This is a genomic window from Paenibacillus sp. YIM B09110 (assembly GCF_037167145.1).
GTDB lineage: Bacteria > Bacillota > Bacilli > Paenibacillales > Paenibacillaceae > Pristimantibacillus.
This window is the reverse complement of the sequence record NZ_JBANSP010000001.1, coordinates 115,343-171,656: the sequence shown is the minus strand read 5'-3', so window position 1 is coordinate 171,656 and position 56,314 is coordinate 115,343. Positions and strand designations below refer to the sequence as shown.

The following is a 56,314-nucleotide window of genomic DNA, read 5'->3' as shown; positions in this document are numbered from 1 at the left end:
GGATTAATTCATAATGTATCTATGCTCATGCTGCCTACGTTGTTCATTGGACTAACGATTCTTGCCTCCATGACGGCTGGCATTGATCACCAGATGAATGCATGGAAGCAGACAATGGCGCTTCCAGTAGGCAAAGCGAGGATTTTCTTCGGTAAATTCGCGGTAACGGCAATATTGCTGTTGTGCTCTAGCACACTAATTGTTCCGTTCACCTTTGCGCTGGGCATCTTGCTCGGTTTTGGCGCAGAGGGAATGCCGATTGTCGATCTGATGACGACCGTATATTACCCGTACCTTGCGATCATGCCTTTCGTTGCTCTCCAAGTAGGGTTATCGGTCATTATACATAACCAGGCATTGCCGTTAACCATCGGAATAATCGGTATGATTGCGGGTATGTTCGCTTCCCAGTTTCCCGACTGGATGCCATGGAAATGGCCGTATCTTATTAATGTTTGGGATGTGCCGCTGTATTCGGTAGGAGCGGGCTTGACGCTAGGGCTCATCGTCTTGCTCCTCGGAATGTATCAGTTCGTTAGAAAGGATGTGAAGTGATGATTGGCATGATTCGGTCGGAATGGATGAAGCTTAGACGATCGGTTGTATGGCTGCTTGCAGCTGTCAGTCCGCTGTTCGTGGCAGTCATCGGTATTGCGGAATTGGAGAAGGGAGTACAATTTCCATGGGTAGAGGTGTTGTCGATAGCTTCAGCGCTGCATGCCATGCTGTTCCTGCCGCTGCTCGTAGGTATATTCGCCGCACTCGTGTGCAGGTATGAGCATGTCGGCGGTGGATGGAAGCAGATGCTGTCGCTCCCGGTATCGAGAACGGGGGTGTACGCCGTCAAGCTGGGAATGGTCATGCTGCTTGTTGGCGTAACACAGCTTCTGTTGCTCTTATTCATCCTGCTGCTCGGCTTCATGAAGGGGTTCAGCGGCGACATTCCATGGTCTATTCTACTCGGATCGATACTTGGCGGCTGGATCGCATGCCTGCCGCTCGCGGCGCTGCAGCTATTCGTATCGATAGCGTTCCAGAGCTTTGCTGCACCGCTAGCGGTTAATGTCGTATTGACGCTGCCGAACATTCTCATCGTCAATTCATCGCAATACGGACCTTATTATCCGTGGGCGCAGCCGATGCTGGCCATGCTGCCGCGCGACGATTACGGGTTCGGCGCCTTTAACATGTCGATGGAGACGTTGTTTATCGTAATATTAGGCGGTTTCTGCGTATTCGGCCTGGCAGGCTGGACCTATTTCCAGCGAAAAGCCGTCTAGTAAGCAAACTCCAGATCCGGATAGACATATGGAGTTGCCGGCGCTTCGATTCGCTCGATCTTCGTAGCTTCAAGCGTAATGATCTCATTGTCCATGTAGCTGGTCGTCTTAAGCGTTCCTTTGACGGATACCCATTCGTCTGCGGCATATTCGTTCCCTTTGGGCCATTCGATCATAAGCCCGTAAGGCAAGGCGTCGGCCGAGCAGCAATTCATGGCGAAGCGGCTGACCGCGAATCGATCCTTGCCCATTTCATCTTCTCGGTAAACGAAGCCCGAAAGGACGACTTCCTTGCCTAAGAAGGCTTCCCGGTACAAATCAAGCGTCGTCAGCGTCTCGATAAACTGCTTCTCGGGCACTTCTATCGCAGGCTGGGAATAGAGGATCTTCCCATAATTCGCATGGTCGATCGTATATTCGTCGTAAGGGAAAAGCGCATCGAGCTTTTTTTCTTCCGATACTGGTGCAAGGTCAACCTCAGGTACAGGCGCAGTTATCAGGTCACTCCGTTCAAACGAAGGGCTTCCCGATAAGCTGACGCCTTTCTTAGCTGCAAGGGCGCTGCCAAGCGTTCCGGTCGGTGCAAGAAAACCGAGCGCGAGCGGCAGGAGAAATAAGCCGTAAATGAGCGTATTCTTGGCAATGGAAGGCGAAGGCTCGTGGTCATGCTCGCAGTCGCAGTCGGCTTCCTGCTTGCCCATGCGCTTCTGAAGGGCAGCATATATTTGATAGATGGCTGCGGCATATAAGCCGATGGCCGACAGCTTCACGTACAGCTCCATGCGGGGGGCGATATATAGCGTCATCTCATCCGTCTGGAACAAATAGACGATAAAAAAGGCAAAGCCGGTCAGTATAGTTGCGCGCAGTAAATGGTGGATCATATGAATACCTCCGTTAACCATGCTCCGATGAAAGTAAGCGAGGCTGTTAATGCGATAAGAGCGAGTACGATTCTGATACGGAACGTCGACAGCAGCATAAGCGTATTTTTCAAATCGATCATTGGACCGAATACGAGAAAGGCAAGCAGCGGACCAAAATCAAAAATGCCGCTGAAGGAAGAAGCGATGAAAGCGTCGGATGTGGAGCATATCGATAAGATGAAAGCGAACCCCATCATGAATACGTATGAAAATACAGGCTGCTCCGCGAATACGGCAAGCGTACTGCGATCGACAGCCGTTTGAATGATTCCGGTAAGGAGCGCGCCGAATATTAAATATTTGCCCATCTCAAAAAACTCGTCTGACGCGTGAGCCATCGTGGATGAAATCCTGGAGCGGAAGCCTTTGCCGCTAACTCCATGCTCGTGGCTTCGGTGGTGGCGGTGATCATGTCCGTGTTGATGTTCATGGTCATCGGTGTTCGAATGCTCATGTTGCTGTCTGGTCATTGCCTTTAGGGGACTTCTCTTCATGAACTTGTAGAGCAGCAACCCGATGATGAAAGATACCGCGAAAGCTAGTCCCATCCGGGCGAAAGCCATCTCCGGCGTCGTACGGAACGCGGTGTATGTAGATGTGTATACGATAGGGTTCACAATAGGTCCGGCGAGCAAGTATACGATACCGATATACGCGGGCATCCCTTTGCGTATTAGGCGCCTGACGACGGGAATCATACCGCATTCGCATAATGGGAACAGAAGGCCGAGCAATGCGCCGAACAGCACGCCTGCAACCGGATTTTTTGGCGTCCATTTCTGAATGAGCTCGTCCGTTACGAATACTTGCAGCAGCGCCGAGAAGAGTACGCCGAGCAGGATGAACGGAAAAGCTTCCAATATGATGCTAATGAACAATATTTTGAACGACTGGAAGTTAGCTTCAGTGAAGATGGCCGTCGGCAGCTCGCGATTCGTGACGATCAGGGTTAGCATAATCAGGCTGCCAACACCGAGAAGCGGCGTTCCGAAACGGAATATCCATTTAAGCATGCGGTGCGTCTCTCTCCTTTTAATAGTAATGATTACGATTATACGACCTAATATAGCATATGCTCCCAATTTTGGCTATAGGACAACTTTATTTAGTGCAGGCGTCTTGCCGCAGCTTCAAACGCTTGCGTATGAGCGCGTGGCTTCTTGACATTCATGTCAGCGCGAGTATAATCAGTTTAAATGCGATGATGGGAACAAGTAAGCTTGAGGCGAATTGCGTGCAGAGAGCCGGTGGTAGCTGTGAACCGGTGCAAACCTCGAAGCTGAATGGAACCCGGAGCCGATGTGCGGAACCGGTAGCTGCAGCTCTGCCGAAAATGTTCATCCGGATGCTCACCGTTACTGAGCGTTAAGGTTTGTGCGGCATTCGCCCCTTCATTAGGGTAACGGGCGGCGCAGACGAATTAGGGTGGCACCACGATCTCTCGTCCCTTGCGGCGAGGGTTTTTTTGCGTTCTTTCGAACCCTTATATCGATAAAGTTGATGGCCATAGAAAGGTGGAGTTGAATTTGAAAAAAGTACTATCCGGCATTCAGCCAAGCGGACAGCTTACACTCGGAAACTATATCGGAGCGTTGCAAAACTTCGTGAAGCTCCAGCATTCCGAGGAATGTTTCTTTATGATCGTGGATTTACATGCGATCAGCGTGCCGCAGGATCCCGCTAATCTTAGAGAGCAGACCGAAGCGGTAGCGGCGCTCTTCATTGCTGCGGGTATCGACCCGTCGAAGGCAACGGTCTTCGTTCAATCTCATGTGCGCGAGCATGCTGAGCTCGGATGGTTGTTCACGACGCTTGCCAATATGGGCGAGCTGGAGCGTATGACGCAATTCAAGGATAAGTCGTCAGGAAAAGAATCTGTCGGAGCGGGCTTGTTCGTGTATCCGACGCTAATGGCGGCTGATATATTGCTGTATAACGCGGATCTTGTGCCGGTTGGCGACGATCAGAAGCAGCATCTCGAATTGACGAGAGATCTGGCGCATCGCTTCAACACGCGTTTCGGTTCGTACTTTACGATTCCGGAGCCTTATATTCCGAAGGTAGGCGCGCGCATCATGTCGCTTGACGATGCAAGCAAGAAGATGAGCAAGAGCAATCCGAATCCGGCGAGCTTCATAGCGTTGCTCGATCCTCCGGATGTCATCCGCAAAAAAATTAGCCGAGCAACAACCGATTCCGGCCGCGAAGTGAAATATGACCCGGCGAATAAGCCAGAGATCAGCAATCTGATTGGGATCTATTCACACTGCGCGAACATGAGCATTGCAGAGATCGAGGCGCGTTACGAGGGACAAGGCTACGGACCGTTCAAGAAGGATTTGGCGGAGCATGTTGTGTCCGTGCTCGAGCCATTGCAGAACAAGTATCACGATATTCGCAATTCAGGCGAGATTCATACTATCTTGAAGCAAGGCGCTGAGCGTGCTTCCGAAGTAGCGTCCCGCACGCTAGCAGATGCGAAGGATTTGATGGGCTTCCTTCGCCCGCGCGGCTAGCGGATAACGATAGTAAGAAACAACAAGGCTGACACCGGGAGGTGTTCAGCCTTGTTGTTTCTTACGGCGCAAACGCGCTTTAACGATAAAACCGGCACCGGTCGTGAACAGCCATAGCAGACCGAACAATAGTACTAGCCAGCCGCTATGACTGATGGATATAGCCATTGCGCTCATCCATATGACGGATACGACGGCGAAAAATAAGGATAGTTGCTTAGACATGACGTTATTCTCTCCTTCACAAACTTTGATCATATTTTTTTGGGGGATAGAGCATAGTTTCTCTTCTTGTGCACATAATAAGTTTGCACCACACAATCAAGCGCAGGAGACGAAAGGAGAAATACCTCATGGCAGGAAGCAGAAGCAATACACTGATCGTTCCACAAGCAAGTCAAGCTCTTAATCAACTGAAGTTGGAAGCGGCACAAGAACTCGGTGTACAAATCCCGGCAGATGGCTATTACGGTAACATTTCAACTCGTGAAGCGGGCTCCCTTGGTGGCTACATCACGAAAAAGCTAGTCCAAATTGCTGAACAACAGCTTTCTGGCGGCTACCGTTAAGCGCTTTTAATACACAAAGAACAAATGGAGTTCAAGGGAAACCTTGAGCTCCTTTTTAATTATCGCAAAAAGCCAAAAACAAAAGCCCCTTCTATTATGCAGCAAGGGGCAGGCTACAATCAATATTAATACGTATCCATACGAAGCCGCTTCATAAGCCGTTCGTCGCTAAGCCAGCCGACATAGGAGCCAATCGTCTCGTACTTCTGATTCATGAGCAGGACGCCAACAAAGGGATACTGCTTGCGATGCCGGTAGCGAACATCCGACCATCTTACCTCATAGCCCCAGCTATGCTCGCGAACATCCGCACACGCGAAGCTTGTGAAGTAGAGGAAGGAGCGGATAGCTGGTTCGTTCTTGGACAAGGCTACAGCCGGGTGATCTGAGCATCTGACGCGGTCGAGCCATCTTAGCTTGCCGCTGTGCAGCGTACCAATAACAAAGCTGCCATCATGAGCCTCCTTGACTACGTTCCATATCGATAACGATATGGTCGGAATTGCAATGTAGGAGTCGCCTTTCTTATGCTCCTTGTCCAGTTTGGGAAGTACCGCGATCTTGCTGCGCTGAACGAATGTGCGCCATACAAAGTAGACAGCGGTGAACAAATACAGCAATGGGAACAGCAGCGCGGGGTTTACGAGTTCCGCAGCCCAAAGTAAAATGGCAATGATATGGGTCGTGAAGACGACCGGGTCAAAGATGTGTATAATGTTCCATGAAATCCACTTATCGGTAAAGGGCCGCATCGCTTGGGTACCATAAGTGTTGAACAAATCGGTGAAGACGTGGACGCAAACGGCTAACAGCACCCAGCCGCCGATATGCAGCCAAGGCAGCGAGCCTCTGTACAGCAACTGAAGGACGGCCGTTATAAGAATCGTCCAAATGGCGATGGCTGGCAAGGAATGAGATACGCCGCGGTGGTTCTTAATATAGACGGCGTTGCCTTTAAATCGCAGCAGACCGTCAAGATCAGGTGCCTGAGAGCCGGCAATCGTACCAAGCAGAACGGCAGTCTGAATGGATGGATTAGCTGCAACGACGGGATCGACGGCGGCTAGTCCTGCCAGTCCGATCCCCATAACGAGATGTGTACCTGTATCCATTGGAAGCCCCCTGATGTGTAGTGCAAAGCCATGTGGTTCATTCGTTATTATGATCTAATCAACAAAGGAGTATGATGCATTATGTACATCTGTTTCGCTGAATATCGCATTAATCCCGAGCACCGGGAATCCTATTTGAGTTACACACAAGCTTTACTTAAGGACAATGATCGCGTCCATATATATGAAGGAACAGATCAGCAACATTTATTCGTCGAGCTATGGTCAGCGGATACTGCCGAACAAGCCGAGCAAATTAAAGAAGAACGCTGCAGCGAGCGTTCTTCTTGGTTCCAAATCGCAGATTGGATCGAGGGCGGCGCCGGCAAGCTCCATATATGGACGTTCAAGCCGGCTTTCTCCTCTGTACCGTCTTAGCGTCCGAGCGGAGTCGCCGAGCTGACCACGCCACCTTGGAACGGATATTCGTAATTTATCGGCTCGTCGAATGTCACATAGTCCAGGTTAAGCGTCAGCAGCAAGTAGCGCATACCCGTCGTTGGATCGCTAATAATAATATGATCGCGTCCGGCTGCTTCAATGACGCCTTTGAAAATCTTCGCATTCCACTGGCTATTGTTCTCATAGGTCATGTAGAAAGTAGCCATTTTGCCGCGGTTTAGGCGAAGTATGTTCTCCACATACGACTCTTCAACGAATGGTGATACGATATTACCGCCAGATGGTGTTACGATTGCGCCGTTAGGCACGCCTACTGGCGGCATCGTCGACTGGGCCTTCATCGTTTGAAGAGGCATCGCTTGATTGCCCATTGCCTGCATAGGCATCGCTTGATTAGCCATCGCTTGAAGAGGGAAAGCTTGATTACCTTGCTGAGCCGGAAGCGTCGTTGGCATTTGCATGCCGTAGCCGCCATAGCCGTACCCGTAAGCACCAGTATTCGCCGGACTTACTGCTGTTTTGTACCCATAACCGTTGGACATTCGAGATTTCCTCACTTTCGTGTGCTTATTACTATTTTTGAAAATAGGTTTGATAAACATTAATAAACGGCTGGACAATCGCCACGCGTCGGAACAAATAAGCAATGCGCTTTGTAACGGCTGCTGTTGCCTTGGTCATACCACGTATCCGGGCAATCGCCCGCAGGACGGAAGAACCAAAGCGCGTTCGACGCCGGGTGCTGTCTTTCCCCGTTGATCATCCGCTTGGCTAACCGAATATCTTTGTCTCGTGCTGATACGCTTAGGTAGTGCACTTCCCTTCGCATACTGTCTACTGTCACAAACGGTTTGATGCGCGCTGGGCCCGAATAGGCATCAAACTACATACCCATTGTATTGAGCTCTGGGCGAATTGGTTACAAAAGATTTGTCACAATTTGAGTGGCGAATTCATGAACAAAACCGTCGAACATTGTCATTGAGAGTGTTTTTCGGTATGATTAAGAACGATTCATCAATGAATGATAGGCGCTAGTTGCGTCTTGTCGCATACTCGGGAGGCTTTGCTTTGTGCTGAAGGACTTGATTGCTTTAACCAAACCGCGGCTGCTTCGGCTTAATATTTTTGCTGCACTAGGCGGATTTATCGTAGCTTCCAAATGGGACTTCGATATGGAGATGTTCCTGCTGCTTATTTATATGTTGGTCGGATCTACGCTGACGATAGCTTCAGCAACCGTCATTAACAACTATTGGGATCGTGAGCTTGATCTGAAGATGGAACGAACGAAGGACCGGGCGCTGCCGACTGGCAGAATGAAGCCGGGAACCGTGCTCGCATACGGAATTATTTTAGGCGTAGTTGGACTAGCTGTACTGTTCGTGCTCGTTAGTCCGCTTACAGGCTGGCTCGGATTGCTGGGCTGGTTCGTATATATTGTCATCTATACGATGTGGCTTAAGAGGAGCTCGACATGGAGTACGTCGATTGGCGGCATATCAGGCGCTATGCCTCCGGTTATCGGTTATTGCGCGGTAACGGGCGAGGTGGATGCAGGAGCTTGGATCTTGTTCGCGTTCTTATTCTTATGGCAGCCGGCTCACTTCTGGTCGCTTGCGATTAGAAGGGTAGAAGAATATCGCGAGGCGGGATTCCCGTTGCTTCCGGTTGTAAAAGGGATTAAGCGGACGAAGCTTCAAATGATTCCTTATGTGCTGCTCCTTCTTCCAACTTGCGTGCTGCTCTATACTTACGGTTATGCAGGCATTTATTTCTTGATTATTTCCATTCTTTGCGGCGTTGTGTGGCTCGTGCATACGCTTCGTGGCACGGCAGCGCAAGATACAGAGAAGTGGGCGAAGACGAATTTCCTTATTTCGGTTAATTATTTGATGGTTGTGTTCATCGCGATGATCGCGAATACGACATTGACCTAATAGAAGATAGAAGACGAAGGTGATGTGAAGATGGTTTTTTTGAAAAAGCACAGCTTTAAACTTGCAGTACTCGCGTTATGCGCGGCAATGGGCATTTATTTATTGTTTACGTATGTGATTAAGCCGGAAGCGCCGCTGCCGATTGAGATGGCAGCACCTGCGTTCGAATTGACCGATGTGGACAGCGGCGACAAAGTATCGCTTGAATCGACGAACGGCAAAGCGAGAATCGTTTACTTCTACTTCGCGAATTGTCCGGACGTATGTCCGCCGACGACCTTCCTGTTGTCGGAGGTTCAAGAAAAGCTGGAAAAAGCGGGTACGCTCGGAACGAAGGCAGAACTGATATCGATCACGTTCGACCCGGTGAGGGATACGCCCGAAGTCATCAAAGCGTTCGCAGAGAGAAACTTCGCCCAGCCGAACGGTTGGAAGTTCCTGCGGGGCGATGACGAGGAGCAGACGATCAAGCTCGCAAGAGACTTCGGTGTGAGCGTAGCCAAGGTGGAAGACGGCTCGTTCGCCCACATGAACGTCATTACGATTGTCGATCAAGACGGCCAAATCCGCAAATGGATTAACGGCAGCGATGAGAATGTTACATCAGATACCATATTAGGCGAGCTGAACAAGCTGCTGTAGAAGATACAGCAGCGCAATTAGAACTCGTCCTTATTCCACTGTAAAGCGGGACCCGGCGCAGGATATACAATATGCGCATCGAGGCCCGCTTTTTCTAACTGCTCGATCAAATAATCCTCGGGTGTATGCTCGACGCCGGGATAGCCCTTGCGCGTATAAATATGCTCTGCATCCGGGAACAGATCGCGCAGCAAGCCGCGAATGCGCTTGCCCGAAGCATCGTTATCGGTAAATATGTATACTTGCTTGTCGCCTGCTTGCTTACGCAGCTTCTCAAGCTGCTCCGATCCTGGCGTCCCATACGTGCAGTAAATGGGAACGTCCTCGGACAGCACCCGTTTCAGACGGCTTTTGTCGTTTTTTCCTTCTACAATAATGGCAACATCCATCATGATCACCTCTGTCTTAGCTTGTCCACCCTATATTAAGTTACTTTCATGCGAAAATAAAGGCGGCCTGCTTATCGCACGGCCGCCTCTTCGCTTGCTGCTAATGGATCATTACCACATGCAAGCACACGCTATAATTACGAGCAAGATAAACAAGACCAAAATAGTTGCAATGTTGTTGTGGCCGTGATGCCCATTGCCTCGGCTAGTTGATTCAACATGTCCAGACATCTTATTATTCACCCCTCTTTCATAGGTAGAGGTCAATGATGCTCTCAGCCCTCATGATAGCCCTGCTTATCGGCTTCTGTCATGCCGGCATAGTCATTTGACATAATGTATCCTATGTGCGGAGGGAACAAATGCCGTGTGCGAATACCCAGTTTTATGAAAAATAGGTGCGAGAAGCCAATATTCTCGAATTGTAGAACGGTAATACAGCTACGGCGAGCATGAGAGCGACGAAAGCGATGAAGTAAGGCGAGAGCTGGTCGCGCAGCTGGCCAGCAGCCATCGGGCCGATGAAAGCGCCGACGGAGAAGGCAATTGACAGTATGGAGAACGTGCGGCCGTATCTGGTACCGCCGCTTAACTCGATTAACATCGTTGACAACGCCGGCAGAATAATGCCTTTAGCCATACCTATCAGCAGCAGCATGATAGTGAACGGAGCAGGGACACCCGCTGCCAGGCAGAAGTAAATGACGGCCAACATGAATGCCCCCCATAAAGTTCGTTGGAAAGCTGAGATTCGGTTCAAGAACAGCATGCTAAGTGTAATAAGTGCGCCGATACTGACGACGGAAAACAGCAGTCCAGTCGTCATTATGGATGCCTGCGATTTCGCCATGAGCGGAAGCTCGAACGACAATATTCCTTGCGAGCAGCTGGTCGCAATCGGCAGCAGGAAGACGAGCCAAGGGATTGGCGTACTATCGCCAAGGGGCTGCTGCGCAGTCTTCGGTTTCTTGCTGCCGCTCTCGGGGCTTGCTTTGACAGGCAGAGGCGCGACATTCATACGCTTGTCACTGATGAAGAAGACGGCGCATACAGCTGTCGCGACCAGCAACCAGCCAAGCACCGTGAAAGCGGTCGTGAAGCCAATCTTCGCGACAAGATACGCCCCCGCTGCCGGCGAGACGACCGATGCGAGCGTATGGACGAGTCCGTTGCCGGCCATTAGCTTGCCTTGCTCGGTAATATTGTTCGACAGGCGCGCTAGCAGCGCCAGGCAGGCAGGCGACAGGAAAGCGAGCACGAACCCGCTAATGGAGCGAAGCACGAGCAGCTGCCAAGGATTAGTTACATGCGACTGAAAGAGGAGTATAATGCCTGCCGCTAGGAGGCTGAAAACAATAAATAAGCGGCTACCGAATCGATCGACACCATAGCCGGCTATGAGATTGCCGGGCAGGTGAGTGATTGAATACATACCCATCATAAGCCCGATGAAGGAGGGCGCTGCGCCAAGCGAGATGGCGAACGGCGTCAATATCGGGTATTGCGCATGCAAATCAAAGAACGCGACAAACAAAAATAAATAGAGCCAGATGGCTGTTTTCACTCCGTTATCCTCCTTGCTTAATCTCTTTACTAACTACTTGTACGTCATTAATGGACAGGATATGTCTGGCTAAAGTGGAAGGAAGCGTTTACGGTATATGGGACGTAGGGTATAATGTTTTGTAATAGCTTTTTGTACGAGGTATAATGGAGGGGATCGAATGGATTTTTTAGATTTTTCAGCGTATGACGTAGACACATGGACATCTTTTTTCAAAGACAACTGGTTCGTGCTCGTTATCGCCATTGTCGTGCTGCTTCTAATCGTTCGAATTGTGCAGACGGTCGTGAAATGGGCGATTGTCGCGGTTATCGTCATCGGCGTCGTTCTTTATAGCGGCTATACGATGGACGATCTGAAAGTGATCAGCACGAAGGTCGTTGACAGCGCGAAGCAAGAAATGATGACTGCGATGGCGGGCGATGCGAAGGATGCTGAATTCATTAGCAACGCGGACGGCTCGTATACAATCAAGACTAAGAACCTAGAGCTTAACGGCAAACCTGGCGACAATGAAGTGACAGTATCCTTCCGCGGCGCCCCGAAGATAACGATCGAGGTAGATAGCGCGATACAAGCCTTTATCGATCAAGCGAAGAACAACGGCTAATTCATTCTCCGTTAATATTGGGGATGTATATTAGCCTAATACCGGTAAGGCTTTATGAAAGGAGAGATTATGTTCGATTGGATGTTGCGGTTCGATGAGCTGGAGCCCGTAGCGATCATTGCTCTCCTTCTATTGCTTGTTTCATTATTGCAAGGGATAAAGAGGGGCGCGTCGGGATCAGCGAAGCGTCTTTTCTTTTTTGTATGGGAGGGCGTTGTGGCGATAGCGGGACTTGTCATCGCCGGACAGCTTGCAGGCTGGGCTTCTCCTCAAGTTGCGAAGTGGCTCGCCCGGATCGTTGTAGTGCCGGCACATGAACTCGGAAGCGCGCAGCAAGCGTGGTTTACGCTGCTTACAGGCCTGAGAGATTTTGCACTGTTAAGGTACGGGATGCTCTTCCTGATTATCTACTTGATGTTTAGAGTGATTGCCAGCTTCGCGGAGCCGCTGTTCAGTTATGCATGGAGCAGCTTCATACGGGAGAGGAATAGCAGCGGCGTAATGGAAGAGCTTCCTGGACGCCGTTATGCCAGCAAGGCTACAGGCGCAATTATTGGTGCCGTTCATGGTGCCGGAAGATCTTTTCTTTTCATTGCAACTTTATTCGTCTATGTTTCGTTAATGCCTAATGGCTGGTACGCAGACAAGATTGCCGAATCACCGTTGTATCGAGAGGCTGCGGCGATGCTTGCTCCGGTTGCAGGCGATATGCTAGAGGGCCAAGGCCCAGTGCTTGCTGAGGCGGTGGAGGCGGAGTTCCGCCAGATCCTGCAGCGCAAATACGAGATTATCGACTATGCCGTACCGGATGATATCGCTGAGGCCGCTCTATTCGTAACGAAGGACGGGGACAACAACGAGGCGAAGGCACGTCTTCTATATGACTGGCTTGGTTCACGCATTGAGTATGATTGGGACAAAGCTAACAATTACGTCGAGCGAGGCATATGGAAAGAACAGACGCCGGCTGACACGTTCGCAACGCGCAAAGGCGTATGTATTGATACAGCAAGGCTGTATGCCGTGATGGCACGTACGGCAGGCCTCGATGTGCGGGTCGTGACGGGGCTTGGGGCCGACGGAAGCGGCGGCTTCGGACCGCATGCTTGGAATGAAGTGAACATAAGCGATGGCGGCGACAACTGGATTCCGCTTGATGCTACGTGGGCCTCTTCCGGTGATTGGTTCAATTCCCCAGGCTTTGAGCAGACGCATATTAGAGAAGCGGCAGCGATATAATGAATGGCATATTTATGATTAAGAGGTGAAAGCATGCAAGACGATCCGCAAAAGCGGGAGATAGTGAACAGACGTAATTTTTCATTCCGGCTTAATATGTTTTTTTTCGTTACATTCGTATTATTCAGCGTCTTAATCGTGAAGCTTGCTATCTTGCAGTTCGTAGAAGGTCCGACGCTTAGCGCAGAAGGAGCCGCGAAAGGAACGCGCAACGTTGCGATGCCGCCCATTCGGGGTAACATATACGACTCTACAGGCTATGCGATCGCTTATTCGACTTCAACGCAATCGTTATATTATAGCGTGCAGCCGGAGCTGAAACAGGCCGATGCGGTTGAGAAGGCGAAGCAGATGGCGGTCGAACTGGACAAAGTATTTACCAAGTACGGCGATCCGGCTTCGGCTATGACGGTTGACGATATTATCCGGCAGATGGATTTGGAGTTTAAACGAAATTTCATATCTACGCCTAGGCGGATCAAGTCCAATCTGACGAATGAGGAAATCGCCTATTTCATGGAGAATAAGAGCGACTTCAAAGGCATCGACATTATGGAGGAAAGTATCCGCAACTACGACAAAAGCTCAATTGCCGTACAATTGGTCGGCTACTTAAAGAAATATAGCGGCGTGCGGCTCGACAGCGAGTTCTATAGCGAGAAGATGAAGATTACCGATGCGACGCTTAAATACTTGGAAGAGGAAGATGTCGGCTTCGGAGGTATCGAGTTGATGTATCAGGACGTTCTGCGCGGAACGAACGGACTGAAGTCGTACCCGGTTAATAACAAAGAGGTTATTATTGGACCGATGGAAATTACGAACCCGCAGAAGGGTTCAGACCTATATCTGACGATCAATAAGAACGTTCAGTTGAAGACGGAGCAAGCCATTACCGATCATATCAAAAAAATATCAGAGTCGACGAACTCCTATGAACGCGCCGAATATGCCAAGACGGGTTATGCGGTAGCGATGGAGGTCGATACAGGCAAGGTTGTCGCCATGGCAAGCATGCCGGACTACGATCCGAACATATGGTCAGGCGGAAGAATCAGCAACGAAGATTATGAGAATATCGAGAACAGGCTGCAGAACGGTACGATCTCGACCGTATACGGCGACTATAAGACGGAGAAGGAGCGCAACTCCCACCCGTCGTCCATCTTGCCGCCTGGTTCAACGATGAAGCCGTTGTCCGTGTTGATCGGACTTAACGAAGGCTTGTTCACCCCTACGACTAGATATACGGATACGGGTGTGTTCTCGTTTGGCCGGAAGGGGTATGAGCGTTTTATCAAAAACTCCTTGAACCACGTATACGGCAGTCTCGACGGTTCTGGCGCCATAGCTAAATCCTCTAACCCATTCATGGCGGCGATGATCGGCAACAAGCTGTATATGCGCGGAGAAGTGAACGGCAAGAGCAGCGTCGAGATCTGGGATGAGTACATGAAGCAATTCGGTCTGGGAGTTCTTACGGGCAGCGGTCTGCCGAATGAATCAAAGGGTATCATCGAGTATTACAAGGAAGCGCAGAGCGGAAGCTCGCAGTCCGCGCTTATATTCGCATCCTTCGGACAACAGGGTCGTTATACGACGCTTCAGCTCGCGCAATATGTGTCGATGCTGGCCAATCGCGGCAAACGGATGAAGCCTCAATTCGTGAATGAAATCAAGGATTCGGACGGCAATGTTATTCAAGGCTTCACGCCGGAGATCTTGAACACGATCGATATTCCTGAGCAATATTGGAAAGAGATTGAAGCAGGCATGTCCGAGGTTAAGTCGGAAGGCTTCGAGGGCGTCGATTACACGTATAGACGGAAGACGGGTACATCCGAGCAGGACGTAGCCGGCCGCCGCGCGGAGAACGCGGTGTTCATCGCTTATGCGCCTGCTGACAAGCCGAAGCTTGCGGTTGCGGTTATTGTGCCTGACGGCGGCTTCGGCGGCTACGGCGCATCGCCGATCGCGCGTCAAATCTTCGACGCGTACGATGAAGAGGTTGGGTTGTACGGCGTGCCTAAGAAGAAGACTGCCGCCAACACGGGCGGGACTCCGGTAGAAGGTGCCGATGCTGGCAATGCTGCTGGCGGTACAACTGGTAATACGGAATAACTAATTGCGAATAGGCTGGCTCTTCAAACTGTTCCTTTCCATCCATTGAATTGGATGTGAAAGGGGCAGTTTTTTTCGTTTTTGTTTTTGAATGGATTTCATACAATCAAAAGGCTAGGAACGAGAAGATATCAGAGTTTGGTTGGATTCTATGCTGCCATATGGACGGAAAAAGGTTGCTGAAGGCTAAAATACTTGAATTGGCTGTATAATTTCCACTCAAAAGTGACTTCACAGGTGATTTGGACCGATTAGATTGTATGAAATACAGGCAAACGCAACCTTAGGAAGCGAGGACTGTATTCGTAAGGCAGGACGACACATAAAAATAAATGTTGCACTAGAGAAACATTTTTGTGTATTATAAACAAAGAGGCACTAAGCTAAATAATATTCTCTAGGTCAAATAATGTTCGCAAGGGAAACTTGTCCGTTGACGATAAGGTGAAGACGCAACAATCTAAATTAAAAAATCACAAAAATCAAAATTCAATTCGATTTTCCAAACACGAAAGGGAGGGAACATCATGCGTAAGCATACCAAATCCAATTCAGCAATTAGAAGGTTCATTATGACGATAATATTTCTGTCCATAACGGCACTTGCCGTATCGGCATGCGGGGGGGCTTCAACCAATCAAGGCGGGGAGGGCGCCGGCAAGCTGAAGGTGACGGCCACGATTGGAATGATTACGGATGTCGTCAAGCAGATCGGAGGCGACCATGTCGATGCTATCGGCTTAATGGGCTCGGGTATCGATCCCCATCTATACAAAGCGTCACAAGGCGATGTGAAAAAGCTTGATGATGCGGATATCATTTTCTACAACGGCCTGCATCTCGAAGGCAAGATGGCGGAGATGTTCGAACAGCTCGAGAAGCGCAAGCCGACTGTTGCCGTATCCTCTTACTTGAAAGAGGAGCAGCTGCACGCGAATCCGGCGCAGGGCAGCGGTTCGCATGATCCGCATATTTGGTTCAATGTGAAGCTGTGGATGTCTGCCGCTGAGGTCATTCGCGATACGCTGGTCGAGAAAGATCCCGCCAATGCAGATGATTACAAGCAACGCGCTGCCGATTATTTGAAGGAGCTGGAGAAGCTTGATGCGTATGCGAAGGAACAGATTGCACTCATACCGGAGGACAAACGAATTCTGGTGACGGCGCATGACGCTTTTGGCTACTTTGGCGAAGCATACGGGTTAACTGTCACGGGTTTGCAAGGCATGAATACGATGTCTGAATACGGCTCCAAGGATGTCAGCAAACTTCGGGATTACTTGGTGGAGAACAAGATTAAAGCCGTGTTCATCGAATCGAGCGTGCCGAAGAAGTCGATTGAGTCGGTCATTGAAGGCGCTCGCCAGCTCGGTCATGAAGTGAAGATCGGGGGCGAATTGTTCTCCGACGCGATGGGCGATGAAGGAACAGAGGAAGGCACTTATATCGGCATGGTGAAGCATAACGTGGATACGATTGTAAGTGCATTGAAATAAGAGACCAATGTAACGAAAGCGAGTGATAAAATATGAGCCTTACGAAAGCTATGACTAAGCAAGCCGCGCTTTCACCGTTGTCCGTTAATGGACTGACGGTTGCTTACCAGAAGAAACCAGTATTGCGGAACGTAACCTTCGAGATTAACGAGGGCGAGCTGATTGGCGTAATCGGACCGAACGGCGCCGGCAAGTCGACGCTTATGAAAGCTGCGCTAGGGCTCATACCGAGCATTGGCGGCGAGGTGCTCGTATACGGCAAGCCGTATAAGGAGCAGCGCAAGCTCATCGGTTACGTGCCGCAGAGGGAGTCTGTCGACTGGGATTTTCCTACGAATGCGCTTGATGTCGTTATGATGGGGCGATACGGTCATCTCGGGTGGTTCCGCAGGCCGAGCGCGAAGGAGAAAGCAATCGCGCTTGAATGTCTGAGCAAGGTCGGCATGGCCGACTTCGCGGATCGTCAGATCAGTCAGCTGTCCGGCGGCCAGCAGCAGCGGGTCTTCCTCGCAAGAGCGCTGGCGCAGGACGCGAAGCTGTATTTCATGGATGAACCGTTCGCAGGTGTCGATGCCGCAACGGAGAAAGCGATCATTACGCTGCTTCAAGAGCTGAAGCGCCAAGGCAAGACCGTTGTCGTCGTCCATCACGATCTTGCAACCGTTCAAGATTATTTCGATTCGGTGCTGCTGCTTAATGTGGAGCTGCAAGCTTTCGGAGCTACCGATCAGGTGTTCACGCAGGATCAACTGCAGCGGACCTACGGTGGCAGACTGGCCTTTCTTGACCGCAGCTTTTCATTGCCGACTGCACGCAGCGGAAAGGGCGTGTAGCAGATGGCTAACATTTGGTCGATGATTACAGATCCGAACATGCAATGGATCTTTCTCGGCTGTACGCTTCTTGGTCTAAGCAGCGGTGTTATCGGCAGCTTCTCCTATTTGCGGAAGCAGAGCCTAATGGGCGATACGCTTGCGCATGCGGCATTGCCCGGCATTTGCATCGCGTTCATGCTGACGGGTATTAAGTCGATTGGTTTATTTCTCATTGGGGCAGGTCTAGCAGGCGTAGTCGCCACATTCGGTATCGGCTATATTACGCGTCATACGAAGCTGAAGCAGGACGCTGCAATGGGCATTGTTTTGTCCTCATTCTTCGGCCTTGGCATCGTGCTTCTAACTGTCATTCAGCATGGCAATTACGGCAACCAAGCCGGCCTTGATAAGTTTCTGTTCGGCCAGGCGGCTTCGATGATCGGCTCGGATGTCATTACGATGTCGATTGTCTGCGTCGTACTGCTGTCTGTCTGCGCATTGCTGTTCAAGCAATTTAAGCTTATTTCATTCGATCCGGGCTTTGCTCGAGGTCTCGGTTATCCGGTAGCCGCGCTGGAGCAGCTTCTGATGCTGCTTATGGTTGTTGCCGTTGTTGCGGGCATTCAAGCGGTCGGAGTTGTGCTCGTAGCGGCTTTGCTCATAACGCCGGCCGTTTCGGCCAGATATTGGACGAATAAGCTTAGCTTAATGGTCATCCTATCCGGTATATTCGGCGCGGCAAGCGGAGCGATCGGCACGCTCTTCAGCGCATCGGTATCGAACTTGCCGACCGGACCGGTGACGGTACTCGCGGCTACGGTCGTATTCGTGCTATCGATCCTGTTCGGACCTCAGCGGGGCCTTGTGGCGAAGCGGTTGATGCGTCAAAGGGCGAAAGAGCGGTTCGTGCAGGAACGCGAGATTACGATTCATGACAACGCGAAGAAGGAGGCAGCTGTATGAGCGACTTTTGGATACTATTGACGGGTTCGCTCGTCGCAAGCTGCTGCGCGATATTAGGCGTCTTCCTAGTTCTTCGTAAAATGGCCATGATCGGAGACGCAATAAGCCACTCCGTTATGCCGGGTATCGTTATTGCCTTCCTGCTGAGCGGCTCGAGGGATTCGCTGCTCATGATGTTCGCGGCGCTCGTATTTGGTCTGTTAACGACCTTCCTCATCCAGATGTTCCAGCAAAGCGGCATCCAGTCGGATGCTTCGATCGGAGTTGTGTTCACCGCTTTGTTCGCAGTAGGGGTTGTGCTCGTCAGCTTGTTCGCGCGCCAAGTGCATTTGGATCAGGATGCAATCTTGTACGGGGAGATCGCTTACGTGCACTGGAACATCTGGGAGCTTGGCGGTGTCAATATGGGACCGCGGGCGGTCTGGCTGCTAGGCTTCACATTGATCGTAATCGTGACTGTTATCAGTCTGTTCTATAAGCAGTTCAAGCTATGCGCGTTCGATCCGGCGCTTGCTGCCGCTATCGGCATACCGGTCGCAATGTTCCATTACTTGCTCATGGGCCTCGTGTCGATGGCAACGGTAAGCTCGTTCGAGAGCGTCGGCGCGATTCTCGTCGTCGGCCTGCTCATCATCCCGGCTTCAACGGCATACTTGCTAACGGAGCGTCTAGGCATGATGATCGGTTTAAGCATCGGCGCAGGCATCGCAAGTACAGTAATTGGTTACTTCGCGGCCAAAATGATGGATGCATCGATCGCCGGCTGCATCGTATGCGCGGCTGGCGTATTGTTCGGGATAGCGTTGCTGTTCTCCCCTTCGCAGGGCATCGTCGCCAAGAAGCTGAGACTGCGTAAGCTGGCGGCCTAAACGGAGATAACCGTTTCTAATTAGAATTAGAGCACCTGGAACATCGGCAATGCCGAGGTCCAGGTGTTTTTTTTTACAAATTTCGAGCAAATATGAAACCTTCTCCCATCTATTAACGTTTAGTATATTTGGAATATATTTCATGTTAAAAGATGGGGGCTAGAGGGATTATGGTGAAAAAGATGTGGAAGTATACGGCAACTTCGGGGTTGATCGTTGCGATGCTGACAGGGGCAGGCTGCAGCTTCGGCGCTGGAAATAACGAGTCGGACAAGCCGCAGTCGTTGAAGGTTATGTACTATAACGAACAAGCCTTCTATCAGGATTTCGGAATGCTTTTCGCAGCTTTGTACCCGAATATCGATCTGCAGATCGTATCGACCCAGAATATGAACAATGGCAACGGCGATCCGAACTTTGACTACAATGAGGCTATGCAAAAGTTCATCGACGAAGAAAAGCCGGATGTTGTTTTGGTGCAGGAAGTTCAACTGAAGAAGCTGGTCGAGCAAGGAAAGCTGTACGAGCTGGAAACGGTAATGAAGAAGGAAAAGTACGATACGGAGACGATCATCCCCGGGCTAATCGATTACTTGAAGGAAATGGGCGGAGGCCAGCTGTACGCAATAACTCCTTCGTTCTACAGCCAGGTGCTCTACTATAATAAGGATTTATTCGATAAGTATCAGATAGCTCCGCCAACGGACCAGATGGGATGGGAAGAAGTGCTGCATCTGGCGAAGCAGTTCCCTACTGAGGGAGAGCCGAAGGAGCGCATTTACGGGATGAAAGCGGGCTATTCCGGCACTTTGTTCGAGCTCGGCAATATGATAGGCAATACCGAAGGATTAAGAATCGTGAATGCGTCAAAGCAGCAGATGACGATGGATTCAGAGGGCTGGAAGCAAGCGCTCAGCCTCGCCCAATCCGCTCTCGCATCGAATGCGCTTTATTACGAAAGCATGGAGCAGCAGATGGAGAACGGAACGACGTATGAAGATTATTTGCTGCGGGATCCGTTCATTGCCGGCCGTACTGCGATGATGATCGGTGATGCCTATTATTTGGAGCAGATTAAGCAAGCTAGCGAGTACGAAACGGTCAAGGATAAGGTGGTCCAGAACTGGGATGTAGTGACGACGCCTGTTAGCATTCAAGCCCCGGACCAGAGCAGCAATATGGGAGCATACAATCTGTTCGCGATCATGTCAGAGTCGCCTAACAAGGATGCCGCATGGCAATTTATTGCTTATATAACGAGCGAAGAGTATGCCAGGGTTAAGTCGAAGTCAGGCTATAACAACGGACTGCCGATTCGGTCGACTTACATCAAGGACGAAGCGGGACATAGCCTGGATGCATTCTACAAGCTGAAGCCGGTCAGAAGCAATACAATGTCCGACTACAGCCTGCTGCCAGAGCCGTTCTGGATGCAAATAAACGGCGTCATGGAGCAGCATCTCGGGCAGGTGAAGGACGGAGGCGTGTCGATCGAAGACGCGCTTGCCAAAGTACAGCTTGAGGGGCAGCAGCTGCTTGATCGATTAGTCGAGGAGGAGAAGACCGCTAAGCCTGCTGATTCTGCGGCGGCTGGAGGCGCTGCAGATACGACCGCTGAAGTGGAATCATCGCAGGCGCCGGACGTCAGCGCGGAAGAGTAGCAACTTAAGGAGAGCTTGCGCAAGCCGTGAAGGCAGCTTGTGCAAGCTCTTTCGTATATTAACAACTTTCATTTGGAATATGCGCCAAATGTGCTAAAATAATTGAGTCAACTAGAGTACAAAAATATAGATGCGGTTTTTTCTAGGCTGCCGGGAGGATTTATTGATGTCGAATTACAAATTAGTTGCACTGGATATGGACGGAACGCTGCTGAACGAACAAAGCGAGATTAGCGCGGAGAACGCGGAGTGGATACAGAAAGCGCTTGATGCAGGCGTAATTGTCAGCTTCTCGACAGGACGAGGCTTCCAAAGCGCATTGCCTTATGCGGAGCAACTGGGGCTCGATACACCAATGATTACCGTTAACGGGAGCGAGATTTGGCATAAGCCGCATGTGCTGCACAAGCGTACTCATCTGAGTTCGGTATATGTGAAACGTATGCACGAGCTAGCACTTAAGCATGGCGAGCCGTGGTTCTGGGCTTATACCGCGGACACGGTCTACAACAAGGAAAAGTGGATAGATCCGGCAACCGATTACGATTCCTATCATTGGCTCAAATTCGGTTATTACACGGAGGATGATCAAGCAAGAAATGAAATTTTGGCTGAGGTTCAGAGCTGGGGAGCGCTTGAGATTACGAACTCCTCACCTTGGAATCTAGAGATGAATCCGCAAGGTGTGTCCAAGGCTAGCGCGCTCCGCGAATTATGTGAGCTGCTTGGCATTGATATGTCTTCGGTTGTCGCGGTAGGCGACAGTCTGAACGATATTGCGGCTATCCGCGAAGCGGGATTAGGCGTAGCGATGGGCAATGCCCAGCAAGCGGTCAAGGATGCTGCCGATGCCGTTACGTTTACGAACGATGAGCATGGGGTCGCGGAAGTGATTAGACGTTACGTTCTGAAGGGATGATAGAGTATGGAAATATTAGGTTGGATTCTTGTCGTTTTATTATTCATTATCGGGATGGCAGGAACGGTGTATCCAATCTTGCCGGGCGTGCTCGCGATTTACGCAGCATTTTTTGTATATGGCTTCTTCTTCTCGTTCGGCGACTTTGATGTCTTCTTCTGGATTATTCAAACGATCATATTGGTCGTCCTGTTCATAGCCGATTATGCGGTTAGTGCTTGGGGCGTCAAGCGGTTCGGCGGAAATCGGGCATCGGTTATCGGCAGTACAATCGGTATCATTATCGGACCTTTCGTTATTCCGGCCTTCGGTCTTATTATCGGTCCGTTCGCAGGCGCCGTGATCGGCGAGCTTATTATCGGCACGGAGTTCAAAAAAGCGCTCAAAGCCGGCTGGGGTTCTATGGTCGGATTGTTTACAAGCGTAGTCGTGAAAGTCATTCTTCAAGCGATCATGATCATATTGTTCGTATTGTGGCTCGTCCTTTAATTTTTCATTAGGCAATAAAGCTAACGTGTAAGACAGGAGTGAAAGACATAGCCTCTCAAGTATTGAAAAAAGACTCGTTAATTAAAGGTACGCTCATATTGGCGGCAGCTGCGCTCACAGCCCGGTTTCTCGGGCTGTTTCAACGTGTGCCGCTCGATTACATGCTGGATAAAGACGGGCAATTGGCTTTCGCCGTTGCCAATCAAGTGTATTTGCTGCTGCTAGTTGTCGCAACGGGCGGCATCCCAAGCGCGATAAGCAAGATGGTCTCGCAGCGTTATGCGCTGGGTCGTCCGGAGGAAGCAAGACGAATATATAAGGCTGCTCTTCTGTTCGGGGCGGTGACGGGCTTATTGCTGGCGACGGCGATGTTCATCCTCGCACCGGTGTATACCGACATCGTTAAGAAGCCGATAGCAGACTTGGCAGTAAGAGCGATCGCTCCTGCTTTGCTGCTGTTCCCGATCATCGCGATGATGCGCGGATATTTCCAAGGCAGACAGTTCATGGCCGCAGGCGGCATTTCGCAGATTATTGAACAAATTCTTCGCGTCATAGGCGGGATCGGAATCGCCCTGATCGTCTTAGCTTGGGGCTGGGGCGATGCTTGGGGCGCGGCGGCCGTAACCTTCGGCAGCGTGTTCGGCAGTATCGGCGCATTCGTAGTCATGGTCTATTTTGGCCGGAAGCTAAGACGTCAGGACTTGGCCGAACAAGCTCGGAAGGGCGGCGCGAATCTTCGGTCGCAACACGGAAGCGGATCGGAGCTGCGTTTCCGCTCGATTTATAAGGAAATATTCAGTATGTCTTTACCGGCAGTCGTAACGGCGATGACTGTACAGTTCCTATACACGTTCGATTCCACACTTTTCATCCGTCTGACGGAGAGGTTCTATGATCTGGAGACGGCGACGCATGTATTCGCCGACTATACGATCAAGGCGATGTCGCTTGCCGGCATCCCGCCAATTCTGGCGATTGCGCTTGGAGCATCGATTATTCCGGTTATCTCCTCCGCCTTCTCGGTTGGCAATATGAATGAAGTACAGCGCCAATCTTCGCTAGTCATGCGGATTGTCTGCTTCACTGGCGTTCCGATTGCTATGCTTCTTACGGTGGCGTCATACTCAGTGACGGGATTTCTGTTTCAGAGCCCAAGCGGAAGCGGTACGGTAGCTTTGCTTACCGTAGGTACGATATTCCAAATTACGATGATGACGACAAACTCGATCCTGTACGGACTTGGCAGACCGAAGACACCGATGTATCATACGTTCTTCGGATTGGCGCTTAAAGTGGTGTTCAGCATTGCGCTTGCCCCATTCCTCGGCGTTTACGGACTCATTATCGCTTCTTCAATCTGCTTCATCATCATCACGCTAATGAACGTTCGTACCATTAACCGTATTGTTAAGCTTAACGTGCTCGGACGCCGTTGGGTTAAATACATTATCGCGGTTGCTGTATCTGCGCTTGCTGGATGGGGGGCAGAGAACGGCATCCTCGCTTGGACGGACGGCTGGGCAGACAAGCTAAGCTATATGGTCGCCGGCATCGTGACGGCTGCTGTCGTCGGCGCGCTTTATCTCGTCCTGCTGGCTGCGCTTCGCGTCATTACGCCGGAGGATATAAGGTCCTTCCCTGGACCGCTGCGCAAGCTGCTTACGAAGGTTCTGAAGCCGTTCTATCGCAAAGCGCTATAAAAAATATGATTTCATATGCACACAAAATCCCTCACGGTCCTACTGACTGCGAGGGATTGTTCTATTAGAGAATGTAAGAGTTCTATCTTCCATACATTTACATATAATAGACACTCTAGTATAATGATAAAGTTTAATAGACGAGTGGTGAGGGAGAGAATTAACATTGATTAAGAAATTGGGACGACCGAGCAAGCTGATGCTACTATTGCTCGCGCTTGTATTAGTGTTCGTATCAGGCTGTCAGGCGATTGGCGGCGTCGACCTGAATACGGTATTGAAAAATACGCTTAAAGTAACATCGAGCGAGAGCAAGCAGACGCTAACCTTCAAGATGCAACTTGATGACGAAGCGCTCAATGATTTATTGGACGAAGAGATTGCTATTTATAAACTTTTATCTAAAGTGGAGTTGCAGCTCGATCATGTCAAAATGGAAGATAGCATGTCTGCATCTTTTGACGGGAAGCTAACGCTTGGCGATTCGACTTCGATTGGTTTCGCGATGAAAATGAACGAGTCCAAGGCGATTGTGGAGATTGAAGGCGCCAAGCAGCCATTCGTGCTCGATATGACGGGTGAAAGTCTTGCGGCAGAGTTTGCCGGCGTAGACACTGCAGCGAATGCGAGCGCAGACGGAGATGAATCGTTGGCGGCGCTAGGCCATGCGATTATCGATACGGTTGGGGGATACGCGATCGTCAACCTGCCTAATCCGGAGAAAATTGATGTGAAGCCTGTTACGGAGGCCATTAACGATGAATCCGTCGCACTCATGCAGGTACATGCCGAGATGGACGGCAAAGCCATTTGGGCGTGGGTGAAAAAATATGTAGATGCGCTTGTTGCCGATCAAGCAGGTCTGGAAAAAATGATCAAAGGAATCGTAGAGGTGCTGTCGAGCAATCCGGATGTGTGGGAAACACTAGGCACCGTTAATCCGTTCGAGGAGAGCGGACAGCTTGATGCGCCAACAACGGATGAGCTTATTCAACAAGCTATAGATGAAGCTGTTATAATGTTTAAAGATTTGCAGGATGAATTGAAAGCGATGGAAAATGAAGACCCAGAATTGATCGATACCTTGCTAGGCGATCAATTGAATGTGATAGCCGACATCTATGTGGACAGCAAGCTAGATATTCGCAAACAGGGTTTCGAGCTATCGTACACGCTGCCTGTTGAAGAAGATGAGGAGCTGTCTTTCATTCCGATCAAAGGCTTCACATTAACTTCCGTTAGCGAGCTTTGGAATGTTAATGGCGATGTGTCAGCGGAACCGCCAGTCGTTCCGGCATCGTTTATTGACGAGAATCAGCTGTTGGATTTGAGTGACTATCAACTCTTGAAGTTGTTCAAGGAGGATTCAGCAGTATATGATATACTGAGAAACAAATTGCACTTAAACCGTCAATCCGTAAGCTTCTACGTCGACAGCTATTATAATCCTCCTATCGTCGTAAAAGGCGGAATTACGCTTGTACCGCTGCGTCCTGCAGCAGAAGCATTAGGCAGCGAAATTCAATACGATCCGAAGACAAAAGCGATTACGCTGTACGACGAGGCAACAGAAACGACGATTGAGCTAAAGATCGGAAGCGATAAGGTGCTTGTTAACGGTGTCGGTGCAACTTGGTCATTCCCGGTAACAAGTGTTGGCGGTACAGCCTATGTTCCAGCTAGAAGCTTAAGCAATGCGCTGAATGCGAAGCTTGCGTGGCAAGATTTTTACGGAGAGAAATCGTTGACAATTGCCCGCGAAGTATAACCTGCCGGACAGGGACAAATGTTAATTGGAATTAGGACACAAGAAGCGGAGGTGGCAGTATGGAGAAGTTAACGACGGAAGAGGCGTTTCGCGCCGCCGTAGCGAGCGATGGACTTACGATTGCCGTATTCAAGACGACTTGGTGCGGGGATTGCCATTTTATTAATCCTTTTATGCCTGATGTGGAGAGTAAGTATGAGGGGCAAGTTACGTTCATTGAGCTGGATCGCGACGACTTGCCGGATTTATGCTCCGAGCTTAATATTTTGGGAATCCCGAGCTTCATCGCCTTCAGGCAAGGCCAGGAGCTGGTGCGGTTCGTAAGCAAGCTGCGCAAGACGCGCGAGGAGATCGAGGAGTTCGTCGATCGTGCGATTGCGGTTAGCGGCGCGCTGGAAAGCAAATAATAGAAAGTCCGCGTTAAGGGAGCTGTTCACTCCGCGACGCGGACTTTCCTTTTTTGTAAGGCGTATATGCGTAAGTGTCACATTTTCAACATGGCTTTTGACATTTGTTATCGATATAATTGAAAGGTGATTAATTCCTGAAAAAAGGTGATTTTATTATGGTAACCGGCCGTTTTCGCACATTAGCTATCGCTACGTGCATCGGAATGCTTCTCGTACTGCTCGCCGGCGCGCTCGTCACGAATACAGACTCAGGCCGCGGCTGCGGTGATGACTGGCCATTATGCAATGGCAAATTCGTACCTTCATACACGCTGGAATCATTAATTGAATATTCGCATCGTCTTGTTACAGGCTTCGAAGGCATCTTGGTACTTGCAACGTATGTGGCAGTACGGCGCATGCATCGCAGGGACAAGCAAAGCGGGGCTTACAAAGAGCCGCTTCTCTATGCAGGCGGGGCGCTTCTCTTCACGATCGTTCAAGCGTTAATGGGGGCGGCAGCCGTGAAGTGGCCGCAGTCGCCGCCGGTCATGGCGATTCACTTCGGCATATCGCTCATCGCATTCGCTGCAACGCTGCTGCTCGTCGTATGGACGTATCGGGCGAAGCGGGGGCAGACTGGCATTGTGAAAGTACCGGCATCCATCTTTCCCATCGCGCTTGCTACGGCGGTATACTGCTATGTTGTCGTCTATCTAGGCGCATTCATCCGTCATACCGAAGCGGCAGGCGGCTGTCTAGGTTGGCCGTTGTGCAACGGCGAGATTGTACCGGAGATCGAAGGCGCCACAGGCGCCGTATTCATCCACCGGGTTGCAGCGCTTGTCCTCGGAATTGTGATTGCAGGATTGTATGTATTCATCCGTAAAGTAAGCAAGCCGGAAGCAGGTCTTACGAAGGCTGCCGGTTGGTCGCTCATTCTTGTCATTACGCAAATATTCAGCGGAGCGCTCCTTACGGCTACGGTGAGCAATGAGGATTGGTTTATTTTCACAAGCTTATTGCATAACTTGATTATTACCGGCTTGTTCGGGCTTCTGCTCGATCTCGTCATTAGGTCATGGCGATTCAGGGACGAGCGACCGAGCTAATTATTACAAATGCGAATAAGGAGGCTGCCGATATGCTTCGATTTCTGTTTGACGAGCCTCCAAGGGAAGCGACGGGCTGCCTGGAGGAAACGCTTCGGCTCATGGAGGAATTCGGTTCACTTGTGTCGAAACGTATTGCTGCCGGCCAAGATGCCGACCATAGGCTGCGCAAATATGAGATATGGACGCTTGGTCTTCGTTCCGCGCTCGACGAGCTGGAGCAGAGTTCTTATGCAGCGAGCCATTATAAGCAAAAAATTCGTTTAGTTTCTGTACAGCAGATGTCGCCCGAGGAACGCTTGAACTATTCCAGGTATGTCTATTATGACAAAAACGGGTTCATCCGGGTGTTCTCCTTGTTGGATAAGCTGGGTACTTTGTTGAATGAATTGCTCGATATGCGTACGGAGAAAGTGAAGGCTCATTTCTCGTATTTCACAGTGCTTCGCAACATGCGCGAGCGCAAAGCCCATCCTGAACTGACGTGGAAGCTTAACGACGTGAAGGAGAAATACAAGGAAGCGACGAATCGGCTGCGCAAGCGCAGAAATACGGAGATTCATTACATGAATTCGGAGATGCACGACGATTTGATCCAAAGCCATCGGATGTACGGGGAAGAAGCGAAGCTGGAGAACATCGAGCAGCAAGCGATCGACTTGTCCGACGGCGTTACGCTGGCCATGGAATCGATGCGTCTGTCATTCCAATATGGCTGTAAGCTGATGAGAAATTAGCAAGCATAAGCGGGAGAGGGGATTACTCGTGGAGCTGAAGGGCAGAACAGCATTAGTGACGGGCAGCGCAAAGGGCTTAGGCAAAAGAACGGCGATCCAGCTTGCCGAGCAGGGCTGCAATGTCGTGCTTAATTATTATGAGAGCGAGCTAGAGGCGGAGCAAGTGAAGCTCCAGATCGAGCAGCTTGGCGTAAGGGCGATTACGGTGCAAGCCGATATATCGTCGGCCGAGGGCGTCGAGAAGCTCGCAGGCGAGGCAGAGCGATGGGCCGGCGGCGTTGACATTCTAGTCAACAACGCCGGTCCGTTCGTGCGTGAACGGCGCTTATTCAGCGATTACGACGAAGCTACGATCATACGGCTGCTCCATGGCAACCTGCTTGGCGTAATGCTGCTTGACCATCGCTTGCTGCCAGGCATGCGCAGCCGCAGATGGGGACGAATCATTCACTTCGGCTTCGGTCATGCGGGAGAAGCAAGAGCATGGCCGCACCGAGCAGTGTACGCGGCAGCGAAGACAGGGCTAGTTTCGTTCACGAAGTCGCTTGCCGTCGAGGAGGCGCCATTCGGCATAACGGTCAATCTAATCGGCCCTGGCGACATTCGCGGAGCGAACAAGGAGCGGTCGATTGAAGAGGTTGAACCTGAACATGATTCGGAATCGCCGATGGGCAGGCCTGGCGCAGGCGAGGATGTCGCGCGTGTCATTTTGTTCCTCTGCGAGCCGAAATCGAATTTCCTGACCGGTAATGTTATTGACGTAACAGGGGGCTTCGATCCCATCCGCGCCAATATAAAGGGAATGTTCTAATGGAGTGGGTGTAGAAGTAACGAAGCGAAACAAAAAAAGAGTCTTATCACCAAGCGGCGAGCGTACACTCGGCCATGCTTACGGGATAAGACTCTTCGACATTCTAGGTGTATCACGTGCTCAAGTATTGTTAGAATACTTGAACGACCTCAATAACACCTTCAACTTCTTCAAGCAGTGCGCGTTCGATACCCGCCTTCAGCGTGATCGTGGAGCTCGGGCAGCTGCCGCAAGCGCCCATCAGGCGAAGCTTAATGATACCGCCTTCGACATCAACCAACTCGACGTCGCCGCCGTCCCGTTGCAAAAACGGACGAAGCTTATCTAATACGTCAAGCACTTCATCGTACATTGTGTCTTGTACTTGTTCACTCATTGCAATCATCTCCTTTCTCCCCTATTATAGTACAAAGTGATTCAATTGAAAATGGATAGCAACTGAGTAAAGTTAGGTGATTATTATGTTTAAACCAATGATTGAATTTTGTGCCAGCAACATGCATCACGGAACTGATCGTATTATGGCGAAATTCCAAGAAGACGATACATTCGAGGTCATCGAGTACGGTTGCTTGGGCAATTGCGGTGAATGCTACAATAATCCATTCGCACTGGTTGACGGAACGATCGTGTCTGCTGAAACAGTAGACGAGCTCTATGACAATATTCTGAAGTCATTGGAGCAACAGCAAGCCGATCGCGAGGCGCTCGACAAGCTGTTAGACGACCTGTAAGCGGCGCTGCAATTAACCTAGATGACGCTTAGAGCGCCAAAGCACACCGCTCTTAACGAGCCGTGGTACGCGGCCCATAATCGCTGTACCGCCCATGAGGCCGAAGCCGCTTTTCTTGCCAAGCGAGCCAAGCACGCCTTTCAGCTTGAGCTTGCCGAGATGCGGCAGCGACTTGTCATGCCAGATCGCTTGAAGCACTTCGGCGATCTGCTTGCCTTGTGCGCCGGCTGCTTGGCCGCTAGGCGAGAGCGGCAACGATGCGCAGTCGCCGACGACAAATACGTCATTATAGTCCGGAAGCTGATGGTGCTCGTTAATAAGAAGACGACCTGTCTTGTCCTTAGGAAGATTCATTCGCTGTACGAGCGGAACGGGCTGAATGCCTGCCGTCCAAACGGTTACATCAGTGTAAATAAGGCTCGATGTATTGGAATCATATAACGCCCCAGATTCAAGCTTCGTAATTCCGATATTACCTCTCATCTCCACCTGATGCTCCGTAAACCATTCGGCTACGAACGATTGCAGCTTGCTAGGAAAAGCAGACAACACCTTCGGTCCGCGATCCAAAATGCGGATGTTGAGATCAGGCCGGCTCTCGCGCAGCTCCGCTGCTACTTCAACGCCGCTAAGTCCGCCGCCTACAATGGTCACTTGTCCATAAGGTTTAACGTCATTCAGCTGAGCATATGTTCTTCTAGCTGCCGATAACGTCTGAATGCTCGTTGAATACTGCTCTGCGCCTTCAATTCCATGATACTTGTCGGTGCAGCCAAGTCCAATCACAAGCCATTCGTAAGCGATGGGATCATGTCCGTCTATATAGACAAGACACTGCTCCATATCGACATCACTCACTTCTCCGTATGCATACGAAATACGCGGGTCTACAGGGAACTTGACCCGCAGCTCCAGATCGGATACCGTTCCTGCCGCCAATGCATAATATTCGGTTTTGAGTCCTTGGAATGGCATGCGGTCGACCAATACGATCGATACGTCATGCGGTACTTGTTTCTCTAATAATTCATTCGCGATGGCGAGTCCGCCATAGCCTCCACCCAAAATAACTATTTTTCTCATATGATTCCATCTCCACACTTCTAGATGATGATTATACAGTATGCCCTTTTATGGCTATTTCCTTACTCGTACACCTTGATTTCGTTATAGAACGTGTCTCGCTCAACTGGTAACCGGCCGGCACCTTTAATGAGCCAGATAAGATCCTCGCGCGTAATGCCCTCGGGCGTAAGAGCGCCTGCCGCATGACTGATTTTTTCCTTCACGATCGTACCATGCGCATCGGATGCGCCCATCGTCAGCGCAACCTGCGTAAGCTGCACGCCGATATTGATGAAATACGCCTTGATATGTTGAATATTGTCCAGCATGAGTCGGCTGATCGCGATCGTCTTCAAATCCTCGAAAGCCGAGTTGCGGCGGCGAATGCCGGCACGCGGATTAATCGGCTGCATGGACAGCGGAATGAAAACGAGGAAGCCGTTCGTCTCATCTTGAAGCTCGCGTACGTGCATCATATGGCGAATTCTTTCTTCCTTCGTCTCGATCGAACCGTAAAGCATCGTTGTATGCGTGCGTAAGCCAAGCTGATGAGCGGTCCGGTGCACGTCCAGGTACTGAGAAACGTCGGCTTTGTCTACACGCATTTTTTTGCGATATTGATCGGACAAAATTTCCGCGCCGCCGCCCGTGAGCGATTCAAGTCCTACCTTCATGAGCTCTTGCAGAACTTCTTTGTAGGTAAGTCCGCTTATACGCGAGAAAAAGTCGATCTCCGCAGCGGTGTAGGCTTTGAGCGTTACTTCAGGGAAACGCTGCTTCAGCGCGGCAAGCGAGTCTACGTAATATTGGAACGGCACATGCGGATTATGTCCCCCAACAATATGGAATTCGCGGACACCGGGATGGAAATGCTGCTCCACGTATTCGATCATTTGCTGACCGGACAACGTATAAGACCCTTCTTGGCCCTCATCCTTGCGGAAGTTGCAGAAGGCGCAGTGCGCTTCGCACACATTCGTGAAATAAAGGCTCATGTTTTCAATAAAATACACTTTCTTGCCGTTTTTGCGCATTGCAACTTCGTTCGCTAGTTGGCCAATGGTGAGCAAATCATCCGATTGATATAAGAAAACGCCATCCTCCAGCGATAGTCTTTGGCCATGACGCACTTTTTCGATGATACTTTGCATTTGAGTATTTTCTGACGGGATTACGATATTCATTGCATAGCCTCCTTATCTTTGAGGTGGTTTGTGAAAAAAGGTACATGATTTTCCGGTGAAGAAGCTGTAACTATTATAAACCTCATACGTAGTACGGGCAATCCCAAAATGATGTTAGCTGTGCGGGTTGCTCTTGAGCAACGTAATAAATAGGAGTATACTATGGATAAGTAAGTGAAGTGCCAAGCAAGCACAGACATAAATGGAGGGATGTAGCATGATCACGGTTAGTGACACGGCATCTGACAAAATAAAAGAAATGCTTGATGCGGAAGGAACACCGGATATGTTCCTACGCATCGGAGTCAAAGAAGGCGGCTGCAGCGGTTTCTCGTACGGCATGGGCTTCGATGATGAACGCCATGACGGCGACAAGGAACTAGAGCTTAAAGGGCTCAAAGTTGTTGTTGACGGCGACAGCGTCAAGTATTTGCACGGACTCGTTATTGACTTCAAAGAGTCTGCAATGGGCGGAGGGTTCACGATCGAGAACCCTAACGCGAGCGCAACTTGCGGCTGCGGCAGCTCATTCCGGACAGCAGCCGATGCAGGCAAGCCAGCAGCTGCAGGAGAATGTTAATAGGCGCTCTGTAATAATCTTCCGGGGCTGTGTATCGTTATCGATGCACGCGCCGGAGGATTTTTGTTTTGAAGAAACATAAGTTGGACAAGTTAATGTAATAATCGTAGACATTCAGACATCTTGGGGGATACCGCAAATGAAATTTATTAAGGATTATGGGCATTTTATCGAAGTTGGCTGTACGTCATGCGGTAAGAAACATACGGTTCAGAAGAGTCAATACACTTCTGTAGCCGAAGGTTATCAATTCCAATCCCCAGTCACTTGCGCTTGCGGCATAACGGCCCGTACTGCGGGCAAAGATAACAGCAAGTGGAGCTTCGACCCTGATTACTCGGTGAAAAGGGTCGGCAGCCGATCGACGTCGGTTAAGATGCTGCTTGTTATCGGTGCGATTATCGTTATGTTCGTCAGCGAGACGGTATACATGCTGGAGACCGATAAAGCGGAGCATAGCGGCAACACGCAACAGGAAGCCGATGAAGAAACATCAAGCGCTGGGGCCATTGTTTACGCCGTATAGAATAGCCTAACTACAGACTCTACTTTGAGAAGCTTTGCAGACTGCGCGCTAAGTGCGGTAAGTGCAGGGCTTTTTTGGCGTAATAGCATAGATCGAGGGAATGTGGACAATCTAACGATATTCCAATAGATGGATGCAGATGGATGAATGGATGCGTTGGCGACTCATCCCGCAGAAGTCGAAGTCGTTAGACAAGGAGGAATCCCTAATGCTGTTGTTCGTATGTATCGCCGTTGTTGTCCTGCTGCTGTTCGAAGCGCCAAGACTTTATGTAAGAAGGAAGAAGAAGGCGGTCGTTGTGTTCGTGCTTATGCTGTCGCTTGTAACGGTGCTCGCCTATAACTTTGAATATCGCTTGCCGTTTCCGGCGCCAGTCAGAGGAATTGAGGCGGTCTTCAAGCCGCAGACGAGCTGGATGGAATAATTTGCTTGGCTTTATGTATCCTGCTATCGTAAGTGTAATAGTTTTTATGATGCGGGAGGATTATTTATGTACCGAATATTCATCGTCGAGGACGATGCGAAGATAGCCGCGATATTGAAAAACAACATGGAGAAATACGGCTTTGAAGCGGCCAGCGCTTCGCAACTCCGCGATTTGCTGCCGGAGCTTGTCGCTTTCGATCCCCATCTGGTATTGCTGGACATTAACTTGCCTTACTTCGACGGCTTCTATTGGTGCCGCCAAATAAGGGCTAGATCCAGCATGCCAATCGTGTTCATCTCCGCCCGCGCGGGCGAGATGGATCAGGTGATGGCGATTGAGAACGGAGGGGACGATTACATAACGAAGCCGATTCACCTTGACTTGCTGATGGCGAAGGTGAGGGGCGTGCTGCGGCGCGCATACGGTGAATATGCGGCAGCGGGAATGAGCAGTTCTACAGCAGGTACGGCTTCATCAGGCGGCGGTTCGGAGCTTGAAGTGCGCGGTCTGCGATTGCACCTGAGCAGGAATGAGCTGGAATGGAACGGGAATCGGGTGGAGTTAACCAAGAACGAGCAGCTGCTTGCCGAGTGCTTAATGAGGCATTTCGGTCTAATCGCTTCCCGCGAGCAACTGCTTGAGACATTATGGGACGATGTTCAATTCGTCGATGATAATACGTTAACGGTCAACGTCACCCGCCTTCGCAAGAAGCTGGAGGAGCTGTCACTGCCTAGAGCGATCGAAACGATCCGCGGTCAAGGCTATAAGCTTGCGTTGCCGGAAGAAACAGAAGGAGTAACGTCATGAACCGGGTGACGCTGGTTGTTTTTTTGAAGGACAGGCTCTTCTATATTCTCGTGAATTTATTCATTATTTTTCTATCCGTTTTTATGCTGCTGCTGGAACGGGAACGTTACTCGAAGCTGAAGATGATCGAACTGAACACCGTTATTTATTTTGTCGTGCTGGCTTTATTTTTCCTTACGTTATGGCTCGTATTCGATTATTTGCGAATGCGCCCTTATTACAAGCAATTATTAATCGCGATTGAAAGATCGGATGGTCTGTTTACGAGCGCTATTGTTCAGGAGGCCGTTACCAAGGAGCAGAGGCTGGCCGCCAAACTATTGGAGGAGCAGCACCGGGCTTACTTGGACGAGCTTGGCAAGTATCGCCGCCAGCAGGAGCTGCATAATCATTTTGCCCTGCAATGGGTGCATCATATGAAGACGCCGGTATCGGTCATTGACCTGCTGTCACAAGAAGCGCTAAGACAATCTCAGCACACACCGGAGGATCAGCGGCAATTCGCTGCAAGTGTGCAGGAGGAAACCGAGCGTATTACGAGCGGGCTGGAGATGATGCTTTATTCCGCGCGCATCGATAAATTCGAATTCGATCTGCGGATTGAGCGGACCGAACTTCATGAGCTTGCTCGTTCCGTGCTGAATGCCCATAAACGGCTATGCATTCGTCATTCCATCTTCCCGCGTCTGGAAGGCGAAGCCTGGGTAGAGACAGATCCCAAATGGATGATCTTTGTCTTGAATCAGTTCATAAGCAATGCTATCAAATACAGCAAGAACAAGCCAGGTTCGAAATCGCTGCTTCTTCGCATTGAACCGCAGGGAGTCAACGGGACGATGCTATCGATTCAAGACGAAGGTATCGGCATTCCGGCGCATGACATTTCCCGTATTTACGAGCCTTTCTTTACAGGGGAGAACGGCAGGACGACAGGTGAATCGACAGGCATGGGTTTATACTTGACGAAGCAGGTGTGTTCTCGATTAGGGCATACGCTGTCGGTATCGTCTGAGGCAGGCAAAGGGACAACGTTCAAGGTCAGCTTCGTTTCGCAAGGTATACATAAGATCGCCGCCGTGGAACTTAAGTGATCGATTATGGCCGATAAACATGACATTTCTGTAAGGTTAGATCGACTAGATGAAAGGTAAATCGATGGGTCAGGGCACTCCCAGCAGCTATACTTGGGTTATACAAATGAAAAAAATGTTTCTGGGAGGAACAAAGCATGAGCGTACTAAAAGCACAAGGGCTAGGCAAAATATACAGCAGCAAAGGAAATGTGGCATACAAAGCGCTGGAGGATATTGAGCTGCAGGTTGAAGCCGGAGAATTCGTCGGCGTCATGGGCCCTTCGGGCAGCGGCAAGACAACGCTGCTGAATCTGCTGGCTACGATCGATCGTCCGACTTCCGGGCAGATCGAGATTAATGGAGTCAATCCGAGCAGACTTAACGAGAAGAAGCTGGCGCTGTTCCGCCGCCGCGAGCTTGGCTTCGTCTTCCAAGACTTCAACCTGCTCGATACATTATCGATTAAGGAAAATATTATTTTACCGCTCGTACTTGAAGGAATGGCTCCGAAAATTATCGAACAGAAGCTGGCTCCGATTGCGGAGTTTCTACAGATTGCATCGATATTGGAGAAGCGGACCTACGAGGTGTCTGGCGGCCAGAAACAGCGTGCTGCGATTGCGCGAGCCATCATCCATCAACCTTCACTCGTATTAGCCGACGAGCTGACGGGCAACCTCGATTCCAAAGCGGCGAAGGATGTCATGGATTCGCTGAAGGATATGAATGAGCGTTACAAAGCTACTATTCTGATGGTGACGCATGATCCGTTCTCGGCAAGCTACTGCCAGCGCATCGTGTTCATCAAGGACGGCAAGTTCTTCTCCGAGATTAGACGGGGAGCGAATCGCCAAGCGTTCTTCCAACAAATATTAGATGCGCTTAGCGTGCTGGGAGGTAACTTCGATGACGTTCCGTTCGCTCGCGCTTAGCAATATTAAAGGCAACTGGCGATCCTACAGCGCGTTTTTCCTTAGCAGCGTATTTTCCGTTCTGATCTTCTACATCTATGCAGCGTTTCTAGCTCATCCTGACGTCGTTAACGGAAATATTATGGCGGCTGCTAAGGTGCGCCGAGGCATGGTGTTCTGTGAATACTTGATCGTTATCTTTTCGTTCCTGTTCGTTCTTTACTCCAATTCCGCTTTCCTAAAGACGAGGAAACAGGAATTCGGCTTATTCTCCTTGTTCGGCATGACGAAAACGCAGCTTAGACGCCTCGTAATCTACGAAAATGCAGCGATCGCGGTACTGGCAATTGCCGTAGGCATCGGACTAGGCATGCTGTTCAGCAAGCTGTTCTTTATGGCGCTCGGCGTCCTTCTCGATATGGACGAGACGATTCCGTTCGCCGTGCCGCTGAAAGCCGTATGGATGACGGGAGGAGGCTTCTTCCTCTTGTTTATGGTCATATCATTGTGGACGGCGCTTCGGATCGGACGAAATGAAATTATCGATTTGCTTAACGCGGCGCGTAAGCCGAAGGGACAGCTTGCCTATTCCAAATGGCTGGTCGCACTGGCAATCGCTTGTCTAGTTACGGCATATGGCGTCGCACTCTCGATGAACCCGGAGACCTCCGCGGGACTGACGAGTCCGCTTATCGTTCTTGTCTCGGTTGTCGTCGGCACGTATTTTCTGTTCACGCAGCTTAGCGTCCTGTTTCTACGATTCATTCAGAAGCGCCACGGCGTTTACTACAAACGAACCAATATGATCGTCTTTGCACAGCTAGGCTATAAAATAAAAGATAATGCCCGCATCTTGTTCACGGTGTCGCTGTTGAGCGCGGTTATTATGACGGCTTTGGGCGCAGTTTATATTTTGCAAATCGGCACGACGGAACAAATGGTGGAGAGGTCGCCGTACTCGATCGTATATATCGAAGAAGGCTTGAACAGTCACGAAGTTATTGCTCCGAAGCAGATGGAGGATATCCTTGATGAGGATGGGTTCAAGGTAACCCGCGAAGCGAAGTTCACTGGGGTGAAGCTGATCGATCCGGTCGTGAAGTCCGGTGAGGTTGAACGAACGTATGATTCCAGCTGGGGCGGCGCTCAAATCATTAGCCTTAGCGATTACAATAAGTTAGCCGCAAGCGTCGGGGAGCCGATTCAAACGTTAAAAGAAGGGACAGTTAAATTATCCGTTCCAATCTACAACGTCAATCCATTCGGCAGCGGAACGGTGACCGGCAAGGTGAACGGCGTTCAGCATAGCTTCGAAATGGCTGCAGCGATCGATAATAAGGTCATGAATACGACTGACTTCAATTATGTTACGGTCGTCATGGATGATTTATCGTTCGCCCAATTGCTGTCAGACATACCGGAAGACAAGCTCCTTGTCACATATGCGTTCGAGCTAAGCGATTGGAAGAGGGCGGGCGAAACAGCCGAGAAGCTGCAGCAACTTGTGCCGGAGGAACTGCTTCCGCAGACGGATTTCGAACGTTCGATTCGGTATGCGTCATCTACGGAAGAGATATCCCTTACCTTATTCATCGGCATGTTCATTGCGCTGCTCTTCTTTATCGCATCGGGCAGCATGATCTACTTCAAGCTGTTCACGGAGATGCAGGAGGATCAGGCTCAGTTCAAGTCGTTGTCCCGAATCGGAATGACAAGGGCGGAAATACGCAAAATCGTAGTGACGCAGATCGGCATCGTTTTCTTTGTCCCATGCGTCATCGGCATTGTCCATACGCTATTCGCGATGAAGTCGCTCGACAACTTGATGGGATCATCCAATTGGATCTATTCTTTCGTCGTTATCGGCATCTACATTGCGATGCAAACGATCTACTTCCTATTTGCCTGCGGCAGCTACATGAAGAGCATGATGCGCGGAGCAACGGCTTAATACAACATTACTATAGCCGTACGGCTCGTTTTCATTTGCTATCAACAATATTTATAAAGCTGGCGCCGTAGAGCAGCCGTAGCTGATGCCTTCATGCAGATTGACGAGCGTAAGCTGGTGGCCATGCTTGGCGCCTGTATCGATGCCTATTCGGTTGTCGCCATACCAGAGTTTCCCGGGCGCGGCGCCTAGGCGATGGGTTGGCGTATGACCGAACACGATCGTATAACGTCCCTCTTCGCCGAACCGTTCGGACTTGGATCGGATGAAGTCATCGCGAATTTCTGTCAGATCGCGAACGCTCTGCCGTTCGAGCGGAATACCGGGACGGATTCCTGCGTGCACAAGTAAAAAGTGATCTTGAATGGTATATAGGGGCAGCGAGCTTAGCCAAGACCATTGCTTTGGGAATCGCAATTCCCCGTTACGTGGTTTGGCAAGCCGCAATTCTTGATTGCCTAGCAACGCGATTGCTCCTTGAGAGACAAGCTGACGGACTTGATCTAGCGTTCCGTAGGAGGCTTCATCGTCTGCGTTAATATAATCTCCCAGCAAAATGAGCCGATCACTGCTAGAGTCATAGTCTGCTTGTTGCAATAAATGAATAAGAGCGTCTTGATGTCCGTGAATATCGGATACGGCAAGCAGTCTGCTTTTGGGCAAAATCGATCGTCTACCTTTCTTCCTCAAAGTTGTATATGAAAGCCGAGCTTGATCTTAGCCTAACCGCAATGCGGTCACCGGGCGACAACGGTTCCTCATGCAATACGTACAGCTTCTGCTTCTGCCCCTCCTGGGTCTGAACAACCGACCGCCAGCGCATGCCCTCGAAAGTGCAATGAAGCACGACCGCTTGCAAGGCGTTGCCGGTTTCGGCGCTTACGTCATGAAGGATCGTGGCTTCTTCAGGCCGGAACATCAGAATAACTTCGCTTCCTTCGATAAAAGTTTCGTCCACGTTAGGCGTTATGCCATGGAGCACTTGCTCGCCCATCCGAATCGCAGCCCCCTGCGGCGTATGGACGAATGTCCCGCGCAGGCCGTTAATGGCGCCGAGCAGCGAAGCGGCCCAACGGCTGGCGGGCTTGCTGTAGCATTGCTGCGACGTTCCGAATTGGTCGATTCCTCCCGCTCGCAAGATGAGCAGCCGGTCAGCCATCGCGAACGCTTCATCCGGGTCATGCGTGACATGGAAGACGCTGATGCCGAGCTTGCGGAACAAGTAGGCCATCTCGGTACGCATCTCGACGCGCAGCCTCATATCGAGATTGGAGAGCGGTTCGTCGAGAAGCATCAGGTTCGGTCTTGTGGCTAATGCTCTCGCGATCGCAACTCGCTGCTGCTGACCGCCGGACAACTGCGGGGGCAGCCGGTGCTCCAGCCCCTCCAGATGCAGCAGCTCGAGCAATTCGGTTAGCCGCTGTTCGATGTCGCCGCGATCCATACGCTGTCTCCGAAGACCGTAAACGATGTTTTCGGTGACGTTCATATGCGGCCAAAGCGCATAATCCTGGAATACCATATTCACCCCGCGTTTCTCGGGCGGGAGCATGTTTTTGTTAGACGCAATAACGCGGCCGTCCAACTTAATGTGGCCTTCATCGGGACTGGCCAGTCCGGCGACAAGCTGAAGCAGCGTCGACTTGCCGCAGCCTGAAGGGCCGAGCACGCTAATAATTTCACCTTGGCGCATATCGAATGAAATGCCTCTAAGCGCTTGGAAGGAGCCATAGTTTTTCGTTAGCTGGCTTACTTCCAGCAGCATTGCCGCTTGCGGTTTATGATTGTTTTCGGTGGAAGCAGGAAGCTCTTCCATGGCAATAGCTGATAGATTCATGTTCATAGTCGCACCTCTTTGCGGCGAAGCAGCAGCTCAATCGCCAGAATAATCGTAATGACAATAATAGAGCCGACAATGGTAGCGGCCGAAGCATACCCGAAGTCCAAGTCTTCGAACGCCTTATTGATAGAGACGGGAAGCGTCATGAAGTTCGGCGGGAACAAGATCGAGTTAACGGCTAGATCGAATACGCTTGAGCCGAATGCCGCCAATCCCGCAGAGAGCAAAGCGCCGCGAATAAGCGGGATAAGAATGAAACGAATCCGGCTGAAGAAAGATCCGCCTTGAAGCTGAGCCGCTGTTAATAAGCTATGCGGCACTTTGGCCATTGCTCCGACCATAAGCCGCGTTATGACGGGGATGGCGCCTGCAATCGCGGCAAGGACAAGAATCCATGGCGTGCCATACAGCAGCAGGCCGATGGACGAGAGCCAGCGTTGATTCCATACGAAAATATATCCGATGCCAAGCACGACGCCCGGAACAGCCAGCGTAACGATAGAGAATACTTCGATCGTCCGCTTGTAACGGAACTGCGAGTAGCTGAGCACATAAGCGACTCCTAGACCGACGAGCAGTCCTAGCAGAGCGGCCGCTGCCGCTATCATTAAAGAGTGGCCGAGTCCGCTGAGCAGCTCCTGCGAGCCTTCGAACAGCTTCCGGTAATGGTCGAGCGTAATATTGCCGCTTGTTAGTCCGCCAGACTGCTGCTTCAGCAATGACATCATGGCATTTGCGCCGAACGGTATGCCAATCACGACGCATAGGAATAAGATGTTCGCGATCGCTAGCGGAGCCGCGTATTTGCCGGCGGGCTTCGGCACGGAAGGCACGGCGCGGGCAGACAGGAAGTCGAAGCGGGCGCGCCGCATCGCATAGAACTGGACGAACATGGCGATGCCGATCAGCACGACAAGGTAGAACGACAATACGCCGGCCATGTCGAACCGGATTGGCGACGTATAGATCGCGGAATAGATCGAGTAAGGCAAGGTCGGAAACTTGTAGACGGCGGCAATAGAGGCCGGAAGCCCGAAGTCGCCAATCGTATCCATGAATACAAGCGCCGCTCCGGCAAGAAAGGATGGCATGAGCAGCGGTGCTTGAACGGTTCGCCAGACGGTGAAGGGCGTTGCTCCGCTTAACCTTGCTGCGTGTGACAGCTGATCGACCTTCCACTCCATGGCGGCATGTACGCTGAGATAAGCGAACGGGAACTTGCTAAGCGTCATAATGGCAATAAGTCCTATGGGCTGGAAGACGGCGTCCGTTACCCAATCCCATCCGAGCACACCTGCGGCGATCCCGTTGCCTGAAGCAAACAGTACCCAACCTTGCGCTAATATAAAGGAAGGCGTAATGAGCAGCAGCCAAACAGCCCCGTCCAGCAGCTTGGCAGTAGGGAACGACCAAGCCGAGCGGATCATGGCGAGCACGCCGCCGAGCGTTGCGGCAAGCGCCGTTGTGCCGACACCGAGCAGAACGGAGTTCTCAAGCGACTTCTGCCAAAGCGGGCGGTGGAAAATTTCCAATAGAAGCTTAACGTCGCCTAGCTGCCAGCTGCCGAAGAAAACCCCGGGCAGCAGCACCTGAATCATGACTGCTGCCAAGGGATAGAGAACGAGAATGAACAAGATGATGCTGACGGACCATCCGAGACGATCCTTGATGATGTGTCCCATCGCTATTGCACGGACTGGTCGGCGAACCATTGCTTGATCGCCGCTTCATTCTCGGATGCCCATGCTGCTTCTGTAGCTACCAGCTTCGCTGCGGCAGCGCGATCCGCTTTCGGCTGTACGCCGTTAACAGACGGCTCGAAGTAGCTTTCCTCGCCTTGATCGATGAGCGCCTGCTGCGTCTTGGCATCAAGCACAAACTCGACGAACGCTTTAGCTGCATTAGGATTTTTCGTATCCTTTTGGATTGCGGCTACGCGAACGGATGCAGGGGCTCCCTCTTCAGGCCAAATGATTTCGATCGGCTCGCCGCCGTTTTTCATTTTGTAGGCATTGCTTTCCTGCAAAGCAGCTACTGTAATCTCTCCTGATGTCAGCGCGCTAACGACGTTCGGATTTTTCGGATAAACATGCAGATCGTTTTTCATGAGAGAAGTAAAGTATTCTTTGCCGCCATCCAACGTCTTTTCATTGAAAAACCACGATACGAACGGATAAGCAGGCGCAGCGACTGCGGGATCGGCCATGCCGAGCATGCCTTTGTACTTGGCATCGGCGAATGCTTCCCACGTACTCGGAGCATCTTCGGCTTTGACTTTGTCCTTGTTATAGACGATAACGCCTGCCGCATGCGCGCCGGTAGGGAAGTACCACTGCTTCTCCGGAACGAAAGCTTTCGCGAAGTCCGTCAGATTAGCCGCATTATTCGGCGTCCAGCCCTCAAGCAGCTGTCCGCTCGCTCCTAGGCTGTAGATGGAAGGCATGGAATCTAGCCAGAGCACGTCCCAATGTGGATTGCCCTTCTCCGCTTCGACACGGGACATGATCTCCGCGCCGTTGCCGACAACAACCTCGACTTTATAACCTGTCGCTTCTTCGAACAGAGGAACGATCATTTCATCAAAATCATTTAAGTAGACGGTTAGCGTTCCCGCGTCTTGGACGGTTTCGGGACTTGCTTCAGGCGCTTCAGTAGCCGGCGCGTTCGTTGCAGCCTCTCCCCCAGCAGCGTTGCTATTGTTGCCGGCATTGTTCGTGCCGTTGTTGCCGCATGCGGCGATTACGATCATGACAGCTGCTAATAACAAGATCCCCAAATTACGACTCCGCTTTTTATTCATTTTCTGTGTTTCCCTCCGTTAATCTATTTTCGTACACGTTAAATGTAGCAATCGTTTGTTAGACGGGCGTAAAGTAGAGTTTCAGATTTTATTAAATATGCTCTATGAATATTGATGTTCATATAGATTTTGTCTATATTAAAATGAACGAAGAGAAGAAGGCTGATGGGGGCGGAATAATGAATGTGCAGCAGTTGAAAGTGTTTTTGGAAGTGTGCGGGGGTAGGACATTGGCGGAAGCCGCGGGCAAGCTCGGACTCAAACAGCCGACGGTCAGCTTTCATCTTCGCAAGCTAGAGGAAGAGCTGGGAGTAGAGCTGTTCCGCAAACACTCGCGCAGTCTTCATCCGAACGATGCTGCCGCCGAGCTTCTCCCATACGCCAAACGGATCGTCTATCTTATGGACGAAGCTAAGCAGACGATGGCTGAGCGGCGGGAGCAAGGAGAAGGAAAGCTTCGGATCGGGGCCAGCTATACGCCGGCGACCTATGTGCTGCCGTCCTATCTAACCGAGTTCCGCAGCTTGTATCCGAAGGCGAGCTTAATGCTGAACGTGAAGCAGGCTGAATCGGTGCTTGCGATGCTGCATAATTATGAGATTGATGCGGCGATTGTCTCGCTTGGACATACGCAGGAAGCAGGATTAATCGTACTCCCGTTATTGACCGATGAGCTTCAACTGCTCATGTCTCCGCAGCATCGGCTTGTGGATAACAGGGACATAACAATCGATGATCTTCGTGAGGAAACCTTTCTTTTGCATGAGACAGGAACAACATCGCGTACGCTGTCGGATGAGTGGGCAGTTCAAGCCAAACTGCAGTGGTCGGCCGTTATGGAGCTGGGCGCCATCGAAACGATCAAGGAAGCGCTGAAGTGCAATATGGGTATCGGTATCCTGCCGCGCCGCAGCGTAGCGAGGGAGATCAAGGCTGGCGAGCTCGTCATGCGTGAGCTGCCAAGCTACATCAATCGCAGGCAAATATGTCTAGCCTATCGTGACGAGGAGCAATTGTCGCCCCAAGTGCGAGCTTTCATCGAATATATGAGACAACGGATGAACGACAATGATAAGCTGTAGGAAATAAGAGTTAACGGAGGCGAATAGAATTGGGCAAAATGGACGGAAAACTCGTCATCGTAACCGGAGCAAATTCCGGCATGGGTTTCGCAACGACAGTTGAGCTTGCTAAGCTGGGGGCTAAAGTCATTATGGCCTGCCGCAGCGAGGAGCGGGGCAAGCAGGCGCTGGAGCAGGCGCGCGCTGCTTGCGGCGGCGCGGAGATCGAGCTGATGTTATGCGATCTCGGCCACTTGGCCAGCATCCGCAGCTTCGCGCAAGCGTTCAAGGAGCGTTATGGACGATTGGATGTGCTCGTGAATAACGCCGGCGTCGTTTCTTTGAAACGCGCGACGACGAAGGACGGCTTCGAGTCGATGCTTGGCGTCAATCATTTAGGACATTTTCTGCTCACTCATGAGTTGCTGGATTTGCTGAAGGCCGCCCCGCAAGGCCGAATCGTCAACGTTTCTTCAGGGGCTCACAAGGTTGGACGCATCAACTTCAACGATCCCTTCTTGTCGAAGGGCTACAATGTGGCGCGAGGTTACGCGCAGTCGAAGCTGGCCAACATCTTGTTCACGAGGGAGCTGGCGAAGCGTCTTGCCGGCACGAATGTGACGGTTAATAGCGTCCACCCCGGAGCGGTAGGCACGAATATCGGCGTTGACCGGACGACGGGCTTCGGCAAGACGGTGCTCAGAATGGTGCGTCCGTTCTTCCGTACTCCGCTTAAGGGGGCGGATACCGCGATATACTTGGCCTCAGGCGAGGCAGGCGGAGCGTCGACGGGCCTGTACTACATCGATCGCAAGCCTGTGCAAGTATCGAAGCGGGGCGCTGACCCGGAGCTTGCCGCGAAGTTCTGGACATGGAGCGAACAGCAGGTAGCGCTTTGACCTAGCCGGTCTTGAAGGCGTGCCGAATACGCCAAAGCTATATTTTAACTTGTAAAAGATGTCAAGGAGACTTCAATGCGAAAACAGTTGGTGCTTGCGCTGTTGATCGGATTCGTCGTTATTGCGTTTCCGATCTATTGGATTACGAATCAATTGATTAAATCGTCGATGTATCCATCGTCCGAAGCCGGCGTTCTTGATTTGAGAGAATGGGATTTTCAGGAGAACGGAATAGTTCCTCTCAAGGGCGAGTGGGAATTGTATAAGGAGCAGCTGTTGACGCCGAGCGATTTTCATGAAAATGGGGAAACGGCTTCGAATCCGGTCGTAGATGACATCGTAGAGGTGCCGGGTATTTGGAATGATTACATGGCTCTGGCGGGGGAGACGGGAGCGGACGGGTATGCGACGTATCGGCTGCGCGTGATGGTGGAGGATCAGGGAGAGACGGTCTATGGAATTAAGACGAACAATATCCGCTCCTCCAACCGGATTTTCGTGAACGGAACGGAAGTTGGCGCCAGCGGCGTGCCTGGAAAGTCAAGCAAGCAAGGTACGCAGAACAACATTCCCTATGTAGGCGTGTTCACGGTAAGCGGCGGCGAAGTCGAGGTTATCGTTCAAGTGGCGAACTACAGCTATGCTTCGGGCGGCATGGTATATGCCGTCACATTCGGCGACTATAAATCGATATTAAGAAGCAGGGATGCGAACGCCTTCGGCGATATTTTGACGGCAGTCTGCTTCATGGTGTCCATCGTGTATTTCTTCGTGCTGTACCGACTGCGGAGACAGGAGAAGCAGGTGTTGTACTTAGGCGGCTTCGCGGTAGCGGCTCTTGTCTATGTGCTTACTCATGGAGAGAAGCTGATCGGCTTTATACTGCCTTTCGCACCTTACGAATTGGTGCTGAGACTGCAGTTGATAGCGACTACGCTCGTCTATTACTTCATCGTACATTACATAGCAACGGATTCTCCAGCGATGGCAAACAGACGGGTGATGCATATCGTGAAGTGGACAAGCGGCATTCAAGTGCTCATCGCTCTTACGATCTCGCCGTTTTTGTTCTCCCAGTGGGGGACCGCGATATACATGCTTAATATCGGCCTATTTCTCTATGTCGTCTTTTTGATGGCTGGAAGCTTGCGCTTTCGTTCCATGAACGTTCTGTTCATGCTTATGAATGGTATCAGTATTATGGTCGTAGTCGCGGTTAACCTGATGAACGTATACGGTCTCATGGAGAACCAATTGCTTAGTTCTTACGGCATTCTGTTGTTCGTCATGACACAGGCGTTTCACTTCGCATACCGGTATGCGGGTTCATTCCGCAAGGTGGAGCAGTTGTCCCAGAAGCTGCTGACGCTTGACGAACTGAAAAACGATTTTATGGCCAATACGTCGCATGAGCTGCGGACGCCCTTGCATGGCATCGTCAATATGGCATCGTCGCTGATGGAAGGCATCGCCGGGGACATGAATCCGAAGCAGCGGCATCATTTATCGATTATAATGGCGTCGGGCAAACGGCTATCCTTGCTCGTTAACGATATTCTGGATTGGGCGAAGCTGAAGAACGGCGACGTCGTTCTCAAGCAAAGACATGTCGAACTCCGATCAATCGTTTCCACGATTCTAGAAGTTTTTCGTCATTCGGTCGGCAACCGTAAGCTCGAATGGGTGCAGCAATGGCCGGATGAATTGCCGCTATTGCGCGCGGACGAGGATCGACTGCAGCAGATCTTGTATAACTTGATCGGCAACGCCGTGAAGTTCACGCGCGAAGGACGGATTACGATATCCGCCGATGTCGAAGGGCCTATGGTCGTCATTACCGTAGCGGATACCGGAGTCGGCATCGCGCCGGATCGGCTGGACACTATATTTCTCTCCTTTAACGAAACGCTTCACATCGTAGATGACGTCTACAATCCTGCGGGAATGGGACTTGGACTTAGCATTACGAAGAAATTGGTCGAGCTTGGAGGCGGAACGATAGGGGCGGAGTCGGAGCTAGGAAGAGGAGCCGTATTTAAGTTTACCGTGCCTGCAGCTTCAGCCGCTGCAGGCGGTGAGGCTGGCTACAGCGGCTACAGCCAAAGCCATCAACCGGCGATCGTCGTTCCGATGCTGGAATCCGATTCGTCAGTCACGGTTACCATGAAGCAAGCAGCCGCATCGAAAGAGGACGCGGCCGGAGGACTGGTGCTTATCGTTGACGACGATCCGATCAATTTGCAAGTGCTGCGCGATATTCTGATCATGGACAATTACGACGTCATTGCCGCAGAGACGGGTGCTGAAGCTCTGGTTATGTTGGACAAAACCGATCGCGCGGAGATTGAATTGGTCATTACGGATTGGATGATGCCGGAAATGTCCGGCCTTGAGCTTAGCAGAACGATCAGGCTCCGATATTCGTTATCCGAGCTGCCTATCCTGATGCTGACTGCACGGGGGCGGGCCGAAGAGATTGAGATCGCTTTTCGTTCCGGAATCAATGACTTCTTAAGCAAGCCGGTCGAAGCAAGCGAGCTTCGCGCGAGAGTGCGAACGTTAATCGAGCTGAGGCGTTCTGCTCAGAACGCCGTGCGCACGGAGATGGCCTTTCTGCAGGCGCAGATCAAACCCCATTTCTTATACAACTCGCTCAATACCATTATTTATATGTCGAAAGTAAATCCAAGCCAGGCGACACAGTTGCTTACCGAATTAAGCACTTATTTGCGAGGCAGCTTCGATTTTCAAAGTCATGATAAGCTTATTCCGCTGCAGAAGGAGCTTGAGTTGATCAAAGCTTATTTGACGCTGGAAGGAGCTCGTTTCGAGGAACGTCTGCAGGTGCAATACGAGATCGAGGCGAGTCCGAATCTCCTGTTGCCGCCGCTGGCGATTCAGCCGATTGTCGAGAATGCGGTTAGGCATGGCATTATGCAGAAGGCGGCAGGCGGTACGATTAAGATTAAAGTATGGGAGTCGGACGAGGCGTTGCATGTGCTTATTTCGGATGACGGCGTAGGGATGTCGGGCGAGCAGCTTACGAATCTATTCGCAGAGAAGCCTGGTCCCGGCTCTGGTGTCGGTCTAGTCAATATTAATAGAAGACTGCGCTCGCTTTACGGTGAAGAACTCCATGTAGCGAGCGAGCAGCTTATCGGTTCGGAAGTAGGCTTCAAGCTGCCAAGATCATCCAAGATAGATTACGAAGCGTCAAGGGGGAATCAAGATGTTAACCTGCATATTGGTAGACGATGAGAAGCCCGCGCTGCACCATCTGGAAATGCTGCTTGCAGCCGACGGCCGCTTCCGGGTTGAGGGGAAATATACGTCCGCGAAGGCGGCGCTGGATCATTTGGCTGAATCGCCAGTCGATATAGCCTTTCTAGATATTGGGATGCCAGAGATGAACGGACTAGAGGCAGGCGCTTATATTGGCCAAATGCCGGGAGACATCCGGATTGTGTACATAACCGCATACTCCCAATATGCGATCGAGGCTTTCGAGGTGCAGGCTTTGGACTATGTGTTAAAGCCGATCGAGGAGGAGCGGTTCGCCAAAACGCTGAATCAGATCGAGAAAAGGGTTCCGAACCGCGAGACGATTTCATCGGATCGGCTTATGGTGCGCTGCTTCGGCTGTTTGTCGCTTGAATACGAATCCGGCAAGACGCAGGTTCTGAAGTGGAAGACGGCTAAAGCGCAGGAGCTGTTCGCCTATATGCTTATGCAGCCGGATCGCTGGGTTGCGAAGGAATTGATATTGGACATGATATGGCAAGGCTATCCGTATGACAAAGCGTTGACCTATCTTCATACGTCCGTATCCCAAATCCGCAAGCTGTTCAAAGAGTGGGGGACAACGCTTGCTATCGAGTATGCCTTAGACAAATATCGGCTGGTGCTGGGTGAAGTCAAGGTCGACACGGCTGAATTCGACCTTCATTCGGACAGCTTCGAATCCATGATGTCCGAGATTGAAGTTGTTCATGTCGACAGAGCTCTTGCGCTTTATCGCGGCGACTATCTTGACGGATTGGACTATGACTGGGCGGAAATCTCCCGAAGCAGATTGCTAGACAAATATATTCATCTCGTTACCAAGCTTGCAAGCTACGAAATAAGCCAAGGCCTCGTGAGGAAAGCAGTCAACAGGCTATTGGCCGCGCATGAAAAATCGCCATATTCCGAGGAGCTCTGCATACTTGTTCTGGAAGGCTATGAGCGGCTGAACGATTGGCAAGCCCGTCAGCGATACTACGAGTCATTCGTGGCGCTCCTTCAAGACGAGCTCGATATTGCGCCTTCCGAACGTATGGTACGCTGCTACGAGCAAGGGGAAATGATCAGGTCCTCTAACCTAAATGATTAGGTTGGAGGGCTTTTTTTTTGTTTTAGAATCCATTTAGCGACCTTTGCTATACTGCTCTTACGATACTGGAAGAGAAGCTTGCGGCGGAAAGCCGCCATGCAACAGTAACGATTCCGGCAATAACGGAGCGGATGTTATGGTAGGTCAATTGAGTGGTCAAATGGTCAAGCAAAGGAAACAAAAAGAGACAATTCTTGTTATGCATTCCGATATAGCTTCGTATATGCTGCCGGTGAGTCAGATTAAGACAGAACCTCTATTGAAGCGGTTCGGGAAGAAGGCCAAACTTCAAGAAGTCGTGTTTGAGGTTGAAATCGCCGCCGCGACCGCGGAATCGGAACTGCTTGCCGAACAAGCGGCAACCGCTGGCGAATTTACGATCCTTGTGCAACCTAACCATTTTACTGTAAAAGCAACCTACCGCAACAAAACGATCGAGGTGACCTCGTTCGAGTCTTATGTGGAAAGAACGATTGCAGTGCCGGAAGATGTTGATTGTTCGCAAATAACGACTGCTGTCGTCATCGAGCCTGACGGGAATACCCGCCATGTGCCGACGAAGATCGTTATCGAGGGCGGCAAGAATTACGCCAAAGTGAACAGTTTGACGAACAGCCGGTTCGTGCTCGTAGGGCATTCGGCCCAATTCGCCGACATGGCGGGCCATTGGGCGAGAGAAGCCGTGAATGATCTGGGCTCGCGGATGATCATCCAAGGCAACAGCTCAGGATGCTTTAACCCGAATCAATCGATCACGCGCGCCGAATATACCGATGCCATCGTGAAAGGTCTTGGACTGAAGCCACAGAGCGGCATAACTCCGTTCCCGGACGTTAACAAAGCCGATTGGTTCAGCTGCTCGGCAAACGCGGCGTACACCTATGGCTTGATCAGCGGGCTCGCGGACGGCAAGTTTCATCCGGCGGACTTCATTACTCGCGAGCAAGCCATTGAGATTATAGCGAAAGCAATGAAGCTGACAGGGCTTAGGGCGAAGCTGCTTTTCACTTCCGATTCCGCTTCGGCTGAACAAACATTAAGTGCGTTCATTGACGCAGGCCTGATCTCGGGTTGTGCGAAGAGCAGCGTCAATGACTGTCTGCAAGCAGGCATTATTGTCGGCATGACAGGTGCCGAGCTGGCCCCAAAAACCTATATATCCAAAGCAGAGGCAGCCATAATCGTCCGACGATTGCTTATGAAGTCTGGACTTATCTAGGCGGGCAACGCGTCCTGGATGCTGGCGAGCTATCCCTTATCAACGGTCCTTGTTGAGCGGGGTAGCTCTTTTTTAACCACATCAGTTTAAGTGCTTTACAGTGTTAAAGCGTAAAGTAGATCATTCTGATTGGCGATAAAAACTTCCTCTTAAACGCGGTCGCTCATCATCGAAGTACTCCGATAGGAGTTTTTCTCATCATGAGAAGTTCGTTGAAATATTTGCAACTAGAGGTGAACTGAAATGTTATCTTTCGAACCGTTAAGGAAAATAATTGCTTACCGAAATATTAAAATTACAGATATCGTGAACGAAGAAGGGATGTCATCGACGACTACCGCAAAAATAAATAAAGATAAGCCAATATCCTTTGAAACGATAGATCGGTTTTGTGCCATGCTCGGCGTTCCGGTTAGCGATGTACTGCTGTTTGTTGATGCAAAAGGCAATCCCGTAACAAACGGTGATAACAATATCGAACAATTGAAGCAAGAAATTATGGAATTAAGACAGCGAGTGGCGGGACTGGAAAAGGCAAACAAAGATCTTGAGCAATACAAAGCAGCAAGAACTGAAAACAACGGCAAGAACGGTATTCCGGGGACAACGAATAGACCGAACCGATTTATTGTTTTGGAGCTCAGAAAGATTAGGAGAAAGTCTAAGCTGACTCAAGCCGAACTATCGGAGGTTATAGGCATAACGGGCTCCTATCTGGGGATGTTCGAACGGCAGGAAAAGTATATGAACGATGAGCATCTCGCGGCTTTGAAAAGGAAACTGACGATTCCGGAAGAGAATATTATAGAGATTGTATAAAAGGCCTGGATTGCTTGACTGCGGCCGGCATTCCGTTGAAACAACTTGTTGCGCGATGCGTAATAAAACAACAGGTCATACAAATGCTGGGAGGTCCTGCGCATGGAGAAGCAATCTGCGATCGAGTTCATTATGAAGGAAATGAATTTGCTGACCGACGAGCTCCGAAATCAAATCAATCATCTGCTGGAAATTGAATTCAACTGGCATGGAGAGATTACGGAAACGGTGCTTTTAGGGTGGGAACAACCTAAGCTGCAAATGCTGTTCCAGGTGATGAAGGGCACTCAGATGACAAGGGAATATGTGCCTGATATCATTCAAGCTTACGCTAGCATAGACAGGGACAATCTTTCTAACAAAGTGAAATTCGGCCGGATAAGCGATGAAGATAAGCCGGTTCTAGATCCATGAACGGAATCAATTGCGCAAAATCGGCGTACAAGAGTAACGGCGGAGAGCAGAGCTCCTGACAATTCGAAAAACATATGAAGAGGTTATCCCTAATCGGAACGTCCAATTGGACGAGAGGGGTAACCTCTTTATTTGTGTTAGGCAGAGCTTGGCAAGTGCGAAAACAAAATAGATGCTTCAAAAAGATAAAATCAGTCATGTACAACGAGGCGATAGCCCTCTAATATTAGTGATATCAATTATCATTATCATCAAAATTAGTGAGGCACAGGAGGCAAAGCATGAAAAGGCTTAACGTAATTGTATTGTTATTACTCGCTATTGCGGTAGCAGGGTGCGGCGGGAATTCAACAAACGGAGGCACGGGAGGCGGACAATCGTCGAACCAGCCACAGACTGCCGAACCGGCAACGTCAGCACCAGAGGCAACGAATGAAACGGCCAACGAAACAAGAACAATCGAGCACGCGATGGGCTCGGTGACTTTAGATAAAAAGCCGGAGCGGGTCGTCGTTCTGTTCAACGGTATGGTCGATATATCCGTCGCGCTCGGCGTGAAACCGGTAGGCGCTGTAGAGTCATGGGACCAGAAACCTTGGTACGAATTTCTAAGAGACCAAATGACGGACGTCGTTAATCTTGGCGACGAGAACCAACCGAACCTCGAGGCTATTATTGGATTAAAGCCCGATCTGATTATCGGAACCAAAACGCGGCATGAGGAAATATATCCGCAGCTATCCGCGGTCGCGCCGACGATCATTACGGAGGAAGTGTTCGATTGGAAGGAAAACTTGAAGCTTGGTGCGCAAGGGCTGTACATGGAAGATGAAGCGGCGAAGATGATAGCGGATTGGGATGCTAGAGTAGCCGACTTCAAGCAGAAGGCCGGTGACAAGCTGGACAGTACGACGGTATCGATCATCCGATTCGAGAAGGACGGCAGCGCGCGCATCTACGCATCCGGCTTCGCAGGAACAATCTTCGAGGAGCTTGGCATATCGAGACCTGAGGCTCAGCGGATCGAAGGGAAAACCGTCATTAATCTGACCTCCAAGGAGCAGATGGAACAGCTTGACGGCGGTTATATCTTCGACATTACGCAGCTCAAGGACGACGAGCCTAGCAGGGCGCAAGCGCAGACGGACTGGACGGCCCATCCGCTGTGGAGCAAGCTCGAAGGCGTGAAGAACGGCAATTACAACAAGGTAGACGTCGTCACATGGAACTTGAGCGCTGGTGTTCTGGCCGCCAATAAGATGCTCGATGACGTGTATACGTACTTCAAGCTGAATTAAGCACAATCTATCGAATCGCGCTTAGAATGAGCCGCCCGCTCATTCTTTTGCGCTTGGCTGGGAGAGAGAAGCGACATGCACAAGACGAATACTTACCGCAGCAGGGCAGCGTGGCTTGCAATGGGCGTCATCCTGCTTCTGCTTTGCTTGGCGGGCAGCGTGTTATTAGGCGCGACGAACTATAGCTGGGCGACCGGCTGGGCTTCAATCGCGCATTATAATGCGGACAGCAACGATCAAATCATCATCCGAACGACCAGATTGCCACGCGCGTTCATCGCAGTCACGATCGGCGCAAGTCTTGCGATAGCGGGAGCGCTCATGCAGACGCTAACCAGGAACCCGCTTGCGGCGCCTAGCGTACTTGGCGTGAACGCAGGAGCAGGCTTCTTCGTCGTGACGGCAGCGGTTCTGCTGTCCGTTACGTCCATGCAGGCGTTAATGTGGATATCATTCATGGGTGCGGCTGTGGCTGCGATAACGGTATATGTGCTTGGATCGGCTGGAAGGGGGGGACTGACGCCGCTCAAAATTATTTTGGCAGGAGCAGCGATGACTGCTCTATTCTCCTCCGTCACGCAAGGTATTCTTGCGCTCGATAAGCAAGGACTGACTTCGGTGTTGTTCTGGCTGACAGGCACGATCGCCGGACGATCCCCGGAAATGCTTATGATCGTATTTCCTTATATGGCTGGTTGCTGGCTCGCTGCATGGCTGCTGTCGAACCAATTGAATGTGCTGCGGATGGGTGACGAAACGGCCAAAGGGCTCGGTCAACGCACGGTGTGGCTGAAGGCGGGAATCGGTATCATCGTTGTGATGCTTGCGGGCGGATCGGTCGCCGTTGCCGGCCCGATCGGGTTCATCGGCATAGTTGTGCCGCATGTGGCGCGTTATTTCGCTGGGCTCGACCATCGTTGGCTTATTCCCTACTGCGCGGTAAGCGGCGCGATACTGCTGCTTCTTGCCGATATAGGGGCGAGATTCATTATGATACCGGAGGAAATGCCGGTCGGCGTTATGACAGCTGCTATCGGTGCGCCATTCTTTATGTACATTGCGCGAAAGGGAATTATGAAAGCATGAATAAACGACTCGTACCATATGCATTGGCAGTTGCTTGTATCGCGATCGCAGGCTTAAGCGCATGCTTGGGTGACAGGTTCATCTCTCCCGCAGGAGTTATGCGCAGTTTGCTAAGCACGGATATAGATATGGACAGCATGATCGTAGAGATGCTGCGGCTTCCGCGAATATTGACTGCTCTGCTGGTGGGCGCTTCGCTTGCCGCAGCGGGATCGATTCTACAGGGCATCGTGCGCAATCCGATGGCCTCTCCGGAAATACTAGGTGTAACGGGCGGAGCTTCGGCTGCCGCGATTACGTTCCTGACCTTCGTGGCGGGTTCGGTCAGCATACGTTGGTTGCCGGTATCCGCTATGGCAGGAGCAGCCGTCGCTTCACTGATCTTATATGCCTTCGCATGGAAGCGAGGCGTGACTCCGCTTAGACTCACGCTTGTCGGGGTCGGCATGTCCTCCCTCACTTCTGCCGCTACGACGATGATGATCGTATTCAACCCGAAAAATGATTCGGGTCAAGCTTTTACATGGCTCACGGGCTCGGTATATGCGGCTAATTGGGAGCAGGTGCTGCTTCTGCTGCCGTGGACCTGTGTCCTCCTGCCGCTTGCGCTTATGATGACGCGCCATGTCAACATTGCCCAGCTAGGGGATGAGGTTGCAGTCAGCAGCGGCAGCAGAGTGCAGTTCAACCGATTCCTTCTGCTCATGCTAAGCGTTGCATTAGCGGGCTCGGCCGTATCCGTTGCCGGCGGTATCGGGTTCGTCGGCTTATTGGCACCTCATATGGCGCGTAAGCTGATCGGAACAAACTTCGGGCGATTGCTGCCGGTCTCGGCGCTTCTGGGAGCGATTATCGTCATGCTTGCGGATCTAGCCGGCAGAACGCTGTTTCTTCCGCTGGACGTTCCGGCAGGGGTGTTCACTTCGATTATCGGAGCGCCGTTCTTTATCTACTTGCTATACGCTAAACGAAATATTACTAATTAGGAGGTATGGTTTATATGGAATCATTCACTCAGCAGGTTGCTTCAATAGCGGAATTGATCAAGGATAGACGGTCAGTTCGGGTTTTCAAAAAAGATCCGGTGCCGCGCGAGCTTATTGTAGAGCTGCTTAATATTGCCATATGGGCTCCTAACCATGGCAATCGTCAGCCATGGCGGTTCATTCTGTGTATGGATGAAGGAAGAAGCGGCTTTGCCGACGCGATGGTTGCTACCTATTCCGCAGAGGAGAGGGCCAAGTATGGAGCGAACCGTCATGAATACTTGCTTGCGATTCCCGCACATGTTGTCGTCATTCAGAAAGAGGATCCGAGGCATAAGCAATGGGAAGAGGATTATGCGGCCGTGTGCTGTCTAATCCAAAACTTCCAGCTGGCTGCTTGGGAGAGAGAGCTTGGCGTCGTATGGAAAACGAATAATTATCTCAATGATCCCGGATTTCGAGCGTCTATCGGCATTCAGCCAGGAGAGAAGATCGTCGGTATTCTCCACGTCGGCTTTCCGGAAGTCGTTCCTCCTGTAAGACCGCGCACGGCAGCAGACGAGCTATTGACGATTATAGACAAGACATCTCTTTCCAATTAGTGCTTGGTCGCTTATACTGTTGATAATCATTATCAGTAGTGAAGGGGTCATTGTTATGAAAAAGCTAGCCAGCCATGAGCTGTTGCTGTTCTCTTCCATATATAAAAGGACGTTTCTAAAGACGGAGGCCGTTCGTTCTTTTGATATACGAATGCATCTGTTAGGTATCGTGACGGCCGGGCAAGGTAAATTGCAAGACGGCGACACGGTCTTTTCAGTCCGCCAAGGCGATCTGCTATGGCTTGCTCCCGGCATGAAGGCGAAGCTGACGCATGTGTCGGAGACGATCCAGTGTACGCTAATGTCTTTCGATTATGTTGTCTTGACCAGAAGGAAGGGGAACTGGGGCATTGGGGCTCCCGTTCTTCCTTCCCTTCTGCCGTTTAAGCTGGATTTCGTAAATAAACAGCAAGCTTATGAGGAACTAGCGCAATTGGATAGAAGCTATCAATCCAAGCAAATAAGCATTCATCAGCTTAAGCAGCAAGCGGAGAGAGCGATTCAATCGATGATAGCTTCCTCAGAGGATAATGCGGCACGGCCGGCGGCTCCCGTTAACGATAGTATCGGACGCAGTATCGCGTACATGCAAGAGCATTATAAGTCCAAGATCAA

58 protein-coding genes, 1 pseudogene and 1 other annotated feature (2 of these 60 cut by a window edge) are annotated in these 56,314 nt (G+C 50.8%); of the genes and pseudogenes, 43 read left to right on the top strand and 16 right to left on the bottom strand.

Annotation, left to right across the window (positions count from 1 at the left end; all coding sequences use genetic code 11):
* Both V8F51_RS00800 and V8F51_RS00795 read left to right on the top strand, forming a co-directional pair.
* On the top strand, positions 1 to 555 hold the 3' portion of the coding sequence (locus V8F51_RS00800; RefSeq protein WP_337098132.1) for an ABC transporter permease. 162 nt of this gene lie to the left of the window's left edge; only the last 555 of its 717 coding nucleotides appear in the window; the start codon falls outside the window, past its left edge; it ends in the stop codon at positions 553 to 555.
* Complete coding sequence (locus V8F51_RS00795; protein ID WP_337098131.1) at positions 555 to 1,280, top strand: ABC transporter permease; 726 nt, start codon at positions 555 to 557, stop codon at positions 1,278 to 1,280. The genes V8F51_RS00800 and V8F51_RS00795 overlap by 1 nt, the downstream gene beginning before the upstream one ends.
* Here V8F51_RS00795 and V8F51_RS00790 read toward each other — a convergent pair.
* Both V8F51_RS00790 and V8F51_RS00785 read right to left on the bottom strand, forming a co-directional pair.
* Positions 1,277 to 2,164, bottom strand: coding sequence for a TIGR03943 family putative permease subunit (locus V8F51_RS00790; RefSeq protein ID WP_337098130.1), 888 nt, complete (start codon positions 2,162 to 2,164; stop codon positions 1,277 to 1,279). The two genes, V8F51_RS00795 and V8F51_RS00790, sit on opposite strands and share 4 nt — an antisense overlap.
* Complete coding sequence (locus tag V8F51_RS00785; RefSeq protein WP_337098129.1) at positions 2,161 to 3,219, bottom strand: permease; 1,059 nt, start codon at positions 3,217 to 3,219, stop codon at positions 2,161 to 2,163. The genes V8F51_RS00790 and V8F51_RS00785 overlap by 4 nt, the downstream gene beginning before the upstream one ends.
* Before the next feature lie 179 nt (positions 3,220 to 3,398).
* Positions 3,399 to 3,658, top strand: a binding site (T-box leader).
* A gap of 74 nt (positions 3,659 to 3,732) precedes the next feature.
* On the opposite strand from V8F51_RS00785, the gene trpS reads away from it, so the two are divergent.
* Entirely contained in the window at positions 3,733 to 4,722 is a 990-nt protein-coding gene (gene trpS, locus V8F51_RS00780) for a tryptophan--tRNA ligase (protein ID WP_337098128.1), read from the top strand.
* Between the two features lie 45 nt (positions 4,723 to 4,767).
* Here the strand turns inward: trpS and V8F51_RS00775 are convergent, their stop codons facing one another.
* Positions 4,768 to 4,947, bottom strand: a complete 180-nt coding sequence (locus V8F51_RS00775; RefSeq protein WP_337098127.1) for a DUF5325 family protein — start codon at positions 4,945 to 4,947, stop codon at positions 4,768 to 4,770.
* Between the two features lie 128 nt (positions 4,948 to 5,075).
* On the opposite strand from V8F51_RS00775, the gene V8F51_RS00770 reads away from it, so the two are divergent.
* Positions 5,076 to 5,291: an alpha/beta-type small acid-soluble spore protein gene (locus V8F51_RS00770; protein ID WP_337098126.1), complete on the top strand. Its 216-nt coding sequence runs from the start codon at positions 5,076 to 5,078 to the stop codon at positions 5,289 to 5,291.
* 125 nt (positions 5,292 to 5,416) lie between these two features.
* Here the strand turns inward: V8F51_RS00770 and V8F51_RS00765 are convergent, their stop codons facing one another.
* Positions 5,417 to 6,403, bottom strand: coding sequence for a metal-dependent hydrolase (locus tag V8F51_RS00765; protein ID WP_337098125.1), 987 nt, complete (start codon positions 6,401 to 6,403; stop codon positions 5,417 to 5,419).
* An 81-nt stretch (positions 6,404 to 6,484) separates the two neighbouring features.
* Between V8F51_RS00765 and V8F51_RS00760 the strand changes: the two genes are divergently transcribed.
* The gene (locus V8F51_RS00760) at positions 6,485 to 6,781 is read left to right on the top strand and encodes a hypothetical protein (RefSeq protein WP_337098124.1); all 297 of its coding nucleotides are present in this window, start codon (positions 6,485 to 6,487) and stop codon (positions 6,779 to 6,781) included.
* Here V8F51_RS00760 and gerQ read toward each other — a convergent pair.
* The gene (gerQ, locus tag V8F51_RS00755; RefSeq protein ID WP_337098123.1) at positions 6,778 to 7,347 is read right to left on the bottom strand and encodes a spore coat protein GerQ; all 570 of its coding nucleotides are present in this window, start codon (positions 7,345 to 7,347) and stop codon (positions 6,778 to 6,780) included. The genes V8F51_RS00760 and gerQ overlap by 4 nt on opposite strands.
* Positions 7,348 to 7,406: 59 nt before the next feature.
* A pseudogene (locus V8F51_RS00750) lies at positions 7,407 to 7,616 on the bottom strand (cell wall hydrolase); the annotation flags it as partial.
* Positions 7,617 to 7,878: 262 nt separating this feature from the next.
* Between V8F51_RS00750 and cyoE the strand changes: the two are divergent.
* Together cyoE and V8F51_RS00740 are read left to right on the top strand one after the other, a co-directional pair.
* The gene (gene cyoE / locus V8F51_RS00745) at positions 7,879 to 8,745 is read left to right on the top strand and encodes a heme o synthase (RefSeq protein WP_337098122.1); all 867 of its coding nucleotides are present in this window, start codon (positions 7,879 to 7,881) and stop codon (positions 8,743 to 8,745) included.
* 30 nt (positions 8,746 to 8,775) lie between these two features.
* Entirely contained in the window at positions 8,776 to 9,387 is a 612-nt protein-coding gene (locus V8F51_RS00740; RefSeq protein WP_337098121.1) for an SCO family protein, read from the top strand.
* Between the two features lie 17 nt (positions 9,388 to 9,404).
* On the opposite strand, the gene V8F51_RS00735 is transcribed toward V8F51_RS00740, so the two are convergent.
* The 3 genes from V8F51_RS00735 to V8F51_RS00725 all read right to left on the bottom strand — a co-directional run bounded on the left by V8F51_RS00735 (position 9,405) and on the right by V8F51_RS00725 (position 11,340).
* The gene (locus V8F51_RS00735) at positions 9,405 to 9,776 is read right to left on the bottom strand and encodes a toprim domain-containing protein (protein WP_337098120.1); all 372 of its coding nucleotides are present in this window, start codon (positions 9,774 to 9,776) and stop codon (positions 9,405 to 9,407) included.
* Between the two features lie 111 nt (positions 9,777 to 9,887).
* Complete coding sequence (yjcZ, locus tag V8F51_RS00730) at positions 9,888 to 10,007, bottom strand: sporulation protein YjcZ (RefSeq protein ID WP_337098119.1); 120 nt, start codon at positions 10,005 to 10,007, stop codon at positions 9,888 to 9,890.
* Positions 10,008 to 10,161: 154 nt separating this feature from the next.
* Entirely contained in the window at positions 10,162 to 11,340 is a 1,179-nt protein-coding gene (locus tag V8F51_RS00725) for an MFS transporter (protein ID WP_337098118.1), read from the bottom strand.
* A gap of 160 nt (positions 11,341 to 11,500) precedes the next feature.
* Between V8F51_RS00725 and V8F51_RS00720 the strand changes: the two genes are divergently transcribed.
* From V8F51_RS00720 to V8F51_RS00645, 16 genes are all read left to right on the top strand, one after another.
* Positions 11,501 to 11,950: a hypothetical protein gene (locus V8F51_RS00720; protein ID WP_337098117.1), complete on the top strand. Its 450-nt coding sequence runs from the start codon at positions 11,501 to 11,503 to the stop codon at positions 11,948 to 11,950.
* 54 nt (positions 11,951 to 12,004) lie between these two features.
* Entirely contained in the window at positions 12,005 to 13,189 is a 1,185-nt protein-coding gene (locus tag V8F51_RS00715) for a transglutaminase domain-containing protein (RefSeq protein ID WP_337098116.1), read from the top strand.
* A gap of 33 nt (positions 13,190 to 13,222) precedes the next feature.
* Positions 13,223 to 15,310: a peptidoglycan D,D-transpeptidase FtsI family protein gene (locus V8F51_RS00710; protein WP_337098115.1), complete on the top strand. Its 2,088-nt coding sequence runs from the start codon at positions 13,223 to 13,225 to the stop codon at positions 15,308 to 15,310.
* Between the two features lie 527 nt (positions 15,311 to 15,837).
* The gene (locus V8F51_RS00705) at positions 15,838 to 16,806 is read left to right on the top strand and encodes a metal ABC transporter solute-binding protein, Zn/Mn family (protein ID WP_337098114.1); all 969 of its coding nucleotides are present in this window, start codon (positions 15,838 to 15,840) and stop codon (positions 16,804 to 16,806) included.
* Positions 16,807 to 16,838: 32 nt separating this feature from the next.
* The gene (locus V8F51_RS00700) at positions 16,839 to 17,639 is read left to right on the top strand and encodes a metal ABC transporter ATP-binding protein (RefSeq protein ID WP_337098113.1); all 801 of its coding nucleotides are present in this window, start codon (positions 16,839 to 16,841) and stop codon (positions 17,637 to 17,639) included.
* 3 nt (positions 17,640 to 17,642) lie between these two features.
* A complete protein-coding gene (locus V8F51_RS00695; RefSeq protein ID WP_337098112.1) occupies positions 17,643 to 18,584 on the top strand; it encodes a metal ABC transporter permease in 942 nt (313 codons plus the stop codon).
* On the top strand, positions 18,581 to 19,453 hold the full coding sequence (locus V8F51_RS00690; protein WP_337098111.1) for a metal ABC transporter permease: 873 nt from the start codon (positions 18,581 to 18,583) through the stop codon (positions 19,451 to 19,453). The genes V8F51_RS00695 and V8F51_RS00690 overlap by 4 nt, the downstream gene beginning before the upstream one ends.
* 170 nt (positions 19,454 to 19,623) lie before the next feature.
* Positions 19,624 to 21,114, top strand: coding sequence for an ABC transporter substrate-binding protein (locus V8F51_RS00685; RefSeq protein WP_337098110.1), 1,491 nt, complete (start codon positions 19,624 to 19,626; stop codon positions 21,112 to 21,114).
* Positions 21,115 to 21,280: 166 nt separating this feature from the next.
* Positions 21,281 to 22,033 carry a Cof-type HAD-IIB family hydrolase gene (locus V8F51_RS00680; protein ID WP_337098109.1) on the top strand — a complete coding sequence of 251 codons (753 nt, stop codon included), beginning with the start codon at positions 21,281 to 21,283 and terminating at the stop codon, positions 22,031 to 22,033.
* Between the two features lie 6 nt (positions 22,034 to 22,039).
* Positions 22,040 to 22,522 carry a DUF456 domain-containing protein gene (locus V8F51_RS00675; RefSeq protein WP_337098108.1) on the top strand — a complete coding sequence of 161 codons (483 nt, stop codon included), beginning with the start codon at positions 22,040 to 22,042 and terminating at the stop codon, positions 22,520 to 22,522.
* Between the two features lie 62 nt (positions 22,523 to 22,584).
* Positions 22,585 to 24,225 (top strand): putative polysaccharide biosynthesis protein, encoded by a 1,641-nt coding sequence (locus V8F51_RS00670; RefSeq protein ID WP_337098107.1) that lies wholly within the window; start codon positions 22,585 to 22,587, stop codon positions 24,223 to 24,225.
* A gap of 166 nt (positions 24,226 to 24,391) precedes the next feature.
* Positions 24,392 to 25,993, top strand: coding sequence for a copper amine oxidase N-terminal domain-containing protein (locus V8F51_RS00665; protein WP_337098106.1), 1,602 nt, complete (start codon positions 24,392 to 24,394; stop codon positions 25,991 to 25,993).
* A gap of 59 nt (positions 25,994 to 26,052) precedes the next feature.
* The gene (locus V8F51_RS00660) at positions 26,053 to 26,400 is read left to right on the top strand and encodes a thioredoxin family protein (protein WP_337098105.1); all 348 of its coding nucleotides are present in this window, start codon (positions 26,053 to 26,055) and stop codon (positions 26,398 to 26,400) included.
* 158 nt (positions 26,401 to 26,558) lie between these two features.
* Positions 26,559 to 27,494 carry a COX15/CtaA family protein gene (locus V8F51_RS00655; protein WP_337098104.1) on the top strand — a complete coding sequence of 312 codons (936 nt, stop codon included), beginning with the start codon at positions 26,559 to 26,561 and terminating at the stop codon, positions 27,492 to 27,494.
* A 32-nt stretch (positions 27,495 to 27,526) separates the two neighbouring features.
* Positions 27,527 to 28,231 (top strand): Cthe_2314 family HEPN domain-containing protein, encoded by a 705-nt coding sequence (locus V8F51_RS00650; protein ID WP_337098103.1) that lies wholly within the window; start codon positions 27,527 to 27,529, stop codon positions 28,229 to 28,231.
* A gap of 34 nt (positions 28,232 to 28,265) precedes the next feature.
* Positions 28,266 to 29,042: an SDR family oxidoreductase gene (locus tag V8F51_RS00645; protein WP_337098429.1), complete on the top strand. Its 777-nt coding sequence runs from the start codon at positions 28,266 to 28,268 to the stop codon at positions 29,040 to 29,042.
* Positions 29,043 to 29,172: 130 nt separating this feature from the next.
* Here the strand turns inward: V8F51_RS00645 and V8F51_RS00640 are convergent, their stop codons facing one another.
* Positions 29,173 to 29,418, bottom strand: a complete 246-nt coding sequence (locus V8F51_RS00640; RefSeq protein WP_054026871.1) for a NifU family protein — start codon at positions 29,416 to 29,418, stop codon at positions 29,173 to 29,175.
* Positions 29,419 to 29,503: 85 nt separating this feature from the next.
* Here V8F51_RS00640 and V8F51_RS00635 point away from each other — a divergent pair, with 85 nt between their 5' ends.
* Positions 29,504 to 29,776, top strand: coding sequence for a YuzB family protein (locus V8F51_RS00635; protein ID WP_337098102.1), 273 nt, complete (start codon positions 29,504 to 29,506; stop codon positions 29,774 to 29,776).
* A gap of 12 nt (positions 29,777 to 29,788) precedes the next feature.
* Here the strand turns inward: V8F51_RS00635 and V8F51_RS00630 are convergent, their stop codons facing one another.
* Positions 29,789 to 30,859 carry an NAD(P)/FAD-dependent oxidoreductase gene (locus V8F51_RS00630; RefSeq protein ID WP_337098101.1) on the bottom strand — a complete coding sequence of 357 codons (1,071 nt, stop codon included), beginning with the start codon at positions 30,857 to 30,859 and terminating at the stop codon, positions 29,789 to 29,791.
* A 62-nt stretch (positions 30,860 to 30,921) separates the two neighbouring features.
* A complete protein-coding gene (mqnE, locus tag V8F51_RS00625; RefSeq protein ID WP_337098100.1) occupies positions 30,922 to 32,025 on the bottom strand; it encodes an aminofutalosine synthase MqnE in 1,104 nt (367 codons plus the stop codon).
* A gap of 217 nt (positions 32,026 to 32,242) precedes the next feature.
* Between mqnE and V8F51_RS00620 the strand changes: the two genes are divergently transcribed.
* From V8F51_RS00620 to V8F51_RS00590, 7 genes are all read left to right on the top strand, one after another.
* Complete coding sequence (locus V8F51_RS00620; RefSeq protein ID WP_337098099.1) at positions 32,243 to 32,605, top strand: HesB/IscA family protein; 363 nt, start codon at positions 32,243 to 32,245, stop codon at positions 32,603 to 32,605.
* A gap of 139 nt (positions 32,606 to 32,744) precedes the next feature.
* Positions 32,745 to 33,131, top strand: a complete 387-nt coding sequence (locus V8F51_RS00615) for a hypothetical protein (RefSeq protein ID WP_337098098.1) — start codon at positions 32,745 to 32,747, stop codon at positions 33,129 to 33,131.
* Positions 33,132 to 33,270: 139 nt separating this feature from the next.
* Positions 33,271 to 33,555 (top strand): hypothetical protein, encoded by a 285-nt coding sequence (locus tag V8F51_RS00610; RefSeq protein WP_337098097.1) that lies wholly within the window; start codon positions 33,271 to 33,273, stop codon positions 33,553 to 33,555.
* A 66-nt stretch (positions 33,556 to 33,621) separates the two neighbouring features.
* Complete coding sequence (locus V8F51_RS00605) at positions 33,622 to 34,368, top strand: response regulator transcription factor (RefSeq protein WP_337098096.1); 747 nt, start codon at positions 33,622 to 33,624, stop codon at positions 34,366 to 34,368.
* Positions 34,365 to 35,459 carry a sensor histidine kinase gene (locus tag V8F51_RS00600; RefSeq protein WP_337098095.1) on the top strand — a complete coding sequence of 365 codons (1,095 nt, stop codon included), beginning with the start codon at positions 34,365 to 34,367 and terminating at the stop codon, positions 35,457 to 35,459. Before V8F51_RS00605 ends, V8F51_RS00600 begins: the two co-directional genes overlap by 4 nt.
* A gap of 137 nt (positions 35,460 to 35,596) precedes the next feature.
* Complete coding sequence (locus tag V8F51_RS00595; protein ID WP_337098094.1) at positions 35,597 to 36,373, top strand: ABC transporter ATP-binding protein; 777 nt, start codon at positions 35,597 to 35,599, stop codon at positions 36,371 to 36,373.
* Positions 36,348 to 38,303, top strand: a complete 1,956-nt coding sequence (locus V8F51_RS00590; protein ID WP_337098093.1) for an ABC transporter permease — start codon at positions 36,348 to 36,350, stop codon at positions 38,301 to 38,303. Before V8F51_RS00595 ends, V8F51_RS00590 begins: the two co-directional genes overlap by 26 nt.
* Positions 38,304 to 38,354: 51 nt before the next feature.
* Here V8F51_RS00590 and V8F51_RS00585 read toward each other — a convergent pair whose 3' ends face one another.
* Genes V8F51_RS00585 through V8F51_RS00570 form a run of 4 tightly spaced genes read right to left on the bottom strand, consistent with a single transcriptional unit; the run spans position 38,355 to position 42,943 of the window.
* Positions 38,355 to 38,966, bottom strand: coding sequence for a metallophosphoesterase (locus V8F51_RS00585; RefSeq protein ID WP_337098092.1), 612 nt, complete (start codon positions 38,964 to 38,966; stop codon positions 38,355 to 38,357).
* Positions 38,967 to 38,976: 10 nt separating this feature from the next.
* A complete protein-coding gene (locus tag V8F51_RS00580) occupies positions 38,977 to 40,146 on the bottom strand; it encodes an ABC transporter ATP-binding protein (protein ID WP_337098091.1) in 1,170 nt (389 codons plus the stop codon).
* Positions 40,143 to 41,855, bottom strand: a complete 1,713-nt coding sequence (locus V8F51_RS00575; RefSeq protein ID WP_337098090.1) for an ABC transporter permease — start codon at positions 41,853 to 41,855, stop codon at positions 40,143 to 40,145. Before V8F51_RS00575 ends, V8F51_RS00580 begins: the two co-directional genes overlap by 4 nt.
* Positions 41,828 to 42,943, bottom strand: coding sequence for an extracellular solute-binding protein (locus V8F51_RS00570; RefSeq protein ID WP_337098089.1), 1,116 nt, complete (start codon positions 42,941 to 42,943; stop codon positions 41,828 to 41,830). Before V8F51_RS00570 ends, V8F51_RS00575 begins: the two co-directional genes overlap by 28 nt.
* A 104-nt stretch (positions 42,944 to 43,047) precedes the next feature.
* Here V8F51_RS00570 and V8F51_RS00565 point away from each other — a divergent pair, with 104 nt between their 5' ends.
* From V8F51_RS00565 to V8F51_RS00510, 12 genes are all read left to right on the top strand, one after another.
* Entirely contained in the window at positions 43,048 to 44,025 is a 978-nt protein-coding gene (locus tag V8F51_RS00565) for a LysR family transcriptional regulator (RefSeq protein ID WP_337098088.1), read from the top strand.
* A gap of 38 nt (positions 44,026 to 44,063) precedes the next feature.
* A complete protein-coding gene (locus tag V8F51_RS00560) occupies positions 44,064 to 44,903 on the top strand; it encodes an SDR family oxidoreductase (protein ID WP_337098428.1) in 840 nt (279 codons plus the stop codon).
* Between the two features lie 75 nt (positions 44,904 to 44,978).
* Positions 44,979 to 48,161 carry a hybrid sensor histidine kinase/response regulator gene (locus V8F51_RS00555; RefSeq protein ID WP_337098087.1) on the top strand — a complete coding sequence of 1,061 codons (3,183 nt, stop codon included), beginning with the start codon at positions 44,979 to 44,981 and terminating at the stop codon, positions 48,159 to 48,161.
* Positions 48,133 to 49,275, top strand: a complete 1,143-nt coding sequence (locus tag V8F51_RS00550) for a response regulator (protein ID WP_337098086.1) — start codon at positions 48,133 to 48,135, stop codon at positions 49,273 to 49,275. Before V8F51_RS00555 ends, V8F51_RS00550 begins: the two co-directional genes overlap by 29 nt.
* 199 nt (positions 49,276 to 49,474) lie before the next feature.
* Positions 49,475 to 50,494 carry an S-layer homology domain-containing protein gene (locus V8F51_RS00545; RefSeq protein ID WP_337098085.1) on the top strand — a complete coding sequence of 340 codons (1,020 nt, stop codon included), beginning with the start codon at positions 49,475 to 49,477 and terminating at the stop codon, positions 50,492 to 50,494.
* A 243-nt stretch (positions 50,495 to 50,737) separates the two neighbouring features.
* A complete protein-coding gene (locus tag V8F51_RS00540) occupies positions 50,738 to 51,313 on the top strand; it encodes a helix-turn-helix domain-containing protein (protein ID WP_337098084.1) in 576 nt (191 codons plus the stop codon).
* 102 nt (positions 51,314 to 51,415) lie between these two features.
* Positions 51,416 to 51,727: a hypothetical protein gene (locus V8F51_RS00535; RefSeq protein WP_337098083.1), complete on the top strand. Its 312-nt coding sequence runs from the start codon at positions 51,416 to 51,418 to the stop codon at positions 51,725 to 51,727.
* A 281-nt stretch (positions 51,728 to 52,008) separates the two neighbouring features.
* Complete coding sequence (locus V8F51_RS00530) at positions 52,009 to 53,025, top strand: ABC transporter substrate-binding protein (protein WP_337098082.1); 1,017 nt, start codon at positions 52,009 to 52,011, stop codon at positions 53,023 to 53,025.
* A gap of 75 nt (positions 53,026 to 53,100) precedes the next feature.
* On the top strand, positions 53,101 to 54,111 hold the full coding sequence (locus tag V8F51_RS00525) for a FecCD family ABC transporter permease (RefSeq protein WP_337098081.1): 1,011 nt from the start codon (positions 53,101 to 53,103) through the stop codon (positions 54,109 to 54,111).
* A complete protein-coding gene (locus V8F51_RS00520) occupies positions 54,108 to 55,097 on the top strand; it encodes a FecCD family ABC transporter permease (protein ID WP_337098080.1) in 990 nt (329 codons plus the stop codon). The genes V8F51_RS00525 and V8F51_RS00520 overlap by 4 nt, the downstream gene beginning before the upstream one ends.
* 14 nt (positions 55,098 to 55,111) lie before the next feature.
* Complete coding sequence (locus V8F51_RS00515; RefSeq protein ID WP_337098079.1) at positions 55,112 to 55,699, top strand: nitroreductase family protein; 588 nt, start codon at positions 55,112 to 55,114, stop codon at positions 55,697 to 55,699.
* Positions 55,700 to 55,754: 55 nt separating this feature from the next.
* Positions 55,755 to 56,314, top strand: the beginning of a protein-coding gene (locus V8F51_RS00510) for a helix-turn-helix domain-containing protein (protein WP_337098078.1). It continues 1,021 nt past the right edge of the window; the window shows 560 of its 1,581 coding nt (coding positions 1-560); its start codon is at positions 55,755 to 55,757; its stop codon lies beyond the right edge, outside the window.

Excerpts from the sequence above, each read along its gene's own strand:
- V8F51_RS00785 (WP_337098129.1), bottom strand. The coding sequence starts at position 3,219 with ATGCTTAAATGGATATTCCGTTTCGGAACGCCGCTTCTCGGTGTTGGC.
- V8F51_RS00540 (WP_337098084.1), top strand. The coding sequence starts at position 50,738 with ATGTTATCTTTCGAACCGTTAAGGAAAATAATTGCTTACCGAAATATT.
- V8F51_RS00630 (WP_337098101.1), bottom strand. The coding sequence starts at position 30,859 with ATGAGAAAAATAGTTATTTTGGGTGGAGGCTATGGCGGACTCGCCATC.
- V8F51_RS00795 (WP_337098131.1), top strand. The coding sequence starts at position 555 with ATGATTGGCATGATTCGGTCGGAATGGATGAAGCTTAGACGATCGGTT.
- V8F51_RS00550 (WP_337098086.1), top strand. The coding sequence starts at position 48,133 with ATGTTAACCTGCATATTGGTAGACGATGAGAAGCCCGCGCTGCACCAT.
- V8F51_RS00715 (WP_337098116.1), top strand. The coding sequence starts at position 12,005 with ATGAAAGGAGAGATTATGTTCGATTGGATGTTGCGGTTCGATGAGCTG.
- V8F51_RS00760 (WP_337098124.1), top strand. The coding sequence starts at position 6,485 with ATGTACATCTGTTTCGCTGAATATCGCATTAATCCCGAGCACCGGGAA.
- V8F51_RS00520 (WP_337098080.1), top strand. The coding sequence starts at position 54,108 with ATGAATAAACGACTCGTACCATATGCATTGGCAGTTGCTTGTATCGCG.
- V8F51_RS00775 (WP_337098127.1), bottom strand. The coding sequence starts at position 4,947 with ATGTCTAAGCAACTATCCTTATTTTTCGCCGTCGTATCCGTCATATGG.
- V8F51_RS00635 (WP_337098102.1), top strand. The coding sequence starts at position 29,504 with ATGTTTAAACCAATGATTGAATTTTGTGCCAGCAACATGCATCACGGA.
- V8F51_RS00530 (WP_337098082.1), top strand. The coding sequence starts at position 52,009 with ATGAAAAGGCTTAACGTAATTGTATTGTTATTACTCGCTATTGCGGTA.
- V8F51_RS00605 (WP_337098096.1), top strand. The coding sequence starts at position 33,622 with ATGTACCGAATATTCATCGTCGAGGACGATGCGAAGATAGCCGCGATA.
- V8F51_RS00685 (WP_337098110.1), top strand. The coding sequence starts at position 19,624 with ATGGTGAAAAAGATGTGGAAGTATACGGCAACTTCGGGGTTGATCGTT.
- V8F51_RS00700 (WP_337098113.1), top strand. The coding sequence starts at position 16,839 with ATGAGCCTTACGAAAGCTATGACTAAGCAAGCCGCGCTTTCACCGTTG.
- V8F51_RS00555 (WP_337098087.1), top strand. The coding sequence starts at position 44,979 with ATGCGAAAACAGTTGGTGCTTGCGCTGTTGATCGGATTCGTCGTTATT.
- V8F51_RS00560 (WP_337098428.1), top strand. The coding sequence starts at position 44,064 with ATGGACGGAAAACTCGTCATCGTAACCGGAGCAAATTCCGGCATGGGT.
- V8F51_RS00575 (WP_337098090.1), bottom strand. The coding sequence starts at position 41,855 with ATGGTTCGCCGACCAGTCCGTGCAATAGCGATGGGACACATCATCAAG.
- V8F51_RS00535 (WP_337098083.1), top strand. The coding sequence starts at position 51,416 with ATGGAGAAGCAATCTGCGATCGAGTTCATTATGAAGGAAATGAATTTG.
- V8F51_RS00590 (WP_337098093.1), top strand. The coding sequence starts at position 36,348 with ATGACGTTCCGTTCGCTCGCGCTTAGCAATATTAAAGGCAACTGGCGA.
- V8F51_RS00600 (WP_337098095.1), top strand. The coding sequence starts at position 34,365 with ATGAACCGGGTGACGCTGGTTGTTTTTTTGAAGGACAGGCTCTTCTAT.
- V8F51_RS00710 (WP_337098115.1), top strand. The coding sequence starts at position 13,223 with ATGCAAGACGATCCGCAAAAGCGGGAGATAGTGAACAGACGTAATTTT.
- V8F51_RS00580 (WP_337098091.1), bottom strand. The coding sequence starts at position 40,146 with ATGAACATGAATCTATCAGCTATTGCCATGGAAGAGCTTCCTGCTTCC.
- V8F51_RS00790 (WP_337098130.1), bottom strand. The coding sequence starts at position 2,164 with ATGATCCACCATTTACTGCGCGCAACTATACTGACCGGCTTTGCCTTT.
- V8F51_RS00515 (WP_337098079.1), top strand. The coding sequence starts at position 55,112 with ATGGAATCATTCACTCAGCAGGTTGCTTCAATAGCGGAATTGATCAAG.
- V8F51_RS00735 (WP_337098120.1), bottom strand. The coding sequence starts at position 9,776 with ATGGATGTTGCCATTATTGTAGAAGGAAAAAACGACAAAAGCCGTCTG.
- V8F51_RS00655 (WP_337098104.1), top strand. The coding sequence starts at position 26,559 with ATGGTAACCGGCCGTTTTCGCACATTAGCTATCGCTACGTGCATCGGA.
- V8F51_RS00640 (WP_054026871.1), bottom strand. The coding sequence starts at position 29,418 with ATGAGTGAACAAGTACAAGACACAATGTACGATGAAGTGCTTGACGTA.
- mqnE (WP_337098100.1), bottom strand. The coding sequence starts at position 32,025 with ATGAATATCGTAATCCCGTCAGAAAATACTCAAATGCAAAGTATCATC.
- V8F51_RS00565 (WP_337098088.1), top strand. The coding sequence starts at position 43,048 with ATGAATATTGATGTTCATATAGATTTTGTCTATATTAAAATGAACGAA.
- V8F51_RS00695 (WP_337098112.1), top strand. The coding sequence starts at position 17,643 with ATGGCTAACATTTGGTCGATGATTACAGATCCGAACATGCAATGGATC.
- V8F51_RS00525 (WP_337098081.1), top strand. The coding sequence starts at position 53,101 with ATGCACAAGACGAATACTTACCGCAGCAGGGCAGCGTGGCTTGCAATG.
- V8F51_RS00545 (WP_337098085.1), top strand. The coding sequence starts at position 49,475 with ATGCATTCCGATATAGCTTCGTATATGCTGCCGGTGAGTCAGATTAAG.
- V8F51_RS00660 (WP_337098105.1), top strand. The coding sequence starts at position 26,053 with ATGGAGAAGTTAACGACGGAAGAGGCGTTTCGCGCCGCCGTAGCGAGC.
- V8F51_RS00570 (WP_337098089.1), bottom strand. The coding sequence starts at position 42,943 with ATGAATAAAAAGCGGAGTCGTAATTTGGGGATCTTGTTATTAGCAGCT.
- V8F51_RS00650 (WP_337098103.1), top strand. The coding sequence starts at position 27,527 with ATGCTTCGATTTCTGTTTGACGAGCCTCCAAGGGAAGCGACGGGCTGC.
- V8F51_RS00720 (WP_337098117.1), top strand. The coding sequence starts at position 11,501 with ATGGATTTTTTAGATTTTTCAGCGTATGACGTAGACACATGGACATCT.
- V8F51_RS00615 (WP_337098098.1), top strand. The coding sequence starts at position 32,745 with ATGAAATTTATTAAGGATTATGGGCATTTTATCGAAGTTGGCTGTACG.
- V8F51_RS00740 (WP_337098121.1), top strand. The coding sequence starts at position 8,776 with ATGGTTTTTTTGAAAAAGCACAGCTTTAAACTTGCAGTACTCGCGTTA.
- V8F51_RS00610 (WP_337098097.1), top strand. The coding sequence starts at position 33,271 with ATGGATGAATGGATGCGTTGGCGACTCATCCCGCAGAAGTCGAAGTCG.
- gerQ (WP_337098123.1), bottom strand. The coding sequence starts at position 7,347 with ATGTCCAACGGTTATGGGTACAAAACAGCAGTAAGTCCGGCGAATACT.
- V8F51_RS00770 (WP_337098126.1), top strand. The coding sequence starts at position 5,076 with ATGGCAGGAAGCAGAAGCAATACACTGATCGTTCCACAAGCAAGTCAA.
- V8F51_RS00675 (WP_337098108.1), top strand. The coding sequence starts at position 22,040 with ATGGAAATATTAGGTTGGATTCTTGTCGTTTTATTATTCATTATCGGG.
- V8F51_RS00705 (WP_337098114.1), top strand. The coding sequence starts at position 15,838 with ATGCGTAAGCATACCAAATCCAATTCAGCAATTAGAAGGTTCATTATG.
- V8F51_RS00595 (WP_337098094.1), top strand. The coding sequence starts at position 35,597 with ATGAGCGTACTAAAAGCACAAGGGCTAGGCAAAATATACAGCAGCAAA.
- V8F51_RS00620 (WP_337098099.1), top strand. The coding sequence starts at position 32,243 with ATGATCACGGTTAGTGACACGGCATCTGACAAAATAAAAGAAATGCTT.
- V8F51_RS00680 (WP_337098109.1), top strand. The coding sequence starts at position 21,281 with ATGTCGAATTACAAATTAGTTGCACTGGATATGGACGGAACGCTGCTG.
- V8F51_RS00690 (WP_337098111.1), top strand. The coding sequence starts at position 18,581 with ATGAGCGACTTTTGGATACTATTGACGGGTTCGCTCGTCGCAAGCTGC.
- V8F51_RS00765 (WP_337098125.1), bottom strand. The coding sequence starts at position 6,403 with ATGGATACAGGTACACATCTCGTTATGGGGATCGGACTGGCAGGACTA.
- yjcZ (WP_337098119.1), bottom strand. The coding sequence starts at position 10,007 with ATGTCTGGACATGTTGAATCAACTAGCCGAGGCAATGGGCATCACGGC.